Raw genomic sequence first — 55,391 nt, forward strand, 5'->3', positions numbered from 1 at the left:
GGGTTGTCGGCGGACGCCTTGGTGATCTCGGCGACGTCCAGAACCAGCGGTGAGTCGGCCGGGTAGCGCGCCAGGGAGTACCTGAGTGCGTCGACGCCGATCTCCTCGACGAGCTCGTCGAGCGTCACGAACTCGCCGGCCCGCTTGCTCATCGACACCTTCTCGCCCGAGCGGACGAGGTGCACGAACTGCATGATCAGGAGGTCGAGCCGATCCGGGTCGCCGCCGAGCGCCTGGTAGGCGGCGCGCATGCGCCCGATGTAGCCGTGGTGGTCGGCACCCAACACGTACACCATGCGATCGAAGCCGCGCTCGCGCTTGTTCTGCGCGTAGGCGATGTCGGACGCGAAGTAGGTGTGCTCGCCCGTCGAGCGCTCGAGCACGCGGTCCTTGTCGTCGCCGAACTCGGTCGTCCGCAGCCACAGCGCGCCGTCGGAGCGGTACGAGTTGCCCTGCTCCTCCAGGACGTCGAACCCGTGCGCCACGCCCGACGGCGACCCCTCGTGCAGCGACCGCTCGCTGAACCACACGTCGAACTCGACCCGGAACGCGTGCAGCGACGCGCGGGCCCGCTCGACCATCATCGCCACGGCCTCGGCGCCGACCTCCTCGACGGGGCGCGTGGCCGCATCGGGGATCTCCAGCGCCAGCGTCGCGACGTAGTCTCCGACGTAGCCGTCCTCGGGGACCTCCTGCCCGCGTGCCCGCGCCTGCACCGAGCGCCCGAAGTTGACGACCTGCGAGCCGTAGTCGTTGATGTAGAACTCGCGCGTGACGTCGTGGCCGACGAACGAGAACAGCCGCGCGAGCGCGTCGCCGTAGGCGGCGTTGCGCGCGTGGCCGACGTGCAGCGGGCCCGTCGGATTGGCGCTGACGAACTCGACGTCGACGTTCTCGAACACCGGCGCCGACGCCGCGCCGAAGCGGTCGCCCGCCTCCAGCACGTGACCGAGCGCGTCGGCGTACCAGGCGTCGGACAAGAACAGGTTCAGGAACCCGGGCCCGGCCACCTCGACGCGATCCAGCCACGCGCCCAGGCCACGCGAGAGCTCCTCGGCCAGCCGCCCGGCCACATCGCGCGGCGACGCCTTCATCACCGGCGCCAGCAGCATTGCGGCGTTCGTGGCGTAGTCGCCGTGCTCGGCCTGACGCGGGCGCTCGAGCGTCGGCCGGCCCTTGGGCACCGGCGCGCCGGCACCGGCGGCGGCCGAGGCCGCGCGCTCGACGGCGGCGCGCAGGTCGTCGACCGGGCTGCTCACAGCTGAGCTCCGGCGTGCGTGGGGGCGAAGAGGCTGTCGGGTCGGTCCATGGTGCGCGGGGTTCCCATGGCCATGATGACGTCCCCGGGCTCCAGCGCGGTCCCCGGCTCCGGCTGGGGGACGAACCCGCCGGCCGCGCGGCGCAGCCCGACGATGCAGGACCCGCCCCGGATGTCGCCCCGCAGATCGCGCGCCACCTGCCGCCCCACCCGGCCGAAGCCGCGGATGATGAGGTGGTCGCGGGTGGCATCGATCATCCGTTGCATCCTACGCGCGGCCAGCAGGTCGGCCACGTGCCCCGCGACCAGCAGCTCGGTCACCGACACCAGGCCGTAGAAGAGCGTCCCGACGCCCAGGATCGCCGGCAGGACTCGGCGCGCGTCCGCGGGGTCTTGGCGTCGCGGGCCGCCATCAGTAGTGGTACGGCTCGTTGCCGAGGATCTTGTGCGCCCGGTAGACCTGCTCCAGCAGGACCACGCGCGCGAGCTGATGGGGCAGCGTCAGCGGTCCGAACGAGAGACGATGGTCGACGCGGTCGAGCTCCACGCCGCCGAACGCGCCGCCGATGACGAACCAGAGGTCGCGACCCTCCATCCGCCGCTCCTCCATCCAGCGGCTGAACGCGATCGAGTCGAACGCCTCTCCGCCGCTGTCGAGCAGCGACACGTAGGCGCGCTCCGGGATCCGCTTGGCCACCTGCTCGTCGTCGCGCACCTCCAGGACCTCCACGCGCGCCTGACCGGCCAGCAGCTTGCGGTAGTGCTGGACGTCGTCCGCATACGGAGGCTTGATGCGGCCGACGGCCAGCACGACGATCTTCATCTGGTTGCGATACTGGCACCTATGGCTGACGAGCACCAAGGGCCCGAGCGCCACATCAACATCCACTTCGACCCGAAGCAGATGGCGGGGCATTACGCGAACTTCGCGAACGTCAGCCACTCCGAATACGAGTTCACCGTGACGTTCGCGCGCGTCGACCACGAGGTCGAGGACGAGGAGGTCCCCGGTGTGGTGGTCACACGCGTGAACCTGTCGCCGAAGTTCATGCGCGAGCTGATCGACGCGATGCAGGACAACTACTCCAAGTGGGAGACCCGCGAGGGGATCAAGAACCTCCCGGAGTACGGCGGCCCGGCCGGCCAGCAGCCGCCGCCCGAAGACGACGCGTAGCGCGGCGGCAACACGGCGCCCAGCGACGTCGGCCCGCGGGCGCCCGCGGTAGCCTCAACAGCGGCTTTCGCGCCGCTCGGCGCGTTCCGGGCCCCGGGTCATTCCCCCTCAGACCGACCCGGACGCCCGGCCTGTCCCCGTACCCATGCGCATCGCAGTCCTCTCCGACATCCACGGCAACCTCCATGCCCTCGACGCCGTTCTGGCGGACGTGGAGCGCGAGGACGTGCACGAGGTGTGGTGCCTGGGCGACGTCGTGGGCTACGGCGCCGACCCCAACGACTGCTGTGCGCGCGTCCGCGAGCAGGCCGACGTCGTGCTGGCCGGCAACCACGACATGGCCGTGACGGGCGAGCTGTCGCTGGAGGAGTTCTCCCGCGGCGCCGCCATCGCCGCGCGCTGGACCCAGGAGGTCCTGCACCCCGAGCACGCGGCCTGGCTGCGCGCCCGCGCGCCCACGGGCGACGCCCGCGAGATCGGCCTCTACCATGGCAGCCCGCGCGATCCCGTCTGGGAGTACGTGCTCAGCTCGCTGCTGGCCGAGCTGTGCTTCGACGCGATGCGCCAGCGCGTGGCGCTGGTCGGCCACTCGCACGTCGCGCTGTCCTTCGTGCGGCCCGAGGGCGAGGCCGCCACCGGCGAGCCCCGCCGCGGCGGCGACGCGGTCGACCTCTCCAGCGGCGAGTGGATCCTCAACCCCGGCAGCGTCGGGCAGCCGCGCGACGGCGACTCGCGGGCCGCCTGGATGCTGCTCGACACCGACCTCTGGCGCGCGCAGTGGCGCCGCACCGAGTACGACATCTCCGGCGCGCAGGCCGCCATCCGCGCCGCGCGCCTGCCGGCCTCGCTGGCCGACCGCCTGGAGTACGGGCAGTAGCCGTGCGCCGCCTGCTCCCCCACCTCGTCGCGCTCGTCCTCGGCGTCGCCGCCGCGGTCGCGGTCGGCTGTGGCGATCGCTCCAACCTGATCCCGCCCAGCGACGCCTCCAGCCTCAAGGCCCAGCTGGCCCAGATCAAGGCCGACGTCGACGCGGGCGACTGCACCGGACTCGGCGACAAGCTGCAGCGCGTCCACGACGACGCGACGAGCCTGAGCAGCAAGGTCGATCGTCGCCTGCGCAGCCGCATCAACGACGGCATCCAGGCGTTGCAGCAGACAGCGCCCACCGACTGCGAGACGGCCGCCGCCGCCCAGACCGACACGCAGCCCACCGACACCCAGCCGCCCGAGCCGACGACGACCGAGACGCAACCCACCACGACCGAGACGGTGCCGCCGGAGACGACGACCACCGCGCCGCCGCCCACGACGACGGAGACCGTGCCGCCCGACACGACCACCCAGCCGCCCACGACGACCAGCGACACCCCGCCACCCGCCGACAACGGCGGGACGCCTCCGGCGGCCGAGGTGCCGGTCCCGTGATGGCCGGGCAGGTCATCGCCGGCCGCTACGAGCTGGGCGAGCGCCTCGGCCTCGGCGGCATGTCGACGGTCGTCGTCGCCTTCGACAGCCGGCTGGAGCGCAACGTCGCGGTCAAGCTGCTGGCCGAGCACCTCGCCGACGATCCGCAGTTCGTCACGCGCTTCCGCCGCGAGGCGATGGCCGCCGCCCGCCTCGTGCATCCCAACATCGTCCAGGTGTACGACTTCGGGCTCGACGACACGTCGGGGCGCCACTACATCGTCATGGAGCGGATCGTCGGGCCGTCGGGCGCGCAGGTCCTTCGCGACCGCGAGCGGCTGCCGGTCGACGAGGCCGTCGACTGGATCGCCCAGGGCTGCCGCGGGCTCGAGTACGCCCACCGCCACGGCCTGGTCCACCGCGACGTCAAGCCGGGCAACCTCCTGCTGTCCGAAGGCGACGGCACGGTCAAGCTCGCCGACTTCGGGATCGCCAAGCTCTCCAGCGAGGAGTCGTCGATCACGCAGATCGGCTCCGTCCTGGGCACCGCCGCCTACCTCGCGCCCGAGCAGGCCGCCGGCGAGGAGGCCGGCCCGGCCGCCGACCTCTACGGCCTCGGCGTCGTCGCCTACCAGCTGCTCTCGGGCCGCCTGCCCTACGAGGCGCAGTCGCTGACCGAGCTCGCGCTCAAGCAGCAGCGCGAGGTCCCGGCGCCGCTGCACCACCTCGATCCCACGATCCCCGTCGCGCTCAGCGTGGCGGTCGAGCGCGCGCTCGCGCTGAGCCCGCGCCGCCGCTACGAGAGCGCCGAGGCGATGCGCCAGGCCGTGCTCGACGGCGCCCGGGGCATCGGCCCCGACGAGGACGCGACCCACATCGCCGCGGCCGACGCCACGTCGGCCACGACGGTCCTGCCCGGCGAGCCCGGCACCGGCCCGATGGTCGTCCCGCGTGCGCCGCGCGCCCCGCGACAGCCAACCGCGGCCCCCGCGCCGCCGGTCGCCTACCCCGAGCAGCCGCAGCGCGGCCGCACCCGCCGCGAGCGCGAGCGCGCGGCCCCCGCCCCGCGCCGCCGCAGGCGCCGCCGCGGCGCCCTGCGGCGCATGTTCACCACCCTGTTGCTGCTCGCCCTGCTGGCGGGCGCGGGCGCCGCCGCGTACGTGGCGACCTCCTCCACCGGCAACTCCGTGCAGCTGCGCAACGTGGTCCACGACCGGGCCAACCAGGTCGTTGACGACCTGACGCAGCTCATCGACGACAACACGCAATGACCGCGGCCCGCCGCCGTGCGGGCGCGCCGCGGACCGAACGCCCATAGGCTTGCGCCCATGGGACGCGAGACGTACGACGTCAACGGCAAGGTCGTGCTGGTCACCGGCGCGGCGCGCGGCATCGGCCTGGAGGCGGCCAGGCGGCTGCACGCGCGAGGCGCCAGCGTCGCGCTCGTGGGGCTCGAGCCCGACGAGCTGCAGGCGCGCGCGGCCGAGCTCGGAGACCGCGCCGCGGCCTTCCACGCCGACGTCACCGACTGGGACGAGCTGGAGGCCGCCGTCGACGGCGCCGTGCAGCGGTTCGGCGGGATCGACGTGTGCATCGCCAACGCCGGCGTCGCCAACGTCGGGACGATCGGCGGGATGGCGATCGAGGACTTCGAGCGCGTGATCGAGGTCAACCTGCTCGGCGTGTGGCGCACGATCCGCACCGCGCTGCCGCATGTGGTGCAGCGCCAGGGCTACGTGCTGCCCGTCTCCTCCATGTCGGCCGTGATGCACCTCCCGCTGATGGGGCCGTACACGATGGCCAAGGCCGGCGTCGAGGCCTTCGCCGACGCGCTGCGCATGGAGGTGGCCCACACCGGCACCAAGGTCGGCGTCGCGTACTTCAGCTTCATCGACACCGACATGGTGCGCGACAGCTTCGCCCACCCCGCGGCCGAGGCCTCGCGCAAGGGCAGCCCCAAGTTCCTGACCAAGCCGATCCCGTTGGCCCGGGCCGGCGACGCGATCGAGCGCGGCGTCCTCGGCCGCCGGCGGACGACCTACGCGCCAGGTTGGTCGGGCGCGGTCATCGCGCTGCGCGGCGTCCTGCAGCCGCTGATCGAGCGCGGCATGCTGGCCAGGCCGCAGGACGGCATCGCCGCGATCGAGGCCGCGCAGGCGGCCGAGGCCCAGGCCGACGGCGCGCCGACCGGCACCCACGTCGACGCCCGCTACGCCCGCGAGCCGGGCGAGAAGGGCGAGCTGCCCCGCGTGGGCTAGGGCGCCAGGCCGCCGCGCAGCGCCGCGGCCTCTTCGGCCAGCCGCCCGGCGATGATCGCCTCGCGCAGGCGCGTCATCGTCCGGCGCACGAACGCGAGGTTGTGGACGACGAGCAGCCGCAGGCCGGTCAACTCGCGGTTGTTGACCAGGTAGCGCAGGTAGCCGCGGGTGTTGCCGGCCTCGCAGGTCGGGCACGGGCAGCCCTCGTAGATCGGCTCGTCGGAGTCCTTGAACCGCCCCGCGGTGAGGTCGACGCGCCAGCGCTTGTCGGGCTCGGGGACCAGCGCGACGCCGTGACGGCCCAGGCGCGTCGGCATCGCGCAGTCGAACGTGTCGATGCCGAGCTCCACGCCGCGGACGAGGTCGTCGATGTCGCCGATGCCCAGGAGGTGGCGGGGCGGCGCCTCCGGCAGGACCTCGGTCGCCATCGACACGACCTCGTACATCTGCGGCTTGTCGGCGCCGAGCGAGCCGCCGATGGCGATCCCGTCCACGCGCGACGCGCCGATGGTCTGCGCCGACTCCTTGCGCAGGTCCTCGTAGACGCCGCCCTGCACGATCCCGTAGACGAGCTGGCCCTCGGGCCCGTGCTGCTCGTGCCAGTCCAGGCAGCGCTCCAGCCACCGGTGCGTGCGCTCGGTCGAGCGCGCGGTGTAGTCCTTGGTGACGTTGAACGGCGTGCACTCGTCGAAGACCAGCGCGATGTCGGAGCCCAGCGCCGCCTGGATCTCCATCGACGTCTCCGGCGCCAGGAACTTCTCCGAGCCGTCGATGTGCGAGCGGAACCGCACGCCGTCCTCGGTGATGCCGAGCGTCTTGCCGTGGCGCGCCCCGCCGTGCGATGCGCGGCCCTTGATCTCGTCGGCGACGGTCCCGTGGCCCATCGAGAACACCTGGAAGCCGCCCGAGTCGGTGATGATCGGATGGTCCCAGCGCATGAACTCGTGGAGCCCGCCGAAGCGCTTGATCCGCTCGTGGCCCGGCTCCAGGAACAGGTGATAGGTGTTGCCCAGCACCATGTCGTAGCCGAGGCCGCGGACCTCGCCGGGCGTCAGGCCCTTCACGGTGGCCTTGGTGGCCAGCGGCACGAACGCGGGGGTCCGCACCTCGCCGTGGGCGGTGCGCAGCACGCCGGCGCGGGCACGGGAGCCCGCGTCGCGGGCCAGGATCTCGAGAGGGGACGCCATCGGCGCCCCAACCTAGCGTGCGGTCCGCCCACCCTCGCCGCACGTGGAGGGCCGCTAGCGTCAGGGCGATGACGAAGCTCGGAACCAGCGATCTCGATGTCAGCACGCTCTCCCTCGGGACCAACGTGTTCGGCTGGAACGTCGACGAGGCCGGCGCGCACGCCGTCCTCGACGCCTACGTGGCCGGCGGCGGCAACTTCATCGACACCGCCGACGTCTACTCCGCGTGGATCCCGGGCAACCGCGGAGGCGAGTCCGAGACGATCATCGGCACGTGGCTGGCGGCGCACCCCGAGCGGCGCGACGACCTCGTGGTCGCCACGAAGGTGGGCGCGCTGCACGGCCTCGAGGGCCTGTCGCGCAACGCGATCCTGACGGCCGCCGACGCGTCGCTGCAACGCCTGCAGACCGATCGCATCGACCTCTACTGGGCCCACATCGACGACCAGGACACCCCATTGGAGGAGACGCTCGGCGCGTTCGGCGAGCTGATCGGCGCCGGCAAGGTCCGGGCGATCGGCGCCTCGAACCACTCCGCGCCGCGCCTGGCGGAGGCGCTCGAGGTCTCCCGCCGCGAGGGCCTGGCCGCCTACGTCGCGCTCCAGCCGCAGTACAACCTGGTCGAGCGCAAGGACTATGAGAACGGCCTGGCGTCCGTCGTGGCCGAGCACGGCCTGTCCACCGTCCCGTACTTCGGCCTGGCCAAGGGCTTCCTCACCGGCAAGTACCGCCCCGGCGGTCCCGAGGTCGACAGCCCGCGCGCGCCCGCCGCCGCGGCCTACCTCAGGCACGGCGGCGCCGCCGTGCTCGACGTCCTCGACGAGGTCGCCGCCGCGCACGACGTGCCGGTCGCGGCGATCGCCCTGGCGTGGCTGGCCGCCCAGCCGACGGTCGTCTCGCCGATCGCCAGCGCCCGCACCGTGCAGCAACTGGAGGACCTGCTCCCCGTCAACCAGATCGCGCTGACCGCCGACGAGGTCGCGGCCCTCTCCGCGGCCACGAGCGCGAGCGCCTGACCCGCGCGCCTTCGGGGTACTGAGGCCCTTCCGTGAACCTCCCCAGCCGGCTGAACCGCATCGGCCTGGTGGTGCACCCGCATCGCCCGCTGGATCGTGCCCTGAAGACCATGGAGGAGTGGGCCGCGACCCACGACGTCGACCTCGTGCAGGTGCCCGTCGACGGCCAGGAGCGCTCCGTCGCCCCGCCCGGCGACCCGGCGACCTGCGACCTGATCATCGCCGTGGGCGGCGACGGGACGACGCTCGCGGCGCTCCACGCCGGCGCGGCGGCCGAGAAGCCGGTCCTCGGCGTCGCCTGCGGCAGCCTCGGCGCGCTCACGGCCGTGGCCGCCGCGAACATCGAGGAGGCGCTGCGCGACGTCGCGGCGGGCAACTGGCGCCCGCAGGTGCTCCCGGGCGTCGCGGTGGCGGCCGACGGCGGCGCGCCGCAGGTCGCGATCAACGACCTCGTGGTCGTCCGCAAGGGCGCCGGCCAGGTCGTCATCGGCATCGAGGTCGACGACGAGCTCTACGTGCGCTTCGCCGGCGACGGCGTCGTCATCGCCACGCCGCAGGGCTCCAGCGCGTACACGCTGGCCGCCGGCGGACCCGTCCTCGCGCCCGGCTGCGGCGGATACGTCCTCACGCCGCTGGCCCCGCACGGCGGCTGCTGTCCCCCGCTGGTCGTCGGCCAGGACACCCGCGTGGCCGTGACGATCGAGCCTTCGCACGTGGGCGCGCGCCTCGAGTTCGACGGCCAGATCGAGGACGTCGAGCCGCACAGGCTCGACGTCTCGTGGCGCGACGAGCACGTGACGCTGGTGCAGTTCGGCGGCGCCGAGAGCCTCCTCGCGGGCCTGCGCCGCCGGCGCATCATCATCGACAGCCCCCGGGTGCTCGCGCGCGACGACCGCTTCGCCCCACCCGCCATCGAGTAGCGGCCGCTCATCGGATCGACCGCTCCGCCAGCTTGATCGCCTGCGCGGCGTTGGCCTTCGTCACGAAGTTGGGCCCGGTCGGGATCACGTCGCCCTGCGCCGGGAACAGGCCGTAGCGGGCACGCTCGGCCAGGAAGACCACCGGCAGGTAGCCCTGGAGATAGGCCTGCTGGTCGACGGCGAACGCGAGCCGGCCCTGCCGCACGGCCTGCAGGATGTCGGGTCCCAGGTCGAACGAGCCGATCGGCAGCGTGCGCCCCTTCAGGCCCTTGAGCGTCGCCAGGCCGCTCGTGCCGTTGAGCGCGAGGACGCCGTCGGCCTTCGTCTCGTCGACCGCCTTGGCGATGCGCTGCGGCGCGCCCGGATCGAGGTCGTCGACGCGGATCATGGGCGCGCGCCCGCCTACCGCGCGCATCGCCCGGACAAGCCCCGCGCAGCGCGCGTCGAGTCCCTGGTTGCGGATCAGGAGGTTGACGCACAGCACGCGCCGCGCGCCGGCGCGGGCGAGGCGCTGACCCGCCTTGAGGCCGGCGCGGTCCTCCGGTTGGCCGACGTGCGCGAGCACGCCGAGCTTCGCGTACATGTCGCTGCCCGAGTTGATGGTGACGGTGGGGATGCCCGCACGCACGGCACGGCGAATCGCCGGTGCCAGCCCCTCCTCGGGCAGCGAGACGACGAGGCCGTCGGGCTTGCTCGCGACGGCTTGATCGATGAGCGTGACCATGTGGTCGAGGCTGTAGACGTCGGGCGCCCGGTAGGTGACGAGCACGTCCATCTGCCGGCCGGCGGCCTCGACCCCGTTGCGCACGATCGCCCAGAACGCGCTCGACGCCTGGCCGTGGGTGACGACCGCGATCCGCGTGCTGTCGGTCGTGGGCGCGCCGGGCGCGATGCCGGGCCGCTCGCCGGTCTGCGCCGGACCGCCCTCGACGGTCACGGGGCCCTCGTCGACGGTGGTCTTCGTGCCGCATCCGGCGGCGACGAGCGCGGCGGCGGCGACGGCCAGCGCCGCGAGCAGCGCGACGACGATGCGTCTCACGACGGGTCCTCCATGTCCGTGGGAATCCGCGCCTGCAGGCGGGTGCCGCCGCCCGGCGGGCTGTCGATGTCCATCGCGCCGTCGACCGCGGCGAGGCGATCCTGCAGCCCGCGCAGGCCGCTGCCGGCCGCGATGTCCACGCCGCCCACGCCGTCGTCGGCGACGCGGACCAGCACCGTGCCGTTGTCCTGGCGCACGTCGATCTCGACGCTCGACGCCCGGGCGTACTTCACGACGTTGGTCAGCGCCTCGGCGACGACGAAGTAGGCGGCGGCCTCGACGGGCTTGGACAGGCGCTCGCCCACGGCCACGTCGGCGCGCACGTCCACGGGCGTCCGGTCGGCGAGCGCGTCGATCGCGGGCGCCAGGCCCTGGTCGGTGAGGATCGACGGGTGGATGCCGCGGGCCAGCTCGCGCAGCTCGGCCAGCGCGCTGGACAGGCGCTCCGAGAGGCCGTCGACGAGCCCGACCAAATCGTCGCGGTCCTTGGCCCGGCCGCGCAGGAGGCGCAGCTCCAGCGCCAGCGCGACGAGCTGCTGCTGGGCGCCGTCGTGGAGGTCGCGCTCGATGCGCCGGCGCGCCGCGTCGGTCGCCTCGACGATGCGCAGCCGGGACACGCGCAGCTCGTCCACGCGCGCACGGAGGTCGGCCTTGAGGCGCTCGTTGTCGATGGCCAGCGAGGCCGCCGCGGCGGCGGCCTGCACCAGCTCGCTCGTCGTGTCGAGCGCCGCGTCGTGGACGATCGCGGCGACGGGGCGGCCGTCCTGCTCCACGGCGGTCCACGCCCGCCCCGACGTCGGGTCGGGCAGCTCGACGCGCTGGCCGCTCTCGTCGACGAACATCTCGCGGTCCGGCAGCCAGTAGGCGATCGCGACCGAGTGGTCGCCGAGGCTCTCGGCCAGCAGCTCCCGCACCGGCGCGTTGGGCGTGACGCGCGGCAGCAGCAGCGCTCGGGTGATCGTGCAGAGCAGCGTGTGCAGCGCGTCGAGCGTGGCCAGGGCGAGCACGGCGGCGGGCAGCGCCAGCAGGCAGAGCGCCACCCCGACGGCGGGCCCGAAGGACCAGGGGCCGAAGTAGTCGTTGTGGCCGAGCCCGCCGATCCCCTCGACGCCGAGCTGCAGCAGCCAGGCGCACACCACGACGGGCGCGAGGCCGACGACGACGAGCAGCGCGGTCAGCAGCGGCTTGACCGTCAGCAGGCCGACGGTGCGCCACAGCGTGCGGTCGCCGAGCACTTCGAGCGACCGGCGCCACAGGCTGCCCTCCGTCACGCGATGCCCCGCGGCCAGCGGTGGGATCTGCGTGCCGAGGAAGCGGTTGGCGAGGCGACGGTCCAGCCGCACGAGGCCACGGCAGGCCGCCGCGGAGCCCAGCAGCACCGGATACCCGATCGCGACCACGCTCAGCGCCGCGCCCACGCCCAGCAGCAGCACCGCGAGCACGCCCAGGAGCGCGATCGGGACGCTCACGGCGAGGTAGGCGACGGTCTCGGCGGCGCGGCGGCCGCGGCGGGCGAGCGCGAGCGACCGGATCACGGCCCGCGCTCCACGAGCACCGGGCCGGAGCTGCTGAGCGCCTGCACGGAGAACGGCGCGCCTGCGTCCTCGGTCACGCCGCGCACGGTTGGCTTGCCGCCCGAGGTCGAGGCGTCGATCCGGTAGCGGCCGGCGGGCACGCGCGCGTGGACCCGGCCGGTCGTCGTGCGCAGCGCCAGCTGTGGCGGCGGGCACGCCGTGCTGACGGTCACGTCGCCGCCCGCCTCGGCGCGCGCCTGCAGCGAGAAGCCGCAGAAGCCGCTGATGTCGATGTCGCCCCGGCCCGTTGTCACGAGCGCCGAGCCGTGGTAGCCGCGCAGCGTGACCGAGCCGTCGCCGGTGCGGACCGTCAGCGGCACGTTGTCGGGCACGACTACGCGGTACCGCGCCGAGCAGCCGTGCAGCACGGTCTGCGGGCACCGCGAGCGCACCACGAACACGCCCCCGGAGATTGTCCGGCGGACGACCGGGCCGTGGTCGAACCCGAAGCGGTCGACGTGCTCGACCGCCACCGAGGTGCGGCGCCCGCCGCCCTCGACGACGACGTCGGCGTCGCCCAGGTCCAGCGTCATGCCGGTGATCGTGCCGTGGACCGAGTACGCGACGCGGCGCTCCTGCGCGGAGCCGACGCTCCAGGCGCCGAGCGTGACGGCCGCGGCGGCCACGACCGTCGCGCAGACGGCCACGAGCCGTCCCCACGGGGACAGTCGAGGGGCGCGGGCCGGACCGGACACGGCGCCACTCTAGAGCGGCCGGGCCGCTATGTGGAAAGGTCGACTCAGCAGGCGCAGTCGTCCACTGCCGCCGCACCGGCCGCGCCGGGCAGCACGCGCTCCCACACCGAGGCGAGCACTTCGAGCTCGTCGGCGTCGAGGTGCGCGAGGAACAGCGAGCGCACCCCGGCCAGGTGCGTGGCGCGCGCGGCGGCCAGCTTCTCGTGGCCCGCGGGGGTCAGCTTCGCGAACGCGCCGCGCGCGTCGCTGGCGCAGGACTCGCGCACGAGGAGGCCGTCGCGCTCCAGGCGGTCGACCAGCCGCGTGAGGCCGCTGCGGCTGAGGATCACCGACGACGCGAGGTCGCACATCCGCATCTTCTCGCCTTCCGCCTCGGCGAGGTACAGCAGCACCTCGTAGGACGTCAGCGGGAGTCCGTGCTCGCGGTCCAGGTCCGCGTCGAGGGCCTTGGAGAGCGAGGCGTGGACGCGCAGCAGGCCGCGCCAGGCGCGCAGCTCGCGCTCGTCGAGCGCGCTGCTGTCGGCAGGGGTGGGGACCGTCGTGGTGGTGGGCACGAGATCCACATCGTTGCACGAACAACCGCCGTGCGCCAACCCGTGCAGGCGCCGGTGCGCGCGGCGGTGGCCGTGCGTACGAGCGGTGGCTCAGACCCGCTCGAGGATGACGACCGCGATCGGCCGGTCCGTCTTGGTCTGGTACGTCGCGTAGTCCGGCCAGTGACCGACCATGAGGTCCCACAGCGCGGGCTTCTCGTCGGGCGTGGCGTCGCGGGCACGCGCGGTGAAGGTGTCGTCCTTGACCTGGACCTGGACCTCCGGCTCGGCCTGGAGGTTCAGGTACCACGCGGGCGGCTCGGGCGCCCCGCCCTTGGAGGCGACGACGAGGTAGTCGCCGTCGTTCTCGCCGTAGATCAGCGCCGCCTTGCGCTCCTCGCCCGACTTGCGGCCCTTGGTGGTGAGGATGAGCGTCTGGGTCCCCTGCCAGTCGTGCCCCTCCTCCCCGGCCGTGGCCTCGTAGCGCTCGACGTGCTGGTCACCGAAAAGCATGGCCGAATGCTACCGCTGCGCCGGCGCCGTCGACGCGCTCAGCTGTCCGACGCCAGCGACCGGCCGGTCATCGCGGCGGGCTGCTGGATGCCCAGCAGGGCGAGGATCGTCGGCGCGACGTCGGCGAGGACGCCGCCGTCGCGCAGGGTGAGGCCGTCGACCGTCACGATCGCCGGCACGGGGTTCAGCGAGTGCGCCGTGTCCGGCGAGCCGTCGTCCTCGAGCATCTCGTCGGCGTTGCCGTGGTCGGCGGTGATGAACAGCGCGCCACCGGTCTCCTGGACCGCCGCGACGACGTCGCCGAGGCACGCGTCGACCGTCTCGACCGCCTGGACCGCCGCCGGGATGACGCCGGTGTGGCCGACCATGTCGGCGTTGGCGAAGTTGATGATCCCGAACGCCGGCTCGTCCTCGCGCCAGGCGGCGACGAAGGCGTCGGCGGCCTCGCGGGCGCTCATCTGCGGCTTCTTGTCATAGGTCGGGACGTCGCGCGGCGACGGCACGAGCTCGCGGCGCTCGCCGGTCTCGGGCTCCTCCTCCCCGCCCCCGAAGAAGTACGTGACGTGGGGGTACTTCTCGGTCTCGGCGACGTGGAGCTGCCTGCCGCCGGCCTGCGCGATGACCTTGGTCAGCGTGGTCTGCGGCCGCTGCGGGCCGAAGGCGACCGGCCACGGCCAGCCCTCCTCGTACTCGGTCAGCGTCGTGTAGCGCGCGACGTGCGGGGCCAGCGCCTCGGTCAGCTGGCGCATCCGGTCGGGGCGGAAGTTGAAGGCGATGACCGAGTCCTGCGGGCGGATGCGCGCCTCGTCGCCGACCGTCGTGGCGGCGACGAACTCGTCGCCGCGCTCGTCGCGCTCGTAGGAGTCCTTCACGGCCTGCACGGCGGAGTGCGCGTGGTACTGCGAGACGCCGTCGCGCAGCAGGTCCACGGCGGCCTTCGTGCGCTCCTCGCGGTGGTCGCGGTCCATCGCGTAGTAGCGGCCGATGACCGAGCCGATGCGGGCGTGCGAGGGCGGCGGCACGCGCTGCGCCCATTCCTCCACCTGCGCGAGGTACTGCTCGCCGCCGCGGGGCGACGTGTCGCGCCCGTCGGTGAAGGCGTGGACGACGATGTCGGGCGCGCCCTTCTCGCCGGCCAGCGCGATCAGCGCCTCGAGGTGCTTCCACCCCGAGTGGACACCGCCGTCGCTGACCAGGCCGACGAGGTGGACGCGCTCGAAGCCGTCCAGCGCCGCCTGCAGCGCCGGGTTGTCGCCGAGCGTGCCGTCGGCGACGGCCTCGTCGATGCGCGTGAGGTCCTGCTTGACGACCGCGCCGGCGCCGAGGTTGAGGTGGCCGACCTCGCTGTTGCCCATCTGCCCCTCGGGCAGGCCGACGGCCGTGCCGCCGGCGATCAGCTGGGTATGCGGGTAGCGCGCCCAGAGGTCGTCGAAGATCGGCGTGCCGGCCAGCTCGACGGCGTTGCCCGGCCCGGGCGGAGCCAGGCCCCAGCCGTCGAGGACCACGAGCACCGCGCGCGGAACCACGCCGCCGCTCATGCGCGCGGCGCGGCTTCGACGATGGCGGTGAACTGCGCGACGTCCAGCGACGCGCCGCCGATCAGGCCGCCGTCGCAGTCGGGCAGCGCGAGCAGCTCCTCGGCGTTGTCGGGCTTCATCGAGCCGCCGTAGAGGATGCGCGAGCGCTCGGCCTGCTCCTTGGAGCGATCGGCGACCAGCGCGCGGACGAACGCCAGCGCCTCCTGGGCCTGCTCGGGCGTGGCGGTCTGGCCGGTGCCGATCGCCCAGATCGGCTCGTAGGCGATGACGACGTCGCCGAGGCGGTCTGTCTCGACCTTCTCCAGGCCCTCCTGGACCTGGTGGCGCAGCCGGCGCTCGGTGTCGCCGTTCTCGCGCTCCTCCTCGGTCTCGCCGACGCAGAGGATCACCTGGAGCCCCGCGCTCAGCGCGGCGGGGACCTTGAGCTGCAGGTGCTTGTCGGTCTCACCGAACAGCTGGCGACGCTCGGAGTGGCCGACGACCACGCCGCCGACCTCGATCTCGGTGAGCATCGGCACGGAGATCTCGCCGGTGTAGGGGCCCTGGGGCTCCCAGTGCACGTTCTGCGCGAAGACGCCCAGCCGCGAGCCGCGCGAGGAGTCGACGACGGCCTGCAGCGCGGTGAACGGCACGCAGACCGCGACGTCGACGTGCTCGGCGGTCGAGATGCGCGGCAGCAGCGACGCCACCCGCTCCTCGGACTCGGCGATCGTGCCGTGCATCTTCCAGTTGCCCGCGATCAGCGGTGTCCTCATGACAGCACCTCCACGCCCGGGAGCGTCTTGCCTTCGATCAGCTCGAGCGACGCGCCGCCACCCGTCGACAGGTGGCTCACCTGGTCCTCGACTCCGAATTGACGGAGCGCCGCCGCACTGTCGCCGCCGCCGACGACCGTGGTGCCCGACGCCTTCGCCACCGCCTCGGCCACGGCCCGCGTGCCGGCCGCGAACGGCTCCAGCTCGAACGCGCCCATGGGACCGTTCCAGAACACCGTCCCGGCGCTGGCGATGACCTCGCTCGCGGCCTGCGCGGTGCGCGGGCCGACGTCGAGGCCCATGAGCCCGTCGGGGACGTCGATGCCGTCGACGGGCGTCACCGGCGTGTCGGCCGAGAACGACTCGCCGCAGACCAGGTCCACGGGCAGCTGCAGCTTGTCGCCGCCGCGCTCGAGGATGCGGCGCGCGGGCTCCAGGCCCTCCTCCTCGCACAGCGAGGCGCCGACCTCGTGGCCCTGGGCCTTGAAGAACGGGAAGCACATCGCGCCGCCGATGACGATGGTGTCGGCGGTGTCGAGGAACGCCTCGAGCACGCCGATCTTGTCGGTCACCTTCGCGCCGCCGACGATGGCGACCAGCGGGCGCCGCGGGTCGGCGAGGATGCCCTGCAGCGTCTCGACCTCGCGCTGCAGCAGCAGGCCGGCCGCGCTGGGCAGCAGCTTGGCGATCGCGTGCGTGGACGCGTGCGCGCGATGCGCGGCGCCGAACGCGTCGTCGACGTAGGCGTCGGCCAGCGCCGCGTAGCGCCGCGCGAGCTCCGGGTCGTCCTTGGTCTCGCCGGGCTCGTAGCGGACGTTCTCGAGCATCACGACGTGGTCGTCGGGCACGGGCTCGTCGAGGTCGGCCAGCAGCGTCACGTCGGTGTCCAGCAGCTCGCCCAGGCGCGCGGCGACGGGCGCGAGCGAGAGCTCGGGCTCGCGGTCCTTGGGCCGCCCGAGATGGGCGGCCAGGAGGAGCCGCGCGCCGCGGCGGCGCAGCTCCTCCAGGGTCGGCAGCGCCGCGCGGATGCGCGCGTCGTCTGTGATGACGTCGCCGTCCATGGGGACGTTGAAGTCGACGCGGACGAAGACGCGCTTGCCGTCGAGGTCGCCGAGGTCGTCGAGGGTTCTCAAAGGACCTTCTGGACGAGGTCGACGAGGCGGTTCGAGTAGCCCCACTCGTTGTCGTACCAGCTGACGACCTTGACGAGCGTGCCGTCCAGGACCGCGGTCAGGCCGCCGTCGACGATCGACGAGTACGGGTTGGTCACGATGTCGGACGAGACGATCGGGTCCTCGGTGTACTGCAGGATCCCCGCGAGGTCGCCGGTGTCGGCCTTGCTCTTGAAGAGCTCGTTGACCTCCTCGACGGAGGTCTGGCGGTCAGCCTCGAACGTGAGGTCGACGAGCGAGCCGGTCGGGATCGGGGCGCGGACCGCGAAGCCGTGCAGCTTGCCGTTGAGCTCGGGCAGCACGAGGCCGACGGCCTTGGCGGCGCCGGTCGACGTCGGCACGAGGTTGACGGCGGCGGCGCGGGCGCGGCGCAGGTCCTTGTGCGGCGCGTCCTGGAGGTTCTGATCCGCGGTGTAGGCGTGGATCGTCGTCATCAGGCCGTGCTTGATGCCGATGCCGTCGTTGACGACCTTGGCGAACGGCGCGAGGCAGTTCGTGGTGCACGACGCGTTGGAGATGACGTGGTGGGCGTCCTTGTCGTACCTGTCGAAGTTGACGCCCAGCACCACCGTGATGTCCTCGTCGCTGGCGGGCGCCGAGATGATGACCTTCCTGGCGCCGGCGTCCAGGTGCTTGGCCGCGTCGGCGCGCTTGGTGAAGAAGCCGGTCGACTCGATGACGACGTCGACGCCGAGGTCGCGCCAGGGCAGGGCCGCGGGGTCGCGCTCGGCGAGGACCTTCAGCTCCTTGCCGTCGACCAGGATGCCGTCGGCCGACACCTCGACGGTGCCCGGGTACGGACCCAGGATCGAGTCGTACTTCAGAAGGTGCGCGAGGGTCTTGGAGTCGGTGAGGTCGTTCACCGCGACCCACTCGATGTCGGCGTTCTTGGCCTGGGCGGCACGGAACAGGTTGCGGCCGATGCGGCCGAAGCCGTTGATCCCGACGCGTAGGGGCATGTTCGTGTCAGTCCTTCCTGGGGACGTCGATCTGAGAGGGCCGGACCCTATCGGTCCGCTTGTCGTCAGTGCCCGCCCGCGACGAGCTCCAGACGCAGCCCGTCCGGGTCCAGCACGTAGGCCGCGTAATAGCGCGGTCCGTACTGCGGGCGCAAGCCGGGAGGCCCGTCGTCGCGCCCGCCAGAGCTGAGCGCCGCCTCGTAGGCGGCGTCGACCGCGACCCGGCCCGAGGCCTGGATCGCGGTGTGGCCGTAGCCCGGCGCCGGTGGCCGGCCCCGCTCCACGATCCAGAACCGCGGCTCGTGGCTTCCGTAGGCGATCGCGCTCGGCGAGTCGTGGACGCGGCGGATTCCCAGGCGGGCGAACACGGCGTCGTAGAACGCCGCCGAACGGGCGAGGTCGGAGACCTCGAAGCCGACGTGGAAGAGCATCCGGCCGGCTAGGTCCGCCGGCCGACATCGCGGTGCTCGACCTCGACCACGACGTCGTCGCGCTCGCGGAAGCGCTGCGCGAGGTGCTCGGTGATCGCGACCGAGCGATGGCGCCCGCCGGTGCAGCCGATGGCGATGCTGAGGTGGGCCTTGCCCTCCTCCTCGTACTCGGGCACGAGGAACTCCAGCAGCGGCTCGAGGTGCGCGTAGAGCTGCTCGAGCTTGCCCTCGCGGCCGACGTAGTCGACGACGCGCGGGTCGAGGCCGGTGAGCTCGCGCAGATCGGGCACGTAGTGCGGGTTGGGCAGGAAGCGGACGTCGAAGACGAGGTCGGCGTCGCGCGGCGGGCCGTGCTTGAAGCCGAAGCTCTGGAAGGTGAGCGCGAGGCGGCCCTGCGACTGGCGCGGCAGCAGCTCGTCGGCGATCCGGCGGCGCAGGTGCGAGGCCTTCAACCCGGAGGAGTCGATCACGAAGTCGCTGTGCTCCTTGATCGGCCCGAGGATCGCGCGCTCGGCGGCGATGCCCGACGCGATGCTCGACTCCTTGGCCAGCGGGTGCCGGCGGCGCGTCTCCTTGTAGCGGTCCAGCAGCGTGAGGTCGTCGGCGTCGAGGAAGAGCACCCGGCTGGGCAGGCCCCGCGCGTGCAGATCCTCGATCACGCCCTCCAGCGGCTCGAAGAACTCGCCGCCGCGGACGTCGGAGACGACGGCCGCGCGCTCGACCTTCGAGCCCTGGTGGGTGATGAGCTCGACGAACGAGCGGATCATCTCCGGCGGAAGGTTGTCCACGCAGAAGTAGCCGGCGTCCTCGAACACCGCCATCGCCGTCGACTTGCCCGCGCCGGAGTAGCCCGAGATGACGACGAGATCCTCCAGGCGCGACTCCGTCGTGGTCGGGGTCGACTCACTGGTGGCGGCCATGGACGACATGATGACGCGCGCTGCCGACGGGCTCGATCGGACGTCCCCCGCCCCGGGAACCTAGAAGGCTCCAAGGAGCGGCGGCGCCACCTGCTTCTTGCGGCTCATCACGCCCGGCAGGTCGATGATCCCGTCCTCGGCCTGCCGGTCGAAGGCGCGCTCGGCCGCGCCCACGTCGCCGGCCACCAGGAGCTGCGTGTGCTTCTCCAGGATGTCGGTGACCATCAGCGCCGACAGCACGTGGCCGTTCTTGTCGTGCTGGTTCTGCAGCGCCTCGCGCAGCTCGCCCAGGCGGTCGCTGAGGATCTGCCCGGCCGTCTCGATCTGCGCGATCGACATCGGTCCCTCGGCGGTCTCGTACTCCTTGGAGTCGCGCGAGAGCAGCGAGTCGACCGACGCGTCCGCGGCGTCCGAGCCGCTCTCGAACATCTCGCGGCCGAACTCCTCGGGGTCGACGCCCAGGTGCCCCGCCAGGTACCGCACCGCCGCGCCGTCGCGCTCGGTGGTCGTCGGCGAGTTGAGGATCACGGTGTCGGAGAGGATCGCGCCGAGCAGCACGGTCGCCGTCGGCGGCGTCGGCTCCTCGCCGGCCTGGCGGAAGCGCTCGAGCACGAGCGTCGAGGTCGACCCCACGGGGTCGAACGTCGCCCGGACCGGCACGCGCGTCTCGATCGAGCCGATGTGGTGGTGGTCGAGGATCTCGACGATGTGGGCCTGCTCGATGCCCGGCACGCTCTGGCCCTGCTCGGCGTGGTCGACGAGCAGCACCTCGCGCGGCTCGGGGTTCACGAGGTCCGAGCGCGTCACCAGGCCGATCGGGTGCCCGAGCCGGTCGACCGCGACGGCCGCCCGGTAGTGCACGTTCTTGATCTCCTCGCGGACGTCCTCGAGCAGGTCGTTGGCCCGGACGGTCAGGGGCTGGGCGTCCATGAGCGCGTTGCACGGCGCCGCCAGCGTCGTCATGCGTCCGCAGACGTAGCTGTCCAGCGGGGAGAGCACGATGGCGGCGCCGTGCTCGCGGGCGAGCTTGAGGATGTCGTCGGTGGGCGCCACCCCGTTGGAGATCAGCATGAGCGCCACGCCGCGCTCGATCATCTGGCGCTGGGCGTCCTCGCGGTTGCCGATGATCACCACGTCGCCGGGCCCGATCCCGCTCTCGGGGAAGCCGGTGGCCATCGCGTAGACCCAGACGCGCCCGGCCACCGTGGTGTCCTCGCCGACGACCTGCTCGCCGCTGACCGCGGCGGTGATCGCGCTGATGCGCGTCGGCGTGTCGACGAGGGTCGAGGCCTCGCGCGACTCGCGGATGTAGCGACGGGCCAGCGCGCGCTCGGTCATGACGCCGGCCAGGCGGCCGTCGTGGTCGACGATCGGCACCACGTCGAGGCGGTCCTGGGCCATCGTGAGGCCGACCTCGCGGACCGCGTCGTCGACGCCGGCCGCGTAGAAGTCCTCCTGCATCACGTCGCGCACGCGGAGCATCACGTGCGGCAGGAACTCGGGCTCGGCCGCCCCGGCCCGTTGCAGCACCCAGCGCGTCTGGGAGTTCAGGTCCCCCAGCCGGACGGGCATGTAGGTGTTGTCGGGATCCTGTCGCCCCCGCAGCTCGGCGTATCCGATCGCCGCGGCGATCGAGTCCGTATCGGGGTTGCGGTGGCCGGTGACGTGGATGAGCGGCACTCCGCGCATTGTCTCGTAGAAGTGGTCTGCGACGCGGCCTGGCGCGCCCGCCGTCAGCCGGCCGGCGGCGCGAAGCCCTGCGGGACCTGAGCGCCGCCCGCGCTCGCTCCCGAGCCGCCCGCCGCCGCGCCGGCGCCGCCGCCGCCGAACCCGCCGCCGCCCGCTCCGCCGGCGCTCACGCCCTTGGCCGTTGCGGTCACCGACGTCGCCGTCACGGTCCCGCTGGAGGCCTTGGAGCCCTGGACGACCACCGTGTCGCCCGGGTGGACGGCGTCCGCGCTGCTCGACGCGTTGCGGGTGACCTTGGAGTTCGAGTTGGTCTTGACCTTGATCGTCGTGCCGTCGGGGCCGGTCACGTAGATCGTGCTGCCCTTGACGTTGGCCACCGTGCCGACGGCGGCCGAACCGCCGGCCGCGCCGCCCGCGCCGGCCGCGCTCCCCGCTCCGGCCCCGCCGGCCCCGCGCGCGCCCTGCCCGGCGCCCGCACCGCCCGCACCGCCCCCGGCGCCGCCGCCGCCCAAGCGCCCCGCGAAGCCCGCGGGGGCGCCCCCGGCGGCGGCGGGGGCGTGGTGCTTCTGCGCCTCCACGCCGCCGAGGAAGCCGCCGGCGACGAGCAGGACCGCGACGAGCCCGCCCGTCGCGGGCGTCAGGAGCCTGCGCCGTGGCCGAGGCGGCAGCGCCTCCTTCTCCTCGGCAGCGGGCTCGTCGTACCACTCGGCCTCGTCCTCGTAGACGGTCGTGGGCTGCTCGTGCTGGGTCATCGGGGCACTCCGGGTGGTCGGATCATCGGGATCGGGGTCGGTCATTCGAAGCGCAGGGCGTCGATGGGACGCAGGCGCGCCGCGCGGCCTGCCGGGTACGTGCCGAAGAACAGGCCGGACACCACGGCCGCGCCGAAGGACACGGGGATCGAATAGCCGGCGATGGCGGGCTGCACGCCGGCGATGTGGAACTGGCTGCCGATCACGCCGACCCCCACGCCGACGAGGCCGCCGAGCATCGAGACCAGGACGGCCTCGGCGAGGAACTGCGTGAGGATGTCGGCGCGGCGTGCGCCGATGGCCTTGCGGATGCCGATCTCCCGCGTCCGCTCGGTCACGCTCACCAACATGATGTTCATCACGCCGATGCCGCCGACCAGCAGCGAGATCGCCGCGACGGCGCCCAGCAGGGTGGTGAAGACGCTCGTGGTCTGGTTGGAGGTCTCGAGGATCGAGCCCTGGTTGATGACCTGGAAGCTGCTGGTCGTCGTGCTGCTGTTCGACGCCGTGATGTCGTGGCGCTGGTTCAGGATCGAGGTGACCTCGGACTGGGCGCCGTTGAGCCCCTTCTCCGAGGTCGCCTGGACGACGATCTGGTTGATCGAGCCATAGCCGGTCAGCGAGTCCTGCACCGCGGTGAGCGGCGCGAGCACGAAGTCGTCCTGGTCCTGCGTGCCGTTGGAGCCCTTGCCCTTGGTGACGCCGACGATGGTGAAGCTCGCCCCGTTGATCCGCATGCTCTGGCCGACGGGGTCGCTGCCGCCGAACAGGTTCTGCACGACCGTGGGGCCGACCACCGCGACGCGCTTGTGCTTGGTCACGTCGGCCTTGGTGAACATCGCGCCCGCGGCGATCTCGTAGTTGCGCGCCTCGGTGTATGTCGGGACCGTGCCGATCATCTGGCTGGGCTGGTAGCTCACCGAGCCCGCGACGAGCGTCGTGCCGTTGGCGTTGACCACCGGCGAGGCGCTCTTGACGTCGGGCGCGTTGAACGGGTCCTGGAGCGCTTCGGCGTCCTTCTGGGTGAGCGTCAGGCCGCTGCTGCCGCCGCCGCCCCCCGGGCCGCCGCGCATGCCGCCGGTCTGGACGAGCAGCACGTTGCTGCCGAGCGCCTGGATGCCGGCCTGCACCTGCTTCTTGGAGCCGTTGCCCACCGCGACCAGCACGATCACCGAGGCGACGCCGATCGTCATGCCCAGGATCGTCAGCCCGGAGCGCAGCTTGTTGGCCATGATCCCGCCGAGCGCGATGCGCAGCGTCTCGGCGATCGTCATGCGGCCTCCCCCGCGGTGCCCAGCGCGCCGGCGCCGGTGGCCACGTCGGAGATGATGCGGCCGTCGGCGAGGCGGATCGTGCGGCGAGCGCGCTCCGCGACGTCGTTTTCGTGGGTGATGAGCACGACCGTGCGGCCCTCGGCGTTGAGGTCCTCGAAGATCCGCAGGACGTCGACCGTCGAGCGCGAGTCCAGGTTGCCCGTCGGCTCGTCGGCGAGGATCAGCGAGGGGTTGGTCACGATCGCCCGCGCCACGGCGACGCGCTGCTGCTGGCCGCCCGACAGCTCGGACGGCAGGTGGTCCAGCCGCGCGCCCATGCCGACGGCCTCCAGCGCCGCGGTGGCCCGGCGCCGGCGGTCGGCGCGGGTGACGCCGGCGTAGCTGAGCGGCAGCTCGACGTTGGCCAGCGCGCTGGTGCGCGGGACCAGGTTGAAGGCCTGGAAGATGAAGCCGATCTTGCGGTTGCGCAGGTCGGACTGCTCGTCCTCGTCCATGTCGCGGATGTCGACGCCGTCGAGCAGGTAGCGCCCGGCGCTCGGCAGGTCCAGGCAGCCGAGGATGTTCATCAGCGTCGACTTGCCCGAGCCCGAGGACCCCATGATCGCCACGAAGTCCCCCGTGTCGATCCGCAGCGAGACGCCGTCCAGCGCATGGACGGCCAGGTCGGCGGTGACCTGGTAGCTGCGGCGGACGTCCTCGATGACGATCACCGGCCGCCGGCGGGGACGGGGAGCGGGTCCCACGCGGGCGGACCGCACCGCGCTGCCGCTCATCCGCGTCCTCCGCCGCCGCCGCCCGCGCCGCCGAAGCCGCCGCCACCGCCGGCGCCGCCGAACCCGCCGCCGCCGCCGAAGCCCCCGCCGGGACGCGCGCCGCCGGCGCCGCCGGGGGCGCCGGCGGCGCCGGCTCCGGCGGTGCCGGACGCCGCGGCGCCCGCCGCCGCGCTGGTGGAGGTGACGATCAGCTGGTCGCCGGCGGTGAGGCCGCTGGTGATCTGGGTCGTGCTGTCGCCCGCGACGCCGGTCTGCACCTGCTTGGTGCTGCGCTTGCCGTCCTTGACGACGGTCACCGTCGAGCCGCGGACCGCCTGCGTCGGCACGACGATGCCGGACGCCTGCGCGGTGACGATGTCCGCGGTCGCGCTCATGCCGGCGCGCAGGCCCTTGGTCGTCTGCGTCAGCTCGATGGTCACCGGGTAGCTGACCGCGCTGGTGGTCCCCGACGAGGAGGACGAGGACAGGACGCCGATGGCGATGACCTTGCCCGCTACCTGTTCGCCCGAGGCGGCGTTGACGGTGACCGTCGCGGCCTGGCCGACCTTGACGTCGTTGATGTCGGACTCGCTGAGGCTGACGTCCAGGTGCATCACGCTCAGCTGGGTGAGCGTGATGAAGCCCGAGGTGGTGGAGCTGCTGGAGGAGGAGCTGCTGGAGGCCGACGAGCCGCCGCCGGTGGCGCCGCCCGTGCCGGACGAGCCCGAGGAGCCCGAGGAGCCCGACGTCGAGGTGGAGCCCGAGATGACCTGGTCGCCGACCGCGCCGTTGACGGCTGCGACGGTCGCGGCGTCCGGCGCGCGCAGGCTCGTGGCCGACAGCGCCTTCTCGGCGTTGTCGACGGCCAGCTGCGCGCTCTTGACGGCGGCCGCGGCCGAGGCCTCGCTCAACGTGGAGCCGCCGCCCGAGGACGAGCCCGAGCCGGAGGACGACGACCCGCCACCCGACGACCCGCCACCCGACGACCCGCCACCCGAGGAGCCGCCGCCCGACGAGCCGCCGGATCCGCTGCTGCCCGTGGTCGTCGCCGGCGTGGAGCTCTTCGGCGTGGTCGTCGTCTGGGGCGTCGTCGTCGTGGTCGACGGCGTGGTCGTCGTGGCCGGCGTCGTCGTGGAGGCGGGCGTCGTGCTCGTCGCCTGGGCGTCGATCGCCGTGACGCTCGCGGTCGCCGCGGTCGCGACCGCCGGCACCACCGTGGCCGTGTCCGAGGACGAGGCGGTCGAGGTCGTCGACGTCGTCCCGGACTGCACCTGGGTCAGCGTGTCCTGGGCCGCGGAGAGGTCGGCCTTCGCCTGGGCCAGGTTGACATCGGCGTCGGCCGTGTCGATCTTGGCCAGCAGCTGGCCGGCGGTGACGTGCTCGCCGGCCTTCACGTACACCTTGGTCACCGTGCCCGAGGCGCCGAAGTTCATCTCCATCTGGTTGGCGGGCGACAGGTTGCCGGTTCCGGAGACCGTCGACTGCACGACGCCCTTGGCCGCCGTGACGGTGCGTTCGCTCACGGTGGAGCCCGGCGAATCGGTGCCCATCGCCAGCACGGCGGCGACGATGGTGCCGATCGCGAGCGCTGCGAGGCCGAGGGTGAGCGGGGAGAGGTGTCGGCGGATCGGGCGAGGCATCGATCAGCACAGTGCACCGAGGCGGTGAGCAGTCGCTAAGCGCAACGTGAGAGGAGCCGAAGAACGGCGGTCCTGCAGGGACTTATGCAGTTCTTCGGCCCCGCTTGGGCTCCCTTTCGGTTGCTGCGGCTCACTGCGTCACATATGCCGCGTCTCGCCTCGTCCCTGTCCGCGCTCGTCCTGGTGGCCGCCACGGTCGCCCTCACCGCCTGCGGCGGATCGTCGGGTGGCTCGTCGGGTGGCAGCTCATCCGCGAAGTCCGGCACCACCCAGACGGCCTCGCGCGCCAAGTTCGACCAGTGCCTGAAGGATCAGGGCGTCACGCCGCCCACCCGCCCGCAGGGCGGCGGCGGCGGTGGTGGCGACGGCTACGGCCCGCCCGCGGGCGGCGGGAACGGGCAGCCGGGTGGCCCGGGCGGCGGCAACGGTCCGGGCGCCGGCGGCGACCCGAAGCTCGGCCAGGCCATGCAGGCGTGCGCCAAGTACCGCCCGCAGGGCGCGGGCGGCGGCCGGCCCGGCGGCGGCCAGCAGAACATCCAGGCCTTCACGCCGTACCTGACCTGCCTCAAGGATCAGGGACTGGCCGTCAAGGTCACCGACGGCTTCAACGCGTTGCGCAACCTCAAGCGCGACGACCCGAAGGTCGTGGCGGCCCTGAAGGCCTGCCAGTCCAAGCTGCCCCAGCGCCCCCAGGGCGGCGCCCCGAACGGCAACCCCGCGCCGAGCACCACCACCGCGCAGTCCTAGGCGAAGCCTCGCCCAGGGGCTCGTTTCGCTGCGGCCCGATAGGAACCCGGGCTCCTACCGCCCGGTCCGCGTCCGATGCAGGAACGTGTAGAGCTCGCGGGCGACCTTGCCCGGGAGGCCGGGCACCGCCTCGAGCTGCTCGCTGGTGGCCTCGAGCACCGCCTCCGGCGAGCCGAAGTGGTTCAGCAGCGCGCGCTTGCGGCCCGGGCCGATGCCGGGCAGGTCGTCCAGGACCGACACGGTCATCGCCTTGTCGCGGCGGGTGCGGTGGTGGGTGATCGCGAAGCGGTGCGCCTCGTCGCGGACCCGCTGCAGCAACTGCAGCGCCGGCGTGTCGTGCCCGAGCAGGATGGGCTCCGCCCGGCCCGGCACGAACACCTCCTCGATGCGCTTGGCCAGCGACACCACCGCGACGCCGCGGTCCATGAAGCCCTGCAGCGCCTCGACGCCGGCCGACAGCTGGCCCTTGCCGCCGTCGATGACGATCACGTTCGGCAGCGTCGCGAACGACTCGTTGCGCTCGGGGTCGTGCGGCGAGAGGTCCTGCTGGCGCTCCCAGTTGGCCAGCCGCCGCGACAGCACCTCCGACATGGAGGCGAAGTCGTCGGGCACGCCCTCCTCCCCACCGCGGATCGTGAACCGCCGGTAGTCGGCCTTCTTCGGCGCGCCGCCCTCGAAGACGACCATGGACGCGACGGTATGCGTGCCCATCAGGTTGGAGATGTCGAAGCACTCGACCCGGAGCGGCAGCGCGTCGAGGTGCAGCGCCTCCTGGAGGTCGTCGAGCGCCTCGACCCGCTGCTGGCGTGACCGCTCGGCCTTGAGCCGGTCCTGGTCGAGCGCCAGACGTGCGTTGCGCTCGGCGAGCGACAGCAGCCGCGCCTTGTCGCCGCGCTCCGCCGCGCGCACCTCGACGTTCGCACCGCGTCGCTCGGTCAGCAGCTCGGCCAGCGGCCCCAGATCCTCGACCTCGGCCTGGACGATGACCTGCGGCGGGATCACCGTGGCCTCGCCGTAGTACTGCAGGAGGAACTCCTGGGCGACCTCGCCGACGCCGCCCTCCTGGACGTTGTCGAGGTAGAACGACTGCCGGTCGCTGAGCACGCCGTCGCGCAGCTGGAAGACCTGGGCGTTGGCGTCGGTCCCGTCGGCGGCGACGGCCACGACGTCGACCGTCCCGACGGCCTCGTTCGCCACGCGCTGGCGCTGCAGCAGCGAGCGGACGGCGGCGAGGCGGTTGCGCTCCAGCGCGGCCTGCTCGAACTCCTGCTCGGCGGCCGCCGCCTTCATCTTCTCCTCGAGGTCGCGCTCGATGTCGCGGTAGCGGCCCGAGAGGAACGCGCGGACGCCCTCGATCGACTCCATGTACTGCTCGCGATCGACGCCGTAGTCGACGCACGGGGCTCCGCAGCGCTTGATGTAGTAGTCGAGGCACGGCGAGCCCGACCGGCGCCCCGGCTCGGCGCCGTTGCACGAGCGGTACTGGAAGACCTTCCCGAGCGTCTCGAGCGTCGAGCGGGTGCGCTTGGCGCTGGAGTACGGGCCGAAGTACAGGCGGTTCTTGCGATGGCGCTCGCGCGTGAAGTACACCCGCGGGAACTGCTCGTCCATCGAGATCGCGATGTACGGGTAGGACTTGTCGTCGCGCAGCCGGATGTTGAAGCGCGGCTGGTACTGCTTGATGAAGTTCTGCTCGACGATCAGCGCTTCGGTCTCGGAGCTGACCAGCAGGAACTCGACCGAGTCGATCGAGTCGATCATCTGATGCGCGCCGCGCGTCACCGGGTTGGAGAAGTGGCCGGCGACGCGCTTCTTCAGCGACTTCGCCTTGCCCACGTAGATGACCTTGCCCTTGTCATCGTGGAACAGGTAGACGCCCGGGCCGTCGGGCAGCTTGCGGCGCTGCTCGGCCAGGCGAGTGCGGCGACCTTCGGATTGCGGCACGGTGGCCATGAGTCCTTCGAGGATAGGGTCGGGTAGGGCCTTCCCGTGCTGCCCACCGCCGATGACATCGACGCCGCCGCCCGCACCGAGCTCGGGCACGAGCATCTGCGGCCCGGCCAGCTGGAGGGCGTGCAAGCGGTCCTCGCCGGACGCGACGCGCTCGTCGTCATGGCGACGGGCTCCGGGAAGTCCGCGATCTACCAGCTCGCCGGGTTCTTCCTCGAGGGTCCGACGATCGTCGTCTCGCCGCTCATCGCGCTGCAGCGCGACCAGGTCGAGCAGGCCGAGGGCGGCACCGCGCACGAGCTGAACTCGACGCTGTCGCACCACGAGCGCGAGGAGGTGTTCCGCGCGCTGGAGGCCGGCGAGACCGAGTTCGTCCTGCTGGCGCCCGAGCAGCTGGCCTCCGAGGAGACGCGCGAGCGGCTGCGGGCGCTCGAGCCGTCGCTCTTCGTCGTCGACGAGGCGCACTGCGTCAGCCAGTGGGGCCACGACTTCCGGCCCGACTACCTCGAGCTCGGAGCGGCCGCCGAGGCCCTCGGCCGCCCGCCGGTCCTGGCGCTGACCGCGACCGCCGCCGCGCCCGTCCGCGAGGAGATCCTCGAGGTGCTGCGCCTCCGGGATCCGGCCGTGATCATCAAGGGGTTCGACCGCCCCAACATCTGGCTCGGCGTCCACCGCTTCCACGAGGCCGGCGACAAGGAGCGCGCGCTTCTGGACACGGCGAGCGACGGCGACCGGCCGGGCATCGTCTACGTCTCGACGCACAAGGGCGCCGAGCGGACCGCGGCGGCGCTGGTGGAGCGCGGCGTGCGGGCCGGCGCCTACCACGGCGGCATGAGCGCCAAGCAGCGCGACGCCGCCCAGGAGGCGTTCATGGAGGCCGACGGCGACATCGACGTGATGGTCGCCACGATCGCCTTCGGCATGGGCGTCGACAAGCCCGACGTGCGCTTCGTGCTGCACCTCGACGTCAGCGAGTCCCTGGACGCTTACTTCCAGGAGATGGGCCGCGCCGGGCGCGACGGCCTCCCCTCCCGCGCCCAGCTGTTCTACCGCCCCGAGGACCTCGGGCGCCGGCGGTTCTTCGCCTCCGGCAGGCTCGACCCCGCGACGCTCGAGCGGGTCGCCCGCGTGGTCAAGGCCGCCGGCGAGCCGGTCGACGCGGCCGCGCTCCGCGACGAGCTCGGGCTGCCGCGGTCGCGGATCGCCACCGTGCTGCACCGCCTCGACGAGGCCGGGCTCGTACACGTCGCCGACGACGGGACCGTCGCGCCGGTGCGCGGCGCCGATCTCCGCGACGGGCTGAAGGCGGCGATGGAGATGGAGGCCGACCGCGAGGCGTTCGAGCGCTCCCGCGTCGAGATGGTCCGCGGCTACGCCGAGCACGACGGCTGCCGGCGCGCCTTCCTGCTCGGCTACTTCGGCGAGGCGTTCGACCCGCCCTGCGGCAACTGCGACTACTGCGAGGCACATCCCGACGGCGCGACACCGCCGCCTGATGACGAGCCGTTCTGGGTCGGCGAGCACGTCGACCACCCGAAGTTCGGGCCCGGCACCGTCCAGCGCGTAGAGGACGGGATCGTCACCGTCGTCTTCGACCGCGTGGGCTACAAGACGCTGTCGGCCGACATCGTCATGCGCCGCCACCTCCTCTGAGGGGGACTGTCCCCTACCCCCGGGGGTAGGGGACAGTCCCCTACCCCCGGGGGGTTGGGGACTGTCCCCCTTGGTGGTCCGTCAGCAGGCGGTGCGCCTCGCGGAAGAAGGCCGTCATCGCGTCCGGCTCGTCGGCCGGACGCTCGGCGCCGGCGAAGGCCGTCGCGTTCCAGAACCTGCCGCCGGGCTTCGCCGACCATGGCGCGACGTAGGCGTAGGGCTCGACGTGCTGCTCGTCGCCGGGGGACACGCCGTAGGTGCCGCGGACGTCCTGCGCGCCGTACTCGATCGCGATGTCGAAGTGCTCGGGCCACAGGTGGATCGCCGACGGGTCGTCGTCGGGGCCCGCGCCGTCGATCAGCGCCTGCAGCGCCTCGTCGCCGTCGGCGTGCGCCTCGGCCAGCACGGTCGCGGCGCCGGCGTGGACCTCCAGTGGATCGCCGGGCAGCGCGTCCGCGCCGTCCAGCCCCACGAAGGCGCCGGCCTTGCGGAGCGTGGTGATCGTGGTGCGCCGGTCGTCGCCGTCGGGTCCCACGACCACGACCTGGGTCCCGTGCACGCCGACCCATCCGCCGCCGGGCAGATCGGGCGTGCCGAAGCCGCCCGGCCGCACCCGCAGCGCGATCTCGTTGCCCGTCGCCTGGACCCGCAGCGGGCTGATGACCCCGGCGGCCAGGGCGTGCAGCGCGAGCCGCGTCGTCACCAGCATGTCGTCCTCCACGCCGGGAGTGTCGCGCGATCGGCCTCAGGCGGCCAGCCCGTCGGGGCGGCACTCCGCCCCGGCGATCATCGCCCGGCTGCGGCCCGCGCGCTTGGCGTCGAGCAGCGCGACGTCGGCGGCCTCAAGCAGGTCGGCCAACTCGTCGCCGTGCGTGGGCGCCGCGGCGCAGCCCATCGAGAGGTCGATCTTCGGCCCACTGCCGGCCTCGAAGGCCTCGCTGACCTGCGCCATGATCCGCTGCGCGGCCTGCACGGCCTCCTCGAGGTTCCCTGGCACCAGCACCGCGAACTCGTCGCCGCCCAGCCGGCCGGCGTGCCCGTGGTGGGCGATGATCCGGCCGATCTCGGCCAGGACGAGGTCGCCGGCGGCCATCCCATGGCGATCGTTGACGGCCTTGAAGTGATCGATGTCGACGATGAGGATCGCCCCGCCGCCGTTGTCGTGCAGCGCGGTCCGCGTGGTCTGCAGCCAATGGCGGCGGTTGGCCAGGCCCGTGAGGTCGTCGGTCTGCGACAGGCGCTCGAGCTCGGCGACGCGGTGGGCCAGGCGCCCGACCTCGCCGCGCTGGTCGGTGTGCGTGATCTCGTCGGCGAGCACGTCGAGGACGTCGGCGGTCAGCGACAGGCGATCGAGGGCGACATCCAGCAGCGCGTGGTCGGCCTCCACGCCGCCGAGCATGCCGGCGACGTTGTCGGAGAGCTGCACGCAGGCGATCTCCGCGTTCGGCGAGCCGATGCCGGTCGGGCCGCCGTGGTGCCACGCGATGATCGAGGCGACCTCGGCCGGCAGCCCCCAGCGCTCGGCCAGCAGCGCGCCGCACTGGGCGTGATCGATGCCGAAGCGCTCGCGCTCGGCCAGCACGCGCTCGGCCCCGGCGGGGAGCTCGCGCGCCAGGGCGTCGCACGCCTCCTCCCCGAAGACCTCGGGCAGGACGAGCTTGCCGACGTCGTGCAGCAGGCCCGCGAGGTGGACGGCGTCGCCCGGCACGCGCGCCTCCTCGGCGCAGGCCGCGGCGCCGATGGCGACGGTGACCGCGTGCAGGTGCAACTGGCCACACGACGCGCGGCCGTTGCCGCGCGCGCGCTCCAGGAAGCGGAAGGTGGCGGCCTCGAGCGCCAGGCGCCGCAGGGCGCGGCGGCCGACGAGCATGACCGCCTGGCGGATGGTCTTGGCCCGGATCGGATGCGCCCGGGCGGCGGAGTTCGCGAACCGCAGCAGGTTGGCCGCGAACGTCGCGTCCTGCTCCAGCGCGTCCACCAGGTCGGCGGCGGTCGACTCCTCGTCATCGCACAGGGCGATGACGCGCAGCACCGTCGCGTCGAGAACCGGGAACTCGGCGAGATCGTCGATTGCGCCGGCGACGGAACGAGCAGCGACAGGGTCGATGCTGTCCTTCCAGGGCGCGCAGTCCGTTGCGTGCTTTGCCTCCATGGCCCTCTCAGGCATCGGTTCGCCGGTGTGACCTTTGAGGTGGGGATGTGGCCAGTGGACGAGTGTCGGAGTAGATTCGGGCGATGGCCGTCGCTTACCGGACCTGCCCCCTGTGCGAAGCGACCTGCGGGCTCGCGCTCGACGTCGACGAGCGCGCCGGCACCGTGACGAAGGTCCGCGGCGACGCCGAGGACGTCTTCAGCCACGGTTTCATCTGCCCGAAGGGCGTCGCGATCAAGGAGCTGCACGACGATCCCGATCGCGTGCGCACGCCGCTGCTCAAGCAGCCCGACGGCCGCTTCGCACCGGTGAGCTGGGACGAGGCGTTCGCGGAGATCGACCGGCGCCTGCCCGCGGTGGTCGACGCCGGCGGGCGCGACGCGGTCGCCGCCTACATCGGCAACCCGGCCGCGCACTCGCTCGCGTTCCTGCTCTACGGCAAGGTCCTGCTCAAGGCGCTGGGCACCAAGAACATCTACAGCGCGAGCACCGTCGACCAGTACCCCAAGCAGGCCGCCTCGGCGATGCTCTTCGGCACCGGGACGACGATCGCGATCCCCGACCTGGACCGCACCGACTTCATGCTCTGCCTGGGCGCCAACCCGCTCGCGTCCAACGGCTCGCTGATGACCGCGCCCGACGCCCGCGGGCGGCTGCGCGCGATCCGCGCCCGCGGCGGGCGCATCGTCGTGGTCGACCCGCGGCGCAGCCGCACGGCGCAGGAGGCCGACGAGCACCTGGCGATCCGCCCCGGAACGGACGCGCTGCTGTTGATGGCCTTGCTCCACGTCGTCTTCGACGAGCGCCTGGAATCGCTCGGCGCTGCCGACGGCCTCGTCGAGGGCCTGGACGAGGTGCGGGCGCTCGCCACCGACTTCCCGCCGGAGGCCGTCGCCGGCCCGACCGGCCTGGACCCCGAGGCGATCCGCCGGGTCGCGCGGGACTTCGCCGCCGCGCCGAGCGCGGTCGCCTACGGCCGGATCGGCACGACGACGCAGGCGTTCGGCACGACCGCGAGCTGGCTGATCGACGTGCTCAACGTCGTCACCGGCAACCTCGACGCGCCCGGCGGCGCGATGTTCCCCAAGCCGTCCGCGGGGCTGTCGAACACCAAGGGCCAGCCCGGCCGCGGGCGCGGCGCGCGCTTCGGCCGCTGGGCGTCGCGCGTGCGCGGCCTGCCCGAGACCTTCGGCGAGCTGCCCGTCGCCTGCCTGGCCGAGGAGATCGACACGCCCGGCGAGGGCCAGGTGCGCGCGCTGATCACCGTCGCCGGCAACCCGGTGCTCTCGACGCCCAACAGCGACCGCCTGGACGCCGCGCTGCGCGACCTCGACTTCATGGTGTCGGTCGACCTGTACGTCAACGAGACGACCCGCCACGCCGACGTGATCCTGCCGTCGCCCTCGCCGCTGGAGAAGGCGCACTTCGACGTCGTCTTCCAGGGCTTCGCGATCCGCAACTACACCAACTACTCGCCGCCCGTCCTGCCGCGCCCCGCCGGGTTCCCGGACGAGTGGGAGACCGTGCTGCGCCTGGTCGGCGTCCTCAGCGGCCAGGGGCCGGCCGCCGACGTCGCCGCCATCGACGAGCTCGTCGTGCGCGCCGCGATCGGCAAGGAGGTGGCCGACCCGTACTCGTCCTGGTACGGCCGCGACGCCGACGAGGCGCTCGCCGACCTGGAGCCGCGCGTCGGCACCGCGCGCCTGATCGACCTCATGCTGCGCACCGGGCCCTACGCGCTGACGCTCGCCGACCTGGAGGCGCGGCCCCACGGCATCGACCTCGGCCCGCTGGCGCCGCGGCTGCCCGAGGTGCTGCGCACGCGCAGCGGCCGGATCGAGCTGGCGCCCGCGGCGGTCGTCGCCGACGTCGACCGCCTGCACGACGCGCTCGCCGCCCCGGCCGCCGACCTCGTGCTGATCGGCCGGCGGCACCTGCGCTCCAACAACTCGTGGATGCACAACCTCCCGCTGCTCGTCCGCGGACCGGAACGCTGCACGCTGCAGGTGCATCCCCACGACGCCGAGCGCCTCGGGCTGACCGACGGCGGGCGCGCGACGATCCGCTCGCGCGTCGGCGCGGTGGACGCGCCCGTCGAGATCACCGACGAGCTGCGGCCCGGGGTCGTGTCGCTGCCGCACGGCTGGGGCCACGACGTCGCGGGCGTCGAGCTGGACGTCGCGCGCGACCATGCGGGAATCAACTCCAACGTGCTGACCGACGAGGACGCGGTCGAGCCGCTGACCGGCACCGCGGTGCTGAACGGCATCCCGGTGGAGGTCACCCCCGTGACGGCCGGGGCCGTCTCCGCCGAGCCCGTCGCCGCGGCCGGGTAGCCGCACGCGGCCGGGTACGGCCAGCCACCCGAACGCCGACACTGGGGTTCTCCCCCATTTCGCTGCGGGCCCGCGGGCTTCAGGGTGAGGTTCGACGACCCTCCCCGACTCTCCCCAAGGACCCTCCCCGTGAGAACCCAACGCTGGACGCTCGTCGTGGTGTGTGCCGCCACGGCGATGCTCATGCTCGACATCGCGGTGGTCAACACCGCCCTCTCCAAGATCGCCGGCGATCTCCACACCGGCCTGCACGGCCTGCAGTGGGTCGTCGACGCCTACACCTTGGCCCTCGCCTCGACCGTCCTGACGGCGGGCGCGCTCGCCGACCGCTTCGGCCGCCGGCGCCTGTTCACGATCGGGCTGGCGCTGTTCACCGTCGCGTCGGTGCTCTGCGCCGCAGCCGGCGACATCGCCTTCCTCAACTCCGCGCGCGCCCTGCAGGGCATCGGCGGGGCGATCATGTTCGCGGTGTCGCTCGCGCTGCTGGCCAACGCGTTCCCGGACATGAAGGAGCGCGCCGGGGCGCTGGCCGCCTACGGCGCCACCATCGGGGCGTCGTTCGCCGTCGGCCCGCTCGTCGGCGGCGCGCTGACCAGCGGCCTGGGCTGGCGCTGGATCTTCCTCGTCAACGTGCCGCTCGGCGTCGCCTGCCTGGCGATCACGCGGGCCCGCGTCGCCGAGTCCCGCGACCGCTTCGCGCGCCGCGTCGACGTCGGCGGGCTCGTGACGCTGACGGCGGGGCTGTTCCTGCTCATCCTCGCGTTGCTGCGCGGCAACGAGGACGGCTGGGGCAGCGCGATAATCGTCGCCGAGCTCGCCGGCGCCGGTGCCTTCCTCGCGGCCTTCCTGGCCATCGAGGCGCAGATCGCCGAGCCGATGCTGCCGCTGCGCCTGTTCCGCAACGGCGCCTTCACCGGCGCCCAGGTCGGGGCGTTCGCGATCTCCGCGTCCTTCTTCGCGGTGTTCTTCTACATCACGCTCTACCTGCAGCAGATCCTCGGCCTGTCGGCGATCGAGGCGGGCCTGGTGTACCTGCCCGGCACCGTCATCATGTTCTTCGTCTCCGGCGCGACGAGCGCCATGGGCGAGCGCGTCTCCGGCCGCGCGATGGTGTCGGTCGGGCTCGTCCTGGTCGGCATCGGGATGGCGCTGATGACGCTGGCCCAGGTCGACTCGTCGTGGGCGATCGGCCTGCCCGGATCGATCGTGGCGATGATCGGCACCGGCCTGTTCAACCCGGCGGTCAGCGGCTTCGCCCTCGGCTCCGTGCCCGAGCGCCAGAGCGGGCTGGCCGCCGGCGTCAACGACACGTTCCGCCAGGCCGGCATCGCGGTCGGCGTCGCGGCGCTCGGCGCACTGATCCCGGCGGGCGCCGCGCTCGGCCAGGGTGACCCGGCGGCCTACGTGAGCGGCATGCACGACGCCCTGTGGGTCTGCGCCGTGCTCTGCTTCGCCGGCGCGATCGCGTGCTGGCGACTGCTGCGTGCGCCGCTCGGCGCCCCGGCCGCGGCGGGCCACCTGATGGCCGACGCGGCCTGAGCGCCGGGCCGTCTTCAGACCGCGCCCTGGGCCTCCGGCGAGGCGTCCAGGGCGCGGTCGAAGGCGGCCGTGATCCCGCTGAGCGTCGGTCCCTAACCCGCCGCGGGTTTCGCCCCCTGGGCGAAGACCCGCAAGGGAACCTGGCCCTCTGGGCCAGTGTTCCCCTAGGAGCCGATGCGTCCCTCGAGATGCGGGACGCCGCGGCGCGCGTCGTGCACCGCGAACGTGCGGCCCGCGCTCGGGCCCGGGCCGTCGCGCTCGGTGGAGAAGCCGACCCTCGCGGGCAGCAGCACGGGGAGCTTGAAGCGCACCTCGACGGCGAACGAGGCGGGCAGCTCGGGCTGCAGCGCGGCGAGGCAGCGCGCCTTGAGCCACATGCCGTGGGCGATCGCCCGCGGCTGGCCGAACGCCTTGGCGCTCAGGCGATGCAGGTGGATCGGGTTGCGGTCGCCCGAGACGGCGCCGTAGCGGCGGCCGATGTCTTCCGGAACGTCCCAGAAGGCCTCGGCCTCGGGCGGCTCGGGGCGGTTGGCGTCGGACTTCTTGGTGGGGTTGCTGCCGCCCCGGCGCAGGTAGGTGCTGCGGCTCTCCCACACGCGGTCGCCGTCCACGCCGGCCTCGGCGACGACGTCGAACTGCCGGCCCTTGGGGTGGTCGCGCAGGCCGGTGGCGTACACGCGCAGCGAGGGCGTCTCGGCCAGCCGCACCGGGCGGTGGTGGTCGATCCGGTTGGCGACGTGGACCAGGCCGAGCACGCCGAACGGGAACGCGCCGTCGGTCATGAGGCGCATGGCGAGCGGGAACGCGAGGACGTGGAGGTAGGTCGCGGGCAGCTGGTCGCGCAGGCCGAACCCGCAGACGCGCGCGTAGTCGGCGACGTGCCCCGGGGGGAGCGCCACCTCGGGCAGCGCGAAGGCGAGGTCGGGGAGCCCGCCGTCGCCGCGGCCGGGGCCGGGGCCGAGGAGCGGGACGCGCCGCAGGAGCGGGACGCGCCGCAGGAGCGGCAGCGCATAGGCGCCGGCGACGGCGCGGGGGTAGAGCGTGGCCGTGCTCGGCGCGGAGGCGAGCGTGCGGGTGGTCGTGGTCGTCGTCGCCACGGGCGTCACGCGCCGATCAGGCTCTGGCCGCACACGCGCACGACGTTGCCGTTGACGCCGCCCGACGCCGGGCTGCCGAGCCACGCAATCGTCTCGGCGACGTCGACCGGCAGCCCGCCCTGGGCGAGGCTGTTCATCCGGCGCCCGCCCTCGCGGACGACCAGCGGCATCGCGGCCGTCATCTGCGTCTCGATGAACCCGGGCGCGACGGCGTTGATCGTCGCGCCGCGCTGCGCGAGCTCGGGCGCGAGCGCGTCGACCACCCCGATGACGCCCGCCTTGCTCGCGCCGTAGTTCGTCTGGCCGCGGTTGCCCGCGATGCCGCCGATCGACGAGACGGCGACGATGCGCGCGCCGGCGCCGACGAGGTCGCCCATCAGCAGGGCGTCGTTGAGGCGCTCCTGGGCGGAGAGGTTGACGTCGAGCACCGCGTCCCAGAGCTCGCGCGGCATCCGCGCGAGCGTCTTGTCGCGGGTGATGCCGGCATTGTGGACGACGACTTCGACCGTGCCGTGGCGCTCCTGCAGGTAGGCGGCGAGCGCGGCGGGCGCCTCGGCGGTCGTGATGTCCAGCGACAGCGTGGAGCCGCCGATGGCGTTGGCGACCCCGGCGAGATCCTCGCCCTGGGCCGGGACGTCGATGCAGACGACGTGCGCGCCGTCGCGGGCCAGCACGGTGGCGATGGCCGCGCCGATGCCGCGCGACGCGCCGGTGACGGCGGCGACGCGGCCGGCCTGCGGCCTGTCCCAGTCGGCCGGCGCCGGCGACTCGCCGGCACCGATCCGGACGACCTGCCCCGAGACGTAGGCCGAGCGCGAGGAGAGCAGGAACCGCAGCGTCGAGTCGAGGTGGTCCTCCGCCCCGGGCGCGACGTACACGAGCTGGCCGGTCGCGCCGTGGCGCAGCTCCTTGGCGGCGGACCGGACGAAGCCCTCGAGCGCGCGCTGGGCCACGGCGTGGCGGCGGTCGGACGCCTGCTCGGGCGGCGTGCCGAAGACGACGAGCCGCCCCGACGCGCCGATGCGGCGGATCGTCGGCGAGAGGAAGTCGTGCAGCGCGGAGAGGTCCTCGGAGGTCGTGATCCCGGACGCGTCGAAGACGACGGCGGCCCAGCGCTCGGTGGACTCGCCGTCGCCGGCATCGTGACGGGCATCGGCGTTCGCGCTCTTCAGGATCCGGTCGACCACCGGGCTGAGCCGGGCGCCGGGGGCCCCGCCCAGCAGCGCGGGTCCGTCGAGCAGCGGCTGGCCCGGCTCGTACCGGCGCAGCGGCGTCGACTCCGGAAGGCCCAGGCGGCCCACGAGGAACCGGCCGGGCGGCGTGGAGGACAGTCGTTGGTAACGGTCGGCAGCTTGCGACACGGTTCGATGTTACATTCTTTGGTGTCATCATGGCCAGGCAGAAGACCGAACTCTCCACGCTCCCCCGCCCCGCAGCGATCCTCGGCGGCAACCGGATCCCGTTCGCGCGGTCCAACGGCCCCTACGCGCAGGCCTCCAACCAGGACATGCTCACCAGCACGCTGGACGGGCTCGTCGCCCGCTTCGGCCTCGCCGGCGAGACCGTGGACGAGGTCGTCGCCGGCGCGGTGCTCAAGCACAGCCGCGACTTCAACCTCGCCCGCGAGGTCGTCATGGGCAGCGCGCTCGACGACGCGACCCCGGCGTTCGACGTCCAGCAGGCGTGCGACACCGGCATCCAGGCGGCGATCCTCGCGGCCAACAAGATCGCGCTCGGGCAGACGGAGGTCGCGATCGCCGGTGGCGTCGACACGACCAGCGACGCGCCGCTGGGCGTCAACGACGACCTGCGCCGGCTGCTGGTGAAGGTCAACGCGAGCAAGAGCACCGCGGAGCGGGTGAAGCTGCTGGCCCACGTGCGGCCGGGACACCTGGCGCCCGACGTCCCGCGCAACGCCGAGCCGCGCACGGGCCTGTCGATGGGCGAGCACGCGGCGATCACCGCCCGGCGCTGGGGGATCGGCCGCGAGGAGCAGGACGAGCTGACGGTCGCCAGTCACCAGCGGCTGGCCGCGGCGTATGACCGCGGGTTCTTCGACGACCTGGTGACGCCCTACCTCGGGCTGTCGCGCGACCAGAACCTGCGGCCCGACGCGAGCGTCGAGAAGCTCGCCGCGCTGAAGCCGGTGTTCGGGGCGCGCGACGACGGCGCGACGATGACGGCCGGCAACTCGACGCCGCTGTCGGACGGCGCCTCGGCGGTGCTCCTGGCGAGCGACGCGTGGGCGGCCGCGCGCCGGTTGCCCGTGCTCGCCCACCTGACGCACAGCCAGACCGCCGCGGTCGGCTACGTCCACGGCGACGAGGGCCTGCTGATGGCCCCGGTCTACGCGGTGCCGAGGATGCTCGCGCGCGCCGGGCTGACGTTCGACGACTTCGACTTCTTCGAGATCCACGAGGCGTTCGCCTCGCAGGTCCTGGCCACGCTGAAGGCGTGGGAGGACGACGAGTTCTGCCGCACGCGCCTGGGCCTGGATCGCGCGCTCGGGTCCGTCGACCGCGCCAAGCTGAACGTCAACGGCTCGTCGCTGGCCGCGGGCCATCCGTTCGCGGCGACGGGCGGGCGCATCCTGGCGACGGCCGCCAAGCTGCTGGCCGAGAAGGGCTCGGGCCGAGCGCTGATCTCGGTGTGCGCCGCCGGCGGCCAGGGCGTCGTGGCCGTGGTCGAGCGGACCGGCTGAGCTGGGCCGCTAGGTGGCCCACTAGGAGCGTGGGTCCCCAATGCGCCGCGGGTTTCGCCCCCTGGGCGAACACCCGCAAGGGAACCTGGCCCTCTGGGCCAGTGTTCCCCTAGCTCTCGGCGGGCTGCGGGCGCAGGGCGCGGCGCTCGCCGGTCTGCTGGCGGCGGGGCTCGGCGGCGGGCGCGCCGGCAGGCGCCGGGCGGGGCGCGCGACCGCGCGTGACGCGCTGCGCCCAGCGCACGGCCGGGCGCTCGAGCAGCAGCCAGCTCAGCGTCGCGACGGGCAACGTGATGGCCATGACCATGAGCAGCTGGCGCGTGAGCGTGTCGGGCCAGCGATGCGTCTCGCGCAGGAACACGATGACCGGGAAGTGCACGAGGTAGACGCCGTAGGAGACCTTGCCCAGCCAGCGCGCGGGACCACGGGAGAGCGCCGTCGCCCGGATCGGCGAGGCGACCAGCGCGGCGAGCACGAGCGCGATGCCGGCGATCCCGGGCGCGTCGCCGACCAGGTTGCGCGCCGACTGCGAGCCGAGCCCCTTCGCATGCCAGACCGAGTTGATGATGATCAGCGCGGCGCCCGCGAGCAGGGTCGTGGTGGCGACGCGCCGCGTCAGCGAGCGGCGGTGCAGCAGGACGGCCGCGGTCATGCCCGCGCCGAACTCGACGAGGTGCGGCAGCAGCGAGGTGCTCAGCGTCTTCGGCCAGTGGTGCTGCACGGCCAGGACGATGCTCAGCGCGCCGCCCGCGACGACGGCGAGGGTCAGCGCGGCCTGCCGGCCGCGGTGCGCGCCGAGGCGCAGCGCGAGCGCGCCGATCAGCGGCAGCACGGCGTAGAACGACACCTCGATGGCCAGTGTCCACATCGGCGGGTCGAGGTGCTTGATCGTCTCGTCGAACTGGTTCTCGGCGAAGAGCAGGAACACCGGCAGCTGGGCGACGTCGATCTGCATCGGGTGGTCGAGGTGGCGCAGCAGCAGGAACGAGCCGGCGAGGGCCGCCCAGTAGGCCGGCAGGATGCGGGCGGCGCGGCGGATGACGTACCGCCTGAGGCGCGGACCCGCGTTCCCGTCGAGCGCCGCGGCGACGAACGGCCGGTAGATCAGGAAGCCCGAGAGGACGAAGAAGAGCTGGACGCCCAGGCGGAGCTCGCCGATCAGGAAGTCGAGGAACTCCTTGGGCGGCTTGTGCAGGTCGCCGTAGCTGAACATCCACACGTGCAGGACGAGCACGCCGAGCGCGGCGAGGCCACGCAGGCCGTCCAGCGCGTCGAAGCGCGGACGAGGGGTCTCGCTCGGGCGTGTGGGCGGGTCGGCCGTGGGCATGTGCGGACGGTCGGGCACGGACTTGAGAGGCGGCGAAGAAGGTCCGAGGCAGGCGCCGGGCGCCGCGTGGATCCTCGCCGGTGCCCGCTCTCGTACCCAGACATGGCGCCCTTACACCCTAGGAGAACCGCCACGCGATGGCGTCGGTGTCGATGACGCCGTCGCCGGCGGTGGCAGGTCGCGGTGATGGTGCCGAGCTTGGCGGCCGGGCGCGTCGCGCGCCGGGTGGCCTTGACGTGACCTTCAGCGCGTTGACGGGCATCATGCGATCAGCCGCACCTGGAGGCCGGTGCCCGCGGCGGCCGGGTCGCCCGTGCCGCCCAGGAGGCCGAGGATCTCGGCGACGTACGCGACCGTCTCGGGGAAGGACGGGATGCACCCGCATGCCGCGACGGCACCGGCGCCGGCGTTGTAGGCGGCGAGCGCGAGGGGCACGGACCCGAACTGCGCGAGGAGGTCGTGCATCAGGTGCGCCTGGGCCATGATGGACGCGTCGCCGTCGAGGGGATCGGTCAGGTTGTAGTCCTTGGCCGTGCCGGGCATGAACTGCGCCAGGCCGAGCGCGCCCGCGCTGGAACGCGCGAACGGGTTGAAGCCCGACTCCTGGTAGAGCTGCGCCGCGAGCAGCGCGGCTCCGACGTTCCAGCGCTGCGCCGCACGCCCGATCGCGGGCGCCCACCTCGCCGGGACGAACGACGGCAGCCCGCTGCGCCCGTCACCCGGCCCGAAGCCGACGCTGCGGGAGCCGGCGGCTCTCGTGTAGCCGAAGTGCCACGGTTCCCAGTTGTACCTCAACTTGAAGCCGAAGCGCGGCGCGTGCGCGGCAAGCCACGGGTACGCCGACGCCGGCCCGAGGTCCAACTCGGTCCCGAGGCGGTGGAGCGACGTCCCCGGCCGGGCGACCCACTTCGGATCGGGATGGGCGGCGAAGAGCGCCGCCTGCTCGGCGTTGCCGCGAAAGGCGCTCGTGACGATCAACGTCACGCCGCCGGCGCGAGCGGCGGCGCTCATGCGGTCGAACGCGAGCGCCACGTCGGGCCGCATCCGCTTCCCCTGCCGCGTTGCCAGCGGTCCGGCGTACTCACCGGAGAGGTCGCCCCCGGCGCTCGGCAGCGTGACAGACGCGATCTCCGCCACCGCCCGCGCATCCTCGACCACCTCCCGTCCGGCGATGCGGATCGGGTCACGGACCGTGACGGCGATCCGGTTGGGCGCGATGGCGCCGGCATCCGGGAACGCGACGGCGACCCGCCGCGCCCCGTTGCGCCGCGCGGTCGCGACCGCCGCGGTCCGGCCGAGCGCCAGGTACGCCGTGCGCTCGAGGTGGCGCGGGTTCGGCACGCCATGGTCGAGCTCCGCGGGCTCGAACAGCCGCGGCTGCGCGGCCCGCATGGCCTCCGCCCCGGCCAGCGCCGCGAGGTCCGCGGCGCCACGCCGCTCCTGCTGCGCGCCCAGTCCCCGCGCCAGCGCCCCCAACACCCCGGCTCCGACGAGCACGGCGAGCAGGACCCCGAGCAGCAGCAGCGTCGCCTGGCCGCACTCGCCGCGGAGCATCGCCCGCGCCGGCCCGCTACGCCACATCGCTGCCACGCAGGGCGGCGCCGGCGGCGGCGCGCAGGGCTGGTGAGAGCAGGAGGCCGTAGGAGAGGACGAGGCGGCGCGTCGCGGTGCCCTCGGCCGGCAGGCGAAGGACTCCAGTGGCGCGACCGAGGCGAGCGGCAGCCAACACGGCGAGGTGCTCGAGGCCGGCGGGGGCGTCGGCCGGCGGGACCACGATCAGGCGGTCCAGGTCGGCGAGGAGCGGGTCGAGGCCCGGTGGCCGCGGGCCCGAGACGACCACGACGAACGGGGCGTCGCCGGCGGCCGCCAGCGTGCGGTGCGCCGCGGCGCACGCCTCGGCCTCGGCCTCGGGAAGCAGGACGGTGACGAGGCGACCGCGAGCGCTCGCGGCGAGCCCCCGCGACGCCAGCCGCGCGGCGAGGCGACGCGCCGGCGCCACGGCCGGCGCCGAGGTCGGCGCCGCACCCACGCCGCCGTCGCCCGTCCAGCGACACACGACCACGCACGGCACGCGAGCCGCGGCGGCCACGGCCAGGCCGAGCGTCGCCCCCGCCGCGGGGGCGTCGGCCGGCGCCGCGAGGACGCCGAGCGCCGTCGGCACCACCCGCTCGGCGACCGCTGCCACCGGCCGTCTCACCGCGGGATCCGCCACGACGAAGAGGTCGCGCAGCCGCGTCAGCACCGCGGCGCTCACGAGCCCGGTCCCGCGTCGGCCTCGGCGCCGGCGGCGAGGAGATCGGCCGTGCCGGGCAGCAGCCCCGGTGGGGCGATGCGGACGCGCACGTGGCGGCCGGAGACGTGGACGCTCAGGCGGGCGTGGGCCCAGTCGGGCGCGGCGGCGCGCGCGGCACGCGCGGGGTCGCCACCCTGGACGAGGGCCATCGCGGCGGCCTGGGCGGCGCCGTCGGCGGCCGCGCGCGCGACGCCGGCCGCCAGCAGCTGGCCGGCGCCGAGCGCGACGATCACGGCCAGCGGCACCATGCCGAGCAGCTCGACGCTGGCCTGCCCCGAGGTTCCCCTCACGCCTGCGGCTCCATCCACGCCCGCGCGCTGACGGTGCCGAGCGACGCCCCACCGCCCACGACGACCGGCACCGAGAGCCGCACGCGCACGCTGTCGCCGTCGCGCGCGACCTCCACGCCATCGCGCACCGCACCCGGCAGGACGCCCCGCGCCGCCGCCTCAGGATCGGCGCCGAGGGCCTGGGCCCGGGCCGCCTCGCGCGCGGCCGCGCCCACCATCCACCACGCCTGACCGGCCACGACCGCCTGCCACGCCAGCAGCGCGACGAGCGCGAGCACGGGCAGCAGCGCCACGAACTCGACCGACGCCTGGCCCTCTTCCCCGCGCGATCTCGCCATGGCGTCGACGATCGCGCTCCGCGCGTGACGGAACTACGCGCGCTGGTGACGACTCTGCGGAGAGACGGTGCCGCGGATCAGCCGGGACCGCCCGCGCCGACCCTCAGATGGGTTGTTCCACGAGGCGGTCCCGTCGATGGCCGGTCCGGGCGGATGCCTGAGGTCGCACGATCTCGCAGCCGATCCTGGTCGGATCGGCAAGAACCCGGACCCACCCGCCCGGCCTCAGGCGCCGGCCGGGCCGGTCAGCGGCGGCAGCGAACCCGTGGAACAACTCATCTCAGTACCCGTAGGACCGGTGGTGGTTCCACACCGCGTACAGCGACCCGCCCGCGGCGATCAGCAGCACGAAGAACACCAGCGTCCCGACGCCCGTGTCGAGCAGCTTCCCGCGCCCCGCGAGCGCCACGACGATCGCGGCCAGCCCGCCGTACAGCAACGCCCGATGCCGGTCGCCCAGCCCGAAGATCGCGACACGGTTCTCGCGGTAGAACCGGATCCCGAGGAACACGAAGATGACCAGGATCCCGATCGAGAGCAGCCCGCCGATCAGGCCGGCGGTCTGGCCGCCGCCCGGCAGGAACGCCACCGCGGCGGCGATCGCCACGATGATCAGGATGTTGCGGACGGTGGCGTTGCTCACGAGGCCATCAAGGCTACCGCTGCGCGGCGCCCCCGGCGCACGACGCGCCCCCGCGCTACGACGTCAGCGCGCGGAGCTCGGCCGCCAGCGTGTCGTCGTCGGTCGCGAAGCGCATCGTCGCGGGCGCGGGACCGTCGGCCGGCTCGGCCTCGGCGGCCTCGGCCACGCGCCGGGCGGGCTCGCTGCCGTCGACGGGCTCGGCCGCGAAGCGGTAGCCGACGCCGAAGTGCGTGTGGATGTAGCGCCAGTCCGGCGACGCCTTCTCGAGCTTCTGGCGCAGCTTGCGCACGAAGACGTCCACCGAGCGATCGCCGCGGGCCATCGCGTAGCCCCACACGCGCTGGTAGATCTCCTCGCGCTCGAGCACGCGGCCCTCGGAGCCGGCCAGCAGCTCGATCAGCTCGAACTCCCGGCGCGTCAGGTCGACGGACGCGCTGTCGACGAACGCCTGGAAGCGATCGGAGCGGATCTCGAGCTCGCCGGCGGCGACCGGGCCGCGCTCCTGGCGGGCATCGCTGCGACGGCGACGGCGGACGACCGCCTCGATGCGGGCGATCAGCTCCTCGGGGTGGCACGGCTTCGACAGCCAGTCGTCGGCGCCGAGGCGCAGGCCGCGGACGCGCTGGGCGACCGTCGACTGCCCGGTGCACACCACGATGCCCAGGCCCGGCAGCTCCGAGGAGACGCGCTGCAGGTAGTCCCAGGCGCCGGGGCCCAGGATCGAGAGGTCGATGACGAGCGCGCTCAGGCGCATCGCCACGATGGTCTCGACCGGCACGGCGGAGGCGAGTGTGCGGTGCTCCCAGCCGAGGCGCTCGAGCCGCTTGTCCAGAACCTGGAGGAAGCCCGAGTCGGTGTCGATGACGGCGAGCCGGAGGGGCTGCGCCGAAGTGCCGCGTTCGGTCGTCATGTCGGGGGACGAGTCTACGGGGCAGACTCGACGGCCGTCTCCCGAAACCGCCCCGTGGTCACTGGATCTTCACAAGCGAAAACCCGCACGGAGCGGGGCCATCCGCCGTTGCGTCACACCAGCGGCTGCGGATGCGACGAGTCCGAGAACTCCCGGAACAGCCCCGTCACCACGAACGCCGTCTGCTCGCCGACGTCCACGGCGTTGTCGCCGATGCGCTCGATCGCCCGGGCGACCATCACCATGTGCATCGCCCACTCGCGCGTGTCGGGGTCGGTGCCGACGTCGATCGCCAGCTGGAAGATCTCGCGGTTGAGCATGTTGATGCCGTGGTCCTGGCGGACCAGGTCCTCGGCCAGCGCGACGTCGCGCGTCGCGAACGCCACCTTGGCCTGGCCGACCTCGGTGCGGGCCGCGCGGCCCATGCGCAGGATCCGCTCCAGGACCTCCTTGCGCACCGGCGGCTCGTGGCCGGTCAGCGGGATCGTCTTGGCGATGTTGACGCACTGGTCGCCCATCCGCTCGATGTTCTTCATCACGTGCAGCATGGCCGCGACGATGCGCAGGTCGCCCGCGACCGGCGCCTGCAGCGCGAACAGCGACAGCAGGCCCTGATGGACCTCGAGGTAGCGCCCGTCGATCAGGTCGTCGTTGGCGATGACCATCGCGGCGAGCTCGACGTCCTGGTGCTCGAGCGCCTCCAGCACGCGGTCGAGCTGCTGCACGACCAGGTCGAGGCCGCCGAGGCCCTGGGCCTCGACGCGGCGCAGCTCGTCGGCGAAGTGCTGTCGCGTGCGCTCGGCCATCACCCGAACTTCCCGGTGACGTACTGCTCGGTGCGCTCGTCGCCCGGATTGGTGAACACCTTGTCGGTCGGCGCGTGCTCGACCAGCTCGCCCGCCAGGAAGAACGCGGTCGTGTCGGCGACGCGCGCCGCCTGCTGCATGTTGTGCGTGACGATGATGATCGTGAAGCGCTGCTTGAGATCGTCGATCAGCTCCTCGATCTTCAGCGTCGCGATCGGGTCCAGGGCCGAGCAGGGCTCGTCCATGAGGATGACCTGCGGCTCGACGGCGATCGTGCGGGCGATGCACAGGCGCTGCTGCTGGCCGCCGGAGAGGCCGATGCCCGGCTCGGCGAGCCGGTCCTTGACCTCCTCCCACAGGCCGGCGCCGCGCAGCGAGTCCTCGACGCGCTGCTTGAGGTCGACGCCCTTGATCCCGTTGAGCTTCAGGCCCGCCGCGACGTTGTCGAAGATCGACATCGTCGGGAACGGGTTGGGCTTCTGGAAGACCATGCCGATGGCGCGCCGGACGGCCACGACGTCGACGCTCGATCCGTAGATGTCCTCGGTGTCGAGGAGCACCTGACCGGTCGCGCGGGCGCCGGGGATCTCCTCGTGCATGCGGTTCAGGCACCGCAACACGGTGGACTTGCCCGAGCCCGACGGACCGATCATCGCCGTGACCCTGTTGGGGGCGTAGTCGATGGAGACGCCCTTGATCGCGTGGGCGGCGCCGTAGTAGGCGTCGAGGTCGGTCACCGCGATGCCGGGAGCGGCCTGCTCCACCTCGCGCGCCGGCGCGTCGCTCGCGCCGACCGCACCCGAGGTCGAGCGGTTGGGCAGGGGGGCGCGCGGTGCGCCGGAGCCGTCGGGAGTGGTGCGCTGGTCGTCCATGGTCTTGAGGTCCCGGTCGGTCACGAGAGACGGCTCCTGCGCGACGCCAGCCGCGCGACGAGGGTGGTGAGCAGGATGAGGGACACCAGCGCGAGCGCCGAGCCCCACGCCCGTTGCACGAGCGCGTCGTTGGGGGACGAGACGTCAGTGTAGATCTGCACGGGCAGCGAGTTCATGCGCTCCCCGAGGTTGAACGTCGTGCCGTTGACGATCGCCGCGGTGAACAGCAGCGGCGCGGTCTCGCCCGCCGCGCGCGCGACCGCCAGCAGCGAGCCGGTGACGAGGCCCGGCAGCGCGGTCGGCAGCACGACGCGCATCGTCACCCGCCAGCGCGGCGTCCCCAGGGCGAGCGCCGCCTCGCGCAGGCCGTCGGGCACGAGCAGCAGCACGACCTCGGCCGCCCGGGTCACGACCGGCAGCATCAGCAGCGCCAGGGCCATCGAGCCCTTCCAGCCGGCGAAGGAGCTCCCACCCCAGCCGGCGAGCACGAGCGTCACGTAGATGAACAGCCCGAAGACGATCGACGGGACGCCCGTCATGACGTCCACGAAGTAGCGCACCGTGGAGGCGAAGCGGCCCTTGCGGCCGTACTCGACGAGATAGAGGGCGACGCCCCAGCCGAACGGGATCGCGATGAGCGAGGCCAGCGCGACCATCTCGACGGTGCCGAGGATCGCGCTCTTGACGCCGCCCTGGTCGCCGAGGAAGTTGCCGGTCGGGTCCTTGGTGAAGAAGTCCAGCGACCACGCGCCGAGGCCCTTGCTCAGCAGGTAGTAGATGACCGCGACGAGCGGGATCAGCGCGATGAACGTGCCCAGCGCCAGGACGGCGCGCATCACGCGGTCGGTGACGCGACGCCGCGGCGTCAGCTGCGCGAGCGCGCTCATGCGTGCCCCCCGGGGACGGCCTTGACGCTGCTGCCCTTGCCTTCCGCCCGCCGCACGAGCGCGCGGGCGGCGAAGTTGATGCCGAGCGTCAGGACGAACAGCACGAGGCCCGCGGCGAACAGCGCGCCGGCGTGGACCTTGTCGTTGGCCGCCTCGCCGAACTCGTTGGCGATGACCGCGGCCAGCGTGTAGCCCTGGTCGAAGATCTGCTTGCCGATCGTCGGCGAGTTGCCGATGACCAGCGTCACGGCGATGGTCTCGCCGATCGCGCGGCCCAGGCCGAGCATCGCGGCGCCGGTGATACCCGAGCGCGCGTAGGGCAGCACGGCCATCCGGATCATCTCCCAGCGCGTCGCGCCGAGCGCGAGCGACGCCTCCTTGAGGTCCGCCGGCACCGTCGAGATGACCTCGCGCGAGATCGCGGAGACGATCGGCAGGATCATGATCGCCAGGATCAGGCCGGCGATGAAGTAGTTGGGGCCGGCGACGTTGCCGCCGACGAAGGGCAGGAAGCTGAACGTGTCGGAGAACCACTGCTCGGCCGGCTTGAGCTTGGGGATCAACACGAAGATCCCCCACAGGCCGTAGACGACCGACGGGACGGCGGCGAGCAGCTCGACGAGGACCACGAGCGGGCTGCGCACGCGGCGCGGCGCCAGCTCGGTGATGAACAGCGCGGTGGCGACCGCGATCGGCACGCCGATGACCAGCGCGATGGCCGCGGTGATCAGCGTGCCGACGACCAGCGGCCACGCGCCGAAGATCGCCTTGGAGGGGTTCCAGTCGTTGGTGAACAGGAACGAGAAGACGCCCTGGTGGCTGAGCGCCGGCTGCGCCTTGGCGACGAGGTAGACGAAGAAGAACGCGATCAGCGCGAGGATGAGCCCCGCCAGCGTCATCAGGATCGAGCGGAACAGCGGGTCCGCGCGGCGCGCCGACGGCGACCGCTCCAGGATGGAGCGGCCGCCGGGGCGGACGTCAGGTGCCGTAGCTGCCATCAGCTCCCGATCGCGGCGCCATTGCACTGCATCGCGTCGACGACCGCCTGGTCCTTGGCCTTCAGGCTGTCGGGGATCGGCGCGTAGGAGAGCTTCTTGATGGTCGCCTGGCCGTCGTTGAGCAGGTAGTTGAAGAACGTCTTCAGGCCGGTGGCCTTGTCCTTGTCCAGGCCCGCCTTGCAGCCGTCCTTGTAGGCGATCGCGAACGTCTGCGAGACGATCGGGTAGGCGGCCGCGCCGGGGGCGTCGATCGTCGAGACGCCGAGATCGGCCGGGATGTCGATGCCCTCAGCGGCGGCCGAGGTCGACTCCAGCGTCGGCGCGACGTACGCGCCCGACTTGTTCTTGACGTCAGCGAACGTGAAGCCGTTCTGGAGCGCGTAGGCCTGCTCGACGTAGCCGATCGCGCCGTCGGTCTGCTTGACGGCGGCGGCGACGCCGTCGTTGCCCTTGGCGCCGGTGCCCGTCGGCCACTTGATGTCCTTGTCCACGCCCGGGCCGCCCTTCCACTCCGGCGAGTAGTTGGCCAGGAACTGCGTGAAGCCCTTCGTCGTGCCCGAGGAGTCCGAGCGGTGGATGACGGTGATCTTGGTCGACGGCAGGGTCGCGTCAGGGTTCTGCGCCTTGATCGCCGCGTCGTCCCAGGACGTGATCTTGCCGAGGTAGATCTTGGCCAGCGTCGCGCCGTCGAGCTTCAGGCCGGTGTCGACGCCGCTGACCTTGTACGACGCCGTGATCGCGCCGAGCGCGAACGGGATCTGGATCGGCTCGCCCTTGTTGATGGCGGCCTTGTCCGCGTCGGCCAGCGCCGGGTCGGAGCCCGCGAAGTCGACCGTGCCGGCGGCGAACTGCGAGACGCCGGCGCCGGAGCCGACGCCCTGGTAGTTGATGGTCAGGCCCTTGTCCTTCAGATCGGCGCCGACCTGCTGGTAGATGGGCGCGGCGAACGTGGAGCCGGCGCCGTTGAGCGTCGCCTTGACCGTGGAAGCGGTGGAGGTGCTGGTGCCACCGGACGACGCGCTCGAGTTGCTGTCGTCGCTGCCGCAGGCCGCGAGGCCGGTGGCCAGCGCGCAGGCCGCCATCGCGGCGGGAAGGATTCGGGGGGTCATTTCTCGGTGCTCCTTATCTCGTTGTCGCGCGGCAGGCTGACGCGGCAACGACCACATCCTGTTATCGCGGTGTGGTCGAGTTGTGAAAGACGTGTGAAGCCTCGGGCGAGAAGCGGTATCCGAACCCCACATGGGTGTGGATGAACGCCCACGCCGGCAGCGCGGTCTCGAGCTTCACGCGCAGCTTGTGCACGTAGACGTCGATCGAGCGATCGCCGTCGCGCAGCTCGCTGCCCCACACGAGCGTGTACAGCTCGCCCCGGGAGACGATGCGGCCCGCGCGCTGCATGAGCGCCACGAGCAGCCCGAACTCGCGAACCGAGAGCGTCAACGCCCGGCCGGCCGCCAGGACCAACCCGTCACCCGGGCGGATCTCCAGCTCTCCCGCGTACAACACGTCGTCTGTGTGCGCAGCCTCCATCCCGGGCAGGCTCCCGCGCCGGCGCCCACGTGCCGTTACCGTCCGGTGAATCCGTTGTGAACGAGCGGTGAACGCCTGTCGACGGTGCACCGCACGAGCTAGGCTCGATCTCGGATGGCGCTGTTTCGCACGACCGACACGGGGGTCCTCGACCTTTTCGAGGAGTCTGGACGCAACGTCCAGCGCGCGACGCTGCTGCTGCGCGACCTGCTCGCCGACTACCCCGAGCGCGCAGACCTCGCCCGCGACCTGCTGCTCTCCGAGCAGGAGGGCGACCGCATCACGCACGACATCATCCACCGCCTGAATCGGAGCCCGCCCGCCCGCGCCGGCCGCCCGCCGCTGGACCCCTCCGACGGCCACCAGCTCGCGACGACGCTCGACGACATCGTCGACTTCGCCGAGCAGGCCGCCGACGAGCTGTCGCTCTACGGCGTCGAGGCGCCGATGGAGCAGGCGGCGCTGATCGCCGAGGTGCTCGTCGGCGCGGGCGACCAGGTCGCCCAGGCGCTGCGGTGCCTGCGCTCGGGGTCGGAGATGGCGCCCCACCTGGTCGAGATCCATCGCCTGGAGAACGAGGGCGACCGGCTCGGCCGCGAGGCCGTCGCCTCCCTCTTCGCCACCGGCATCGACCCCATGGTGGTCATCCGGTGGAAGGACATCTTCGAGACGCTCGAGCAGTCGATCGACGCCTGCGAGAAGGTCGCCCACGTGCTCGAGGGCATCACCCTCAAGCGCCGCAAGCGCCGCCGGTAGGGGTGCCGTAGGCGTGGAGATCGAGCGCAAGCTGCTGGTCGACGAGCTGCCCGGCGACCTGGGCGCGTGGGACGCCGAGGAGCTCGAGCAGGGCTACGTCGCGATCACCGACGAGGCCGAGGTGCGGGTGCGGCGCCACGGCGGCGCCGGCGGCCGCGCGCGGCTGACGGTGAAGTCGGCGCCGGGGCTGCGGCGCGTCGAGGAGGAGCTGGAGCTCGACCCAGCGGCGTTCGAGCGGCTGTGGCCGCTGACCGCGGGCCGGCGGGTCGTCAAGGTCCGTCACTCGTGCGAGGTCGGGCCGGGCGTGGTGCTGGAGCTCGACGTCTACGCCGGTCCGCTCGAGGGCCTGGCGACGCTCGAGGTCGAGTTCGACGACGAGCGGGCGGCGGGCGCATGGACGCCGCCGCCGTGGGCCGGGCGCGACGTCACCGGCGACCCCGCGTACGCCAACCAGGCGCTCGCGGTGCACGGCCGGCCGCCGCAGGGCGCCTGACGCGGCGCGGCGCGGCGCCGGCTACCCGGGCGTCGTCGTCTGGTCGCTGAGCGCGCGTGCCGGGGGCGGCGGGGAGGCCGCCGCGGAGCCGGCGGGGAGACCGGCCGGCGCCGGCACGACGGCCGCGCCGACGAGCGTCGACTGCGCCTGCAGCATCAGCGGCTGTCCGCAGCGCCAGCAGTACGCGGCGCCGCGGCTGTGCGGGGCGCCGCACGCGCGGCACTGGCCGCCGACGCCCTGGTCGACCTCGGCCACGAGGCGCTCGACCTCGCCGAGCTCGGCGTCGGCGTCCTGCAGCTCGGCGGCCTTGCGCACGAGGACGTCGAGCCGGAAGTGATCGCGGATCGCCATCTCGTAGGTCAGGCCGCCGAGGTCCCAGTGCAGGGTCGCGACCTTCTCGGCCAGCTCGTCGCGCCGGCGCCGCAGCTCGGCGTGGATGTCTGGAGTGGTGCTCATGTCGGTGCTCGCTATCCGATCGACTGGACGTCGCTGCCGCCGCCGGCGGGCACGCTCTTGTCCACCGGCGGCGGGGCGCCGCCGGTCCCGAGGGTCTTGGGCAGCTTCTTGGACTTCTTGGCGTAGTCGCCACCCGAGGAGCTGTCGAGGCTCTTCAGCGCGCTGTTGGTGGCCTTGGACTGCTTGGCCGACGACGCGGCCGAGCTCTTGCCGGCCTTGCTCGCTCCCTGCTTGGGGGTCGTGCCGGTCGCGCCGGCGTCGGGCGTCGTGGTCGTCGGCGGCGCGGTGGTCGACGGAGCCGCCTGCGGCGCCACGGCGCCCCCGCCCACCGTGATGATCTGCGGCGTGCCGGCGTTGGCCGAGCCGCCGTCGCCGAGGCCGCCGATCAGCACGCCGACCCCGAGCGCCAGCAGCAGGCAGGCGACGCCCGCGACCGCGGCGGCGTTCGTGCCCATCCGGCCCAGCCAGGCGCCGGCGCCGGTGCGCGTCGTCGTCTCGGTGACGGGCGGGCGAGCGCCGCGCTCCCCGGCGCCGCTCTGCCGCGCCAGGATGTCGAGGAACGGCAGGCGAGCCTCGGCGCGGCGGTTGCCGCACTGCAGGCAGTAGCGCTGATCGGCCGCCAGCGGAGCGCCGCAGGTGCGGCACGGCGCGTTGGGCTCCCCGAGCAGCGGGCGGTTGGGGTCGGTCACTTCGAGGTCCCTCCTGAGAGGACGGTCGGCGGGGCGGAGCAGTCGAGCTTCGCGCCCTTCGGGTCGCCGATGAAGAACACGGTGAAGGCGGTCGGCTTCTTGGCCTCGGCCGCCGGCGGGAGGCGCTCGACGACGGCGCGCCCGGCCGCCACGACCTTGCCGCCGTCGGCCGCCACGCAGGCCACGGTCAGCCGCGTCTGGGCGACCGGCGAGTCGTTGCGGATCTCGCCCCTGGCGTAGACGCCGTCCTGATCGCGACCCACCCGGATCGCCGACAGCGTGATCTTGGGCAGCGTTGCGCCGGCCTTGCCCTTGGCCCGGCCGATCTGGGCGACGGCCTTGGCCGCCTTGCCGGCCACGAGGATCTGGTTGTTGACCCAGTAGCTCTCCTCGCCGGCGCGGAGCGCCGACAGCGAGGTCAGCGACGGGTCGAGGCCGGGGACGTCGTTGGCGTACAGCTTCTTGCCCTTGGCGTCGGAGACCGTGACGCCCACCGGCAGCGTGACCTGCGCCGGGCCGGTGTTCTTGACCCGCACGACCGCGGCCACGCCGTTGGCGTCCTGGACCACCGCGGCGAGCTCGACCTTGACCTTCGCGTTGGCCTTGCCCACGGTCTGGCCCTTCTGCTCGTCGGCCAGCCGCCGGCTCGCGACCTTGGCCTTCGCCGCGCTCTTCTCGGGCGTCGTCTGGACGCCGAGGCAGCCGCCGAGCGCCAGCGGGGCCAGCGCCGCCAGGCCCAGGGCGAGCGGACGGCGGTGGTTCACCCGAACGCCCCGCGGACGTAGTCGCGCGTGCGCTGGGCCTGCGGAGCCTCGAAGATCTGCTCGGCGGGGCCGTACTCCACGAGATCGCCGAGGTACATGAACGCGACCTTGTCCCCCACCCGACGCGCCTGCTGCATGTTGTGGGTGACGATCACGATCGCCAGGTCCTCGCGCAGCTCGCCGATGAGCTGCTCGATGACCTGCGTGGAGCGCGGGTCGAGCGCCGAGCACGGCTCGTCCATCAGCAGCACCTCGGGGCGCGTGGCGATCGCACGGGCGATGCAGAGCCGCTGCTGCTGGCCGCCGGAGAGGCGCAGCGCCGGATCGTCGAGCTTGTCCTTGACCTCGTCCCACAGGCCGGCGCGCCGCAGCGCGTCCTCGACCAGCGGCGCGACGACGGAGCGACCCGGCCGCTTGCGGGCCTGCTCGCGCAGCGCGTAGGCCACGTTGTCGAAGATCGACATCGGGAACGGGTTGGGCTGCTGGAAGACCATCGACACGCGCCGGCGCAGCGTGGTGACTTCGAGGTCGTCGACGTCGATGCCGTCGAGGAGGATCGTGCCGCCGCGGCGGGCGCCCGGCGTCAGCTCGGTGAGCCGGTTCAGGGTGCGCAGCAGCGTGGTCTTGCCGCAGCCCGACGGGCCGATCAGCGCGAGCACCTCACCGAGGCGGATCGACAGCGACACCGACTTGACGGCCTCGTTGTCACCGTAGAACACCGACAGCCCGTCCAGCGCCATGCGCTCCGGACCGGGCTCGCCTCGCGCGTGCGCGCGCGCCGCGCTGGTGGCCGCGTGGCCGGCCGGCGCGTGGGCGGCGGGGGCGATCGTCGGCGGCGCGTCGACGACGATCCTGCGGATCGGGGGCGGAGGGCCGCTCGCCCCCGGCGTCTCGGTCGACACGTCCGTGGTCCTGTCGTCGGTGATCATCGACCTGCTCCCAGGCGCGTGCCCTCGAGCCCGGTCTGCGCGCCGCGGCGCGCGAGGAGGTCGACGGCGAAGTTGAGCCCCACCACGATGAGGAGCAGCACGAACGCGGCGGCGTAGGCCTTCTCCGCCGCGTTGCCCTCACCAGCCGGGGAGTTGTTGTACACGTAGCTCGTCAGCGTCGAGCCCGTGCCCTTCACGATGTTGGCTCCGGGGATGGAGCCCTCGTGCTCGAGGCGCAACGTCGCGCCGAGCAGGACCACGACGATCGCCGTGTCCCCCGCGATGCGGCCCATCCCCAGGGCCGCGCCGGTCGAGATGTTCGGCTTGACCGCCGGCAGGAGCACGCGGCGGATCGTGGCGATCCGCGTCTTGCCGAGGCCGTAGGAGGCCTCGCGCACGTGGCGCGGGATGGACTGCAATCCCTCGCGCGTGGCGCCGTAGACCATCGGCAGCGCGATGAGCGACATCATCGCTCCCGCGGTGAGGAACGACCGGCCGAAGACCGCGCCGCCCTCGGCGGTGAACGACATCCAGCCGAACAGGCTGTGCTGGAACAGCGCCAGGCCGAAGATCGCCAGGACGATGTCGGGCGTGCCGGCGACGACCTCGATGCCCGACTCGACGGCGCGCGCCAGCCAGCTCGGGCGGCCATACTCGACGACCCACACCGCGGTGGCCACCGCGACCGGCGTCGCGATGCCGATGCCGATGAGCGTCAGCAGCATCGTGCCGAGGATCGGGTCCAGGAAGCCGCCGGACTTCGACTGGTCGACCTCGCCGCTGGG

57 protein-coding genes (1 of these 57 running past the window's edge) are annotated in these 55,391 nt (G+C 73.2%); 14 read left to right on the forward strand and 43 right to left on the reverse strand.

The features are described 5' to 3' along the window. The 3 genes from argS to VK501_RS06595 all read right to left on the reverse strand — a co-directional run. The coding region (gene argS / locus VK501_RS06585) for an arginine--tRNA ligase (RefSeq protein ID WP_324335865.1) at window positions 1-1,259 on the reverse strand (1,259 nt) is incomplete at its 3' end. Beyond that, window positions 1,256-1,579: a hypothetical protein gene (locus VK501_RS06590; protein ID WP_324335867.1), complete on the reverse strand. Its 324-nt coding sequence runs from the start codon at window positions 1,577-1,579 to the stop codon at window positions 1,256-1,258. The genes VK501_RS06590 and argS, both read right to left, overlap by 4 nt. Before the next feature lie 91 nt (window positions 1,580-1,670). Then, entirely contained in the window at window positions 1,671-2,081 is a 411-nt protein-coding gene (locus tag VK501_RS06595) for a 23S rRNA (pseudouridine(1915)-N(3))-methyltransferase RlmH (protein WP_324335869.1), read from the reverse strand. A 21-nt stretch (window positions 2,082-2,102) separates the two neighbouring features. On the opposite strand from VK501_RS06595, the gene VK501_RS06600 reads away from it, so the two are divergent. The 5 genes from VK501_RS06600 to VK501_RS06620 all read left to right on the forward strand — a co-directional run bounded on the left by VK501_RS06600 (window position 2,103) and on the right by VK501_RS06620 (window position 6,094). Beyond that, window positions 2,103-2,432 carry a DUF3467 domain-containing protein gene (locus VK501_RS06600; RefSeq protein ID WP_324335870.1) on the forward strand — a complete coding sequence of 110 codons (330 nt, stop codon included), beginning with the start codon at window positions 2,103-2,105 and terminating at the stop codon, window positions 2,430-2,432. Between the two features lie 145 nt (window positions 2,433-2,577). Further along, window positions 2,578-3,309: a metallophosphoesterase family protein gene (locus VK501_RS06605; RefSeq protein WP_324335871.1), complete on the forward strand. Its 732-nt coding sequence runs from the start codon at window positions 2,578-2,580 to the stop codon at window positions 3,307-3,309. A gap of 2 nt (window positions 3,310-3,311) precedes the next feature. Continuing rightward, window positions 3,312-3,857: a hypothetical protein gene (locus tag VK501_RS06610; RefSeq protein WP_324335873.1), complete on the forward strand. Its 546-nt coding sequence runs from the start codon at window positions 3,312-3,314 to the stop codon at window positions 3,855-3,857. Beyond that, on the forward strand, window positions 3,857-5,107 hold the full coding sequence (locus VK501_RS06615) for a protein kinase domain-containing protein (RefSeq protein ID WP_324335875.1): 1,251 nt from the start codon (window positions 3,857-3,859) through the stop codon (window positions 5,105-5,107). Before VK501_RS06610 ends, VK501_RS06615 begins: the two co-directional genes overlap by 1 nt. Before the next feature lie 57 nt (window positions 5,108-5,164). Next, the gene (locus tag VK501_RS06620; protein WP_324335877.1) at window positions 5,165-6,094 is read left to right on the forward strand and encodes an SDR family oxidoreductase; all 930 of its coding nucleotides are present in this window, start codon (window positions 5,165-5,167) and stop codon (window positions 6,092-6,094) included. Here the strand turns inward: VK501_RS06620 and tgt are convergent. Continuing rightward, the gene (gene tgt / locus VK501_RS06625; RefSeq protein WP_324335879.1) at window positions 6,091-7,281 is read right to left on the reverse strand and encodes a tRNA guanosine(34) transglycosylase Tgt; all 1,191 of its coding nucleotides are present in this window, start codon (window positions 7,279-7,281) and stop codon (window positions 6,091-6,093) included. The two genes, VK501_RS06620 and tgt, sit on opposite strands and share 4 nt — an antisense overlap. 68 nt (window positions 7,282-7,349) lie before the next feature. Between tgt and VK501_RS06630 the strand changes: the two genes are divergently transcribed. Together VK501_RS06630 and VK501_RS06635 are read left to right on the forward strand one after the other, a co-directional pair. Continuing rightward, the gene (locus tag VK501_RS06630; RefSeq protein ID WP_324335881.1) at window positions 7,350-8,297 is read left to right on the forward strand and encodes an aldo/keto reductase; all 948 of its coding nucleotides are present in this window, start codon (window positions 7,350-7,352) and stop codon (window positions 8,295-8,297) included. A 32-nt stretch (window positions 8,298-8,329) separates the two neighbouring features. Beyond that, entirely contained in the window at window positions 8,330-9,217 is an 888-nt protein-coding gene (locus tag VK501_RS06635; protein WP_324335882.1) for an NAD(+)/NADH kinase, read from the forward strand. Between the two features lie 7 nt (window positions 9,218-9,224). Here the strand turns inward: VK501_RS06635 and VK501_RS06640 are convergent, their stop codons facing one another. The 16 genes from VK501_RS06640 to VK501_RS06715 form a co-directional block, all read right to left on the reverse strand. After that, a complete protein-coding gene (locus VK501_RS06640; protein ID WP_324335884.1) occupies window positions 9,225-10,256 on the reverse strand; it encodes a substrate-binding domain-containing protein in 1,032 nt (343 codons plus the stop codon). Further along, the gene (locus tag VK501_RS06645; protein ID WP_324335886.1) at window positions 10,253-11,791 is read right to left on the reverse strand and encodes a sensor histidine kinase; all 1,539 of its coding nucleotides are present in this window, start codon (window positions 11,789-11,791) and stop codon (window positions 10,253-10,255) included. Before VK501_RS06645 ends, VK501_RS06640 begins: the two co-directional genes overlap by 4 nt. Further along, window positions 11,788-12,525, reverse strand: coding sequence for a hypothetical protein (locus VK501_RS06650; RefSeq protein WP_324335888.1), 738 nt, complete (start codon window positions 12,523-12,525; stop codon window positions 11,788-11,790). Before VK501_RS06650 ends, VK501_RS06645 begins: the two co-directional genes overlap by 4 nt. A 44-nt stretch (window positions 12,526-12,569) precedes the next feature. Then, complete coding sequence (locus tag VK501_RS06655) at window positions 12,570-13,079, reverse strand: MarR family winged helix-turn-helix transcriptional regulator (protein ID WP_324335890.1); 510 nt, start codon at window positions 13,077-13,079, stop codon at window positions 12,570-12,572. A 90-nt stretch (window positions 13,080-13,169) separates the two neighbouring features. Further along, window positions 13,170-13,571, reverse strand: coding sequence for a nitroreductase family deazaflavin-dependent oxidoreductase (locus tag VK501_RS06660; RefSeq protein WP_324335892.1), 402 nt, complete (start codon window positions 13,569-13,571; stop codon window positions 13,170-13,172). Window positions 13,572-13,609: 38 nt separating this feature from the next. Beyond that, window positions 13,610-15,109 (reverse strand): 2,3-bisphosphoglycerate-independent phosphoglycerate mutase, encoded by a 1,500-nt coding sequence (gpmI, locus tag VK501_RS06665; protein WP_324335894.1) that lies wholly within the window; start codon window positions 15,107-15,109, stop codon window positions 13,610-13,612. Then, complete coding sequence (gene tpiA / locus VK501_RS06670; protein WP_324335896.1) at window positions 15,106-15,864, reverse strand: triose-phosphate isomerase; 759 nt, start codon at window positions 15,862-15,864, stop codon at window positions 15,106-15,108. The genes gpmI and tpiA overlap by 4 nt, the downstream gene beginning before the upstream one ends. Continuing rightward, the gene (locus VK501_RS06675) at window positions 15,861-16,997 is read right to left on the reverse strand and encodes a phosphoglycerate kinase (protein ID WP_324335898.1); all 1,137 of its coding nucleotides are present in this window, start codon (window positions 16,995-16,997) and stop codon (window positions 15,861-15,863) included. Before VK501_RS06675 ends, tpiA begins: the two co-directional genes overlap by 4 nt. Continuing rightward, on the reverse strand, window positions 16,994-17,995 hold the full coding sequence (gap, locus tag VK501_RS06680; protein ID WP_324335899.1) for a type I glyceraldehyde-3-phosphate dehydrogenase: 1,002 nt from the start codon (window positions 17,993-17,995) through the stop codon (window positions 16,994-16,996). The genes VK501_RS06675 and gap overlap by 4 nt, the downstream gene beginning before the upstream one ends. A gap of 65 nt (window positions 17,996-18,060) precedes the next feature. After that, complete coding sequence (locus VK501_RS06685; protein ID WP_324335901.1) at window positions 18,061-18,426, reverse strand: VOC family protein; 366 nt, start codon at window positions 18,424-18,426, stop codon at window positions 18,061-18,063. Window positions 18,427-18,434: 8 nt separating this feature from the next. Beyond that, window positions 18,435-19,346, reverse strand: a complete 912-nt coding sequence (gene rapZ / locus VK501_RS06690) for an RNase adapter RapZ (RefSeq protein WP_324335903.1) — start codon at window positions 19,344-19,346, stop codon at window positions 18,435-18,437. 60 nt (window positions 19,347-19,406) lie between these two features. Further along, on the reverse strand, window positions 19,407-21,026 hold the full coding sequence (locus VK501_RS06695; protein WP_324335905.1) for a putative manganese-dependent inorganic diphosphatase: 1,620 nt from the start codon (window positions 21,024-21,026) through the stop codon (window positions 19,407-19,409). A gap of 53 nt (window positions 21,027-21,079) precedes the next feature. Then, entirely contained in the window at window positions 21,080-21,787 is a 708-nt protein-coding gene (locus VK501_RS06700; RefSeq protein WP_324335907.1) for a hypothetical protein, read from the reverse strand. Window positions 21,788-21,828: 41 nt separating this feature from the next. Further along, window positions 21,829-23,061: an ABC transporter permease gene (locus VK501_RS06705; protein WP_324335909.1), complete on the reverse strand. Its 1,233-nt coding sequence runs from the start codon at window positions 23,059-23,061 to the stop codon at window positions 21,829-21,831. Then, window positions 23,058-23,834, reverse strand: coding sequence for an ABC transporter ATP-binding protein (locus VK501_RS06710; RefSeq protein ID WP_324335911.1), 777 nt, complete (start codon window positions 23,832-23,834; stop codon window positions 23,058-23,060). Before VK501_RS06710 ends, VK501_RS06705 begins: the two co-directional genes overlap by 4 nt. Continuing rightward, window positions 23,831-25,453 (reverse strand): efflux RND transporter periplasmic adaptor subunit, encoded by a 1,623-nt coding sequence (locus tag VK501_RS06715; RefSeq protein WP_324335913.1) that lies wholly within the window; start codon window positions 25,451-25,453, stop codon window positions 23,831-23,833. Before VK501_RS06715 ends, VK501_RS06710 begins: the two co-directional genes overlap by 4 nt. Window positions 25,454-25,597: 144 nt before the next feature. On the opposite strand from VK501_RS06715, the gene VK501_RS06720 reads away from it, so the two are divergent. Continuing rightward, complete coding sequence (locus VK501_RS06720; RefSeq protein ID WP_324335915.1) at window positions 25,598-26,200, forward strand: hypothetical protein; 603 nt, start codon at window positions 25,598-25,600, stop codon at window positions 26,198-26,200. A gap of 54 nt (window positions 26,201-26,254) precedes the next feature. Here VK501_RS06720 and uvrC read toward each other — a convergent pair whose 3' ends face one another. Next, the gene (gene uvrC, locus VK501_RS06725; RefSeq protein ID WP_324335917.1) at window positions 26,255-28,153 is read right to left on the reverse strand and encodes an excinuclease ABC subunit UvrC; all 1,899 of its coding nucleotides are present in this window, start codon (window positions 28,151-28,153) and stop codon (window positions 26,255-26,257) included. Between the two features lie 36 nt (window positions 28,154-28,189). Here uvrC and VK501_RS06730 point away from each other — a divergent pair, with 36 nt between their 5' ends. Then, window positions 28,190-29,803 carry a RecQ family ATP-dependent DNA helicase gene (locus VK501_RS06730; protein WP_324335919.1) on the forward strand — a complete coding sequence of 538 codons (1,614 nt, stop codon included), beginning with the start codon at window positions 28,190-28,192 and terminating at the stop codon, window positions 29,801-29,803. A gap of 40 nt (window positions 29,804-29,843) precedes the next feature. On the opposite strand, the gene VK501_RS06735 is transcribed toward VK501_RS06730, so the two are convergent. Together VK501_RS06735 and VK501_RS06740 are read right to left on the reverse strand one after the other, a co-directional pair. Continuing rightward, window positions 29,844-30,524, reverse strand: coding sequence for a hypothetical protein (locus tag VK501_RS06735; protein ID WP_324335921.1), 681 nt, complete (start codon window positions 30,522-30,524; stop codon window positions 29,844-29,846). 24 nt (window positions 30,525-30,548) lie between these two features. Beyond that, a complete protein-coding gene (locus tag VK501_RS06740; RefSeq protein ID WP_324335923.1) occupies window positions 30,549-31,955 on the reverse strand; it encodes an HDOD domain-containing protein in 1,407 nt (468 codons plus the stop codon). Window positions 31,956-32,038: 83 nt separating this feature from the next. On the opposite strand from VK501_RS06740, the gene VK501_RS06745 reads away from it, so the two are divergent. Both VK501_RS06745 and VK501_RS06750 read left to right on the forward strand, forming a co-directional pair. Next, a complete protein-coding gene (locus VK501_RS06745) occupies window positions 32,039-34,291 on the forward strand; it encodes a molybdopterin-dependent oxidoreductase (protein ID WP_324335925.1) in 2,253 nt (750 codons plus the stop codon). Window positions 34,292-34,420: 129 nt separating this feature from the next. Further along, complete coding sequence (locus VK501_RS06750; protein ID WP_324335927.1) at window positions 34,421-35,830, forward strand: MFS transporter; 1,410 nt, start codon at window positions 34,421-34,423, stop codon at window positions 35,828-35,830. 164 nt (window positions 35,831-35,994) lie between these two features. Here VK501_RS06750 and VK501_RS06755 read toward each other — a convergent pair whose 3' ends face one another. Together VK501_RS06755 and VK501_RS06760 are read right to left on the reverse strand one after the other, a co-directional pair. Continuing rightward, window positions 35,995-36,936 carry a MaoC family dehydratase gene (locus tag VK501_RS06755; RefSeq protein WP_324335928.1) on the reverse strand — a complete coding sequence of 314 codons (942 nt, stop codon included), beginning with the start codon at window positions 36,934-36,936 and terminating at the stop codon, window positions 35,995-35,997. Then, the gene (locus VK501_RS06760) at window positions 36,933-38,288 is read right to left on the reverse strand and encodes a 3-oxoacyl-ACP reductase (RefSeq protein WP_324335930.1); all 1,356 of its coding nucleotides are present in this window, start codon (window positions 38,286-38,288) and stop codon (window positions 36,933-36,935) included. Before VK501_RS06760 ends, VK501_RS06755 begins: the two co-directional genes overlap by 4 nt. Window positions 38,289-38,317: 29 nt before the next feature. Between VK501_RS06760 and VK501_RS06765 the strand changes: the two genes are divergently transcribed. Continuing rightward, window positions 38,318-39,628, forward strand: a complete 1,311-nt coding sequence (locus VK501_RS06765) for an acetyl-CoA C-acetyltransferase (RefSeq protein ID WP_324335931.1) — start codon at window positions 38,318-38,320, stop codon at window positions 39,626-39,628. Between the two features lie 109 nt (window positions 39,629-39,737). Here the strand turns inward: VK501_RS06765 and VK501_RS06770 are convergent, their stop codons facing one another. The 13 genes from VK501_RS06770 to VK501_RS06830 form a co-directional block, all read right to left on the reverse strand. Next, the gene (locus tag VK501_RS06770; RefSeq protein ID WP_324335933.1) at window positions 39,738-40,952 is read right to left on the reverse strand and encodes an acyltransferase; all 1,215 of its coding nucleotides are present in this window, start codon (window positions 40,950-40,952) and stop codon (window positions 39,738-39,740) included. 261 nt (window positions 40,953-41,213) lie between these two features. Continuing rightward, complete coding sequence (locus VK501_RS06775; RefSeq protein WP_324335935.1) at window positions 41,214-42,506, reverse strand: M15 family metallopeptidase; 1,293 nt, start codon at window positions 42,504-42,506, stop codon at window positions 41,214-41,216. Window positions 42,507-42,522: 16 nt separating this feature from the next. Beyond that, window positions 42,523-43,206, reverse strand: coding sequence for a hypothetical protein (locus VK501_RS06780; RefSeq protein WP_324335937.1), 684 nt, complete (start codon window positions 43,204-43,206; stop codon window positions 42,523-42,525). After that, on the reverse strand, window positions 43,203-43,535 hold the full coding sequence (locus VK501_RS06785; protein ID WP_324335939.1) for a hypothetical protein: 333 nt from the start codon (window positions 43,533-43,535) through the stop codon (window positions 43,203-43,205). The genes VK501_RS06780 and VK501_RS06785 overlap by 4 nt, the downstream gene beginning before the upstream one ends. Then, a complete protein-coding gene (locus tag VK501_RS06790) occupies window positions 43,532-43,873 on the reverse strand; it encodes a TadE/TadG family type IV pilus assembly protein (protein ID WP_324335941.1) in 342 nt (113 codons plus the stop codon). Before VK501_RS06790 ends, VK501_RS06785 begins: the two co-directional genes overlap by 4 nt. Window positions 43,874-44,153: 280 nt before the next feature. After that, complete coding sequence (locus VK501_RS06795) at window positions 44,154-44,516, reverse strand: hypothetical protein (protein ID WP_324335943.1); 363 nt, start codon at window positions 44,514-44,516, stop codon at window positions 44,154-44,156. 55 nt (window positions 44,517-44,571) lie between these two features. After that, window positions 44,572-45,426: a response regulator transcription factor gene (locus VK501_RS06800; RefSeq protein ID WP_324335945.1), complete on the reverse strand. Its 855-nt coding sequence runs from the start codon at window positions 45,424-45,426 to the stop codon at window positions 44,572-44,574. A 113-nt stretch (window positions 45,427-45,539) separates the two neighbouring features. Continuing rightward, window positions 45,540-46,232 (reverse strand): phosphate signaling complex protein PhoU, encoded by a 693-nt coding sequence (gene phoU, locus VK501_RS06805; protein WP_324335946.1) that lies wholly within the window; start codon window positions 46,230-46,232, stop codon window positions 45,540-45,542. After that, window positions 46,232-47,128: a phosphate ABC transporter ATP-binding protein PstB gene (gene pstB, locus VK501_RS06810; protein WP_324335948.1), complete on the reverse strand. Its 897-nt coding sequence runs from the start codon at window positions 47,126-47,128 to the stop codon at window positions 46,232-46,234. The genes phoU and pstB (VK501_RS06810) overlap by 1 nt, the downstream gene beginning before the upstream one ends. Then, the gene (pstA, locus tag VK501_RS06815; protein WP_324335950.1) at window positions 47,125-47,991 is read right to left on the reverse strand and encodes a phosphate ABC transporter permease PstA; all 867 of its coding nucleotides are present in this window, start codon (window positions 47,989-47,991) and stop codon (window positions 47,125-47,127) included. The genes pstB (VK501_RS06810) and pstA overlap by 4 nt, the downstream gene beginning before the upstream one ends. After that, window positions 47,988-48,989, reverse strand: coding sequence for a phosphate ABC transporter permease subunit PstC (gene pstC / locus VK501_RS06820; protein WP_324335952.1), 1,002 nt, complete (start codon window positions 48,987-48,989; stop codon window positions 47,988-47,990). Before pstC ends, pstA begins: the two co-directional genes overlap by 4 nt. Continuing rightward, window positions 48,989-50,098 (reverse strand): phosphate ABC transporter substrate-binding protein PstS, encoded by a 1,110-nt coding sequence (gene pstS, locus VK501_RS06825; RefSeq protein WP_324335954.1) that lies wholly within the window; start codon window positions 50,096-50,098, stop codon window positions 48,989-48,991. Before pstS ends, pstC begins: the two co-directional genes overlap by 1 nt. 61 nt (window positions 50,099-50,159) lie before the next feature. Further along, on the reverse strand, window positions 50,160-50,519 hold the full coding sequence (locus tag VK501_RS06830; RefSeq protein ID WP_324335956.1) for a response regulator transcription factor: 360 nt from the start codon (window positions 50,517-50,519) through the stop codon (window positions 50,160-50,162). 114 nt (window positions 50,520-50,633) lie between these two features. On the opposite strand from VK501_RS06830, the gene VK501_RS06835 reads away from it, so the two are divergent. Beyond that, window positions 50,634-51,275: a DUF47 domain-containing protein gene (locus VK501_RS06835; protein ID WP_324335958.1), complete on the forward strand. Its 642-nt coding sequence runs from the start codon at window positions 50,634-50,636 to the stop codon at window positions 51,273-51,275. A 13-nt stretch (window positions 51,276-51,288) separates the two neighbouring features. Continuing rightward, on the forward strand, window positions 51,289-51,768 hold the full coding sequence (locus VK501_RS06840; RefSeq protein ID WP_324335960.1) for a CYTH domain-containing protein: 480 nt from the start codon (window positions 51,289-51,291) through the stop codon (window positions 51,766-51,768). Between the two features lie 21 nt (window positions 51,769-51,789). Here VK501_RS06840 and VK501_RS06845 read toward each other — a convergent pair whose 3' ends face one another. The 5 genes in view from VK501_RS06845 to VK501_RS06865 are tightly spaced (at most 11 nt apart) and all read right to left on the reverse strand, a layout consistent with a single transcriptional unit that may run on beyond the window. After that, complete coding sequence (locus VK501_RS06845) at window positions 51,790-52,224, reverse strand: hypothetical protein (RefSeq protein WP_324335962.1); 435 nt, start codon at window positions 52,222-52,224, stop codon at window positions 51,790-51,792. Between the two features lie 11 nt (window positions 52,225-52,235). Beyond that, entirely contained in the window at window positions 52,236-52,913 is a 678-nt protein-coding gene (locus VK501_RS06850; RefSeq protein WP_324335965.1) for a hypothetical protein, read from the reverse strand. Then, window positions 52,910-53,677: a hypothetical protein gene (locus VK501_RS06855; RefSeq protein WP_324335967.1), complete on the reverse strand. Its 768-nt coding sequence runs from the start codon at window positions 53,675-53,677 to the stop codon at window positions 52,910-52,912. Before VK501_RS06855 ends, VK501_RS06850 begins: the two co-directional genes overlap by 4 nt. After that, complete coding sequence (pstB, locus tag VK501_RS06860) at window positions 53,674-54,606, reverse strand: phosphate ABC transporter ATP-binding protein PstB (RefSeq protein WP_324335969.1); 933 nt, start codon at window positions 54,604-54,606, stop codon at window positions 53,674-53,676. The genes VK501_RS06855 and pstB (VK501_RS06860) overlap by 4 nt, the downstream gene beginning before the upstream one ends. Further along, a protein-coding gene (locus tag VK501_RS06865; RefSeq protein WP_324335971.1) for a PstC family ABC transporter permease crosses the window boundary here: on the reverse strand, window positions 54,603-55,391 show its 3' portion. 261 nt of this gene lie beyond the right edge of the window; the window shows 789 of its 1,050 coding nt (coding positions 262-1,050); its start codon lies beyond the right edge, outside the window — the gene reads right to left on this strand; it ends in the stop codon at window positions 54,603-54,605. Before VK501_RS06865 ends, pstB (VK501_RS06860) begins: the two co-directional genes overlap by 4 nt.

The sequence above is a fragment of the Baekduia sp. genome, from assembly GCF_035318805.1.
GTDB lineage: Bacteria > Actinomycetota > Thermoleophilia > Solirubrobacterales > Solirubrobacteraceae > Baekduia.

Excerpts from the sequence above, each read along its gene's own strand:
- VK501_RS06620 (WP_324335877.1), top strand. The coding sequence starts at position 5,165 with ATGGGACGCGAGACGTACGACGTCAACGGCAAGGTCGTGCTGGTCACC.
- pstS (WP_324335954.1), bottom strand. The coding sequence starts at position 50,098 with ATGACCCCCCGAATCCTTCCCGCCGCGATGGCGGCCTGCGCGCTGGCC.
- VK501_RS06600 (WP_324335870.1), top strand. The coding sequence starts at position 2,103 with ATGGCTGACGAGCACCAAGGGCCCGAGCGCCACATCAACATCCACTTC.
- VK501_RS06615 (WP_324335875.1), top strand. The coding sequence starts at position 3,857 with ATGGCCGGGCAGGTCATCGCCGGCCGCTACGAGCTGGGCGAGCGCCTC.
- pstB (WP_324335969.1), bottom strand. The coding sequence starts at position 54,606 with ATGATCACCGACGACAGGACCACGGACGTGTCGACCGAGACGCCGGGG.
- VK501_RS06845 (WP_324335962.1), bottom strand. The coding sequence starts at position 52,224 with ATGAGCACCACTCCAGACATCCACGCCGAGCTGCGGCGCCGGCGCGAC.
- VK501_RS06775 (WP_324335935.1), bottom strand. The coding sequence starts at position 42,506 with ATGCTCCGCGGCGAGTGCGGCCAGGCGACGCTGCTGCTGCTCGGGGTC.
- uvrC (WP_324335917.1), bottom strand. The coding sequence starts at position 28,153 with ATGGCCACCGTGCCGCAATCCGAAGGTCGCCGCACTCGCCTGGCCGAG.
- VK501_RS06685 (WP_324335901.1), bottom strand. The coding sequence starts at position 18,426 with ATGCTCTTCCACGTCGGCTTCGAGGTCTCCGACCTCGCCCGTTCGGCG.
- VK501_RS06660 (WP_324335892.1), bottom strand. The coding sequence starts at position 13,571 with ATGCTTTTCGGTGACCAGCACGTCGAGCGCTACGAGGCCACGGCCGGG.
- VK501_RS06790 (WP_324335941.1), bottom strand. The coding sequence starts at position 43,873 with ATGGCGAGATCGCGCGGGGAAGAGGGCCAGGCGTCGGTCGAGTTCGTG.
- VK501_RS06765 (WP_324335931.1), top strand. The coding sequence starts at position 38,318 with ATGGCCAGGCAGAAGACCGAACTCTCCACGCTCCCCCGCCCCGCAGCG.
- tpiA (WP_324335896.1), bottom strand. The coding sequence starts at position 15,864 with ATGAGGACACCGCTGATCGCGGGCAACTGGAAGATGCACGGCACGATC.
- VK501_RS06770 (WP_324335933.1), bottom strand. The coding sequence starts at position 40,952 with ATGCCCACGGCCGACCCGCCCACACGCCCGAGCGAGACCCCTCGTCCG.
- VK501_RS06605 (WP_324335871.1), top strand. The coding sequence starts at position 2,578 with ATGCGCATCGCAGTCCTCTCCGACATCCACGGCAACCTCCATGCCCTC.
- VK501_RS06595 (WP_324335869.1), bottom strand. The coding sequence starts at position 2,081 with ATGAAGATCGTCGTGCTGGCCGTCGGCCGCATCAAGCCTCCGTATGCG.
- pstA (WP_324335950.1), bottom strand. The coding sequence starts at position 47,991 with ATGAGCGCGCTCGCGCAGCTGACGCCGCGGCGTCGCGTCACCGACCGC.
- rapZ (WP_324335903.1), bottom strand. The coding sequence starts at position 19,346 with ATGGCCGCCACCAGTGAGTCGACCCCGACCACGACGGAGTCGCGCCTG.
- gpmI (WP_324335894.1), bottom strand. The coding sequence starts at position 15,109 with ATGAGCGGCGGCGTGGTTCCGCGCGCGGTGCTCGTGGTCCTCGACGGC.
- VK501_RS06700 (WP_324335907.1), bottom strand. The coding sequence starts at position 21,787 with ATGACCCAGCACGAGCAGCCCACGACCGTCTACGAGGACGAGGCCGAG.
- VK501_RS06710 (WP_324335911.1), bottom strand. The coding sequence starts at position 23,834 with ATGAGCGGCAGCGCGGTGCGGTCCGCCCGCGTGGGACCCGCTCCCCGT.
- VK501_RS06740 (WP_324335923.1), bottom strand. The coding sequence starts at position 31,955 with ATGGAGGCAAAGCACGCAACGGACTGCGCGCCCTGGAAGGACAGCATC.
- VK501_RS06830 (WP_324335956.1), bottom strand. The coding sequence starts at position 50,519 with ATGGAGGCTGCGCACACAGACGACGTGTTGTACGCGGGAGAGCTGGAG.
- tgt (WP_324335879.1), bottom strand. The coding sequence starts at position 7,281 with ATGGCGTCCCCTCTCGAGATCCTGGCCCGCGACGCGGGCTCCCGTGCC.
- VK501_RS06745 (WP_324335925.1), top strand. The coding sequence starts at position 32,039 with ATGGCCGTCGCTTACCGGACCTGCCCCCTGTGCGAAGCGACCTGCGGG.
- VK501_RS06835 (WP_324335958.1), top strand. The coding sequence starts at position 50,634 with ATGGCGCTGTTTCGCACGACCGACACGGGGGTCCTCGACCTTTTCGAG.
- VK501_RS06705 (WP_324335909.1), bottom strand. The coding sequence starts at position 23,061 with ATGACGATCGCCGAGACGCTGCGCATCGCGCTCGGCGGGATCATGGCC.
- phoU (WP_324335946.1), bottom strand. The coding sequence starts at position 46,232 with ATGGCCGAGCGCACGCGACAGCACTTCGCCGACGAGCTGCGCCGCGTC.
- pstC (WP_324335952.1), bottom strand. The coding sequence starts at position 48,989 with ATGGCAGCTACGGCACCTGACGTCCGCCCCGGCGGCCGCTCCATCCTG.
- VK501_RS06630 (WP_324335881.1), top strand. The coding sequence starts at position 7,350 with ATGACGAAGCTCGGAACCAGCGATCTCGATGTCAGCACGCTCTCCCTC.
- gap (WP_324335899.1), bottom strand. The coding sequence starts at position 17,995 with ATGCCCCTACGCGTCGGGATCAACGGCTTCGGCCGCATCGGCCGCAAC.
- VK501_RS06720 (WP_324335915.1), top strand. The coding sequence starts at position 25,598 with ATGCCGCGTCTCGCCTCGTCCCTGTCCGCGCTCGTCCTGGTGGCCGCC.
- VK501_RS06715 (WP_324335913.1), bottom strand. The coding sequence starts at position 25,453 with ATGCCTCGCCCGATCCGCCGACACCTCTCCCCGCTCACCCTCGGCCTC.
- VK501_RS06800 (WP_324335945.1), bottom strand. The coding sequence starts at position 45,426 with ATGACGACCGAACGCGGCACTTCGGCGCAGCCCCTCCGGCTCGCCGTC.